At 39.2% G+C, this 52867-nt stretch carries 46 protein-coding genes, 1 tRNA gene and 2 pseudogenes; 14 read left to right on the top strand and 35 right to left on the bottom strand.

Annotated features, from left to right (window positions below; genetic code table 11):
• Nucleotides 1-169 precede the first annotated feature (169 nt).
• The 3 genes and pseudogenes from ubiH to EV693_RS08120 all read right to left on the bottom strand — a co-directional run bounded on the left by ubiH (nt 170) and on the right by EV693_RS08120 (nt 3425).
• On the bottom strand, nt 170-1366 hold the full coding sequence (gene ubiH / locus EV693_RS08105) for a 2-octaprenyl-6-methoxyphenyl hydroxylase (protein ID WP_132501872.1): 1197 nt from the start codon (nt 1364-1366) through the stop codon (nt 170-172).
• A gap of 91 nt (nt 1367-1457) precedes the next feature.
• Nucleotides 1458-2481 (bottom strand): annotated as a pseudogene (selD, locus tag EV693_RS08110) (selenide, water dikinase SelD).
• Nucleotides 2482-2795: 314 nt separating this feature from the next.
• The gene (locus EV693_RS08120; RefSeq protein ID WP_243694590.1) at nt 2796-3425 is read right to left on the bottom strand and encodes a substrate-binding domain-containing protein; all 630 of its coding nucleotides are present in this window, start codon (nt 3423-3425) and stop codon (nt 2796-2798) included.
• Nucleotides 3426-3473: 48 nt separating this feature from the next.
• On the opposite strand from EV693_RS08120, the gene EV693_RS08125 reads away from it, so the two are divergent.
• The 3 genes from EV693_RS08125 to EV693_RS08135 all read left to right on the top strand — a co-directional run bounded on the left by EV693_RS08125 (nt 3474) and on the right by EV693_RS08135 (nt 5434).
• Complete coding sequence (locus tag EV693_RS08125) at nt 3474-4271, top strand: beta-galactosidase small subunit (protein WP_243694591.1); 798 nt, start codon at nt 3474-3476, stop codon at nt 4269-4271.
• 442 nt (nt 4272-4713) lie between these two features.
• The gene (locus EV693_RS08130; RefSeq protein WP_132501928.1) at nt 4714-5151 is read left to right on the top strand and encodes a type II toxin-antitoxin system RatA family toxin; all 438 of its coding nucleotides are present in this window, start codon (nt 4714-4716) and stop codon (nt 5149-5151) included.
• Nucleotides 5138-5434, top strand: a complete 297-nt coding sequence (locus EV693_RS08135) for an RnfH family protein (protein ID WP_132501876.1) — start codon at nt 5138-5140, stop codon at nt 5432-5434. Before EV693_RS08130 ends, EV693_RS08135 begins: the two co-directional genes overlap by 14 nt.
• A gap of 71 nt (nt 5435-5505) precedes the next feature.
• On the opposite strand, the gene EV693_RS08140 is transcribed toward EV693_RS08135, so the two are convergent.
• The 20 genes from EV693_RS08140 to grpE form a co-directional block, all read right to left on the bottom strand.
• On the bottom strand, nt 5506-6927 hold the full coding sequence (locus EV693_RS08140; RefSeq protein WP_132501877.1) for a YdgA family protein: 1422 nt from the start codon (nt 6925-6927) through the stop codon (nt 5506-5508).
• 139 nt (nt 6928-7066) lie between these two features.
• Nucleotides 7067-9190: a 3-hydroxyacyl-CoA dehydrogenase NAD-binding domain-containing protein gene (locus EV693_RS08145; RefSeq protein WP_132501879.1), complete on the bottom strand. Its 2124-nt coding sequence runs from the start codon at nt 9188-9190 to the stop codon at nt 7067-7069.
• 64 nt (nt 9191-9254) lie between these two features.
• Complete coding sequence (locus tag EV693_RS08150; RefSeq protein ID WP_243694592.1) at nt 9255-10589, bottom strand: acetyl-CoA C-acyltransferase; 1335 nt, start codon at nt 10587-10589, stop codon at nt 9255-9257.
• A 113-nt stretch (nt 10590-10702) separates the two neighbouring features.
• Nucleotides 10703-11824, bottom strand: a complete 1122-nt coding sequence (gene tyrA, locus EV693_RS08155; RefSeq protein WP_132501930.1) for a bifunctional chorismate mutase/prephenate dehydrogenase — start codon at nt 11822-11824, stop codon at nt 10703-10705.
• A gap of 58 nt (nt 11825-11882) precedes the next feature.
• Entirely contained in the window at nt 11883-12947 is a 1065-nt protein-coding gene (locus EV693_RS08160) for a 3-deoxy-7-phosphoheptulonate synthase (protein ID WP_132501880.1), read from the bottom strand.
• A gap of 39 nt (nt 12948-12986) precedes the next feature.
• Nucleotides 12987-14018: a glycosyltransferase family 9 protein gene (locus tag EV693_RS08165; protein WP_132501882.1), complete on the bottom strand. Its 1032-nt coding sequence runs from the start codon at nt 14016-14018 to the stop codon at nt 12987-12989.
• A gap of 201 nt (nt 14019-14219) precedes the next feature.
• Complete coding sequence (locus EV693_RS08170; RefSeq protein ID WP_132501883.1) at nt 14220-14966, bottom strand: metal ABC transporter ATP-binding protein; 747 nt, start codon at nt 14964-14966, stop codon at nt 14220-14222.
• Between the two features lie 63 nt (nt 14967-15029).
• The gene (locus tag EV693_RS08175) at nt 15030-15926 is read right to left on the bottom strand and encodes a metal ABC transporter substrate-binding protein (protein ID WP_132501885.1); all 897 of its coding nucleotides are present in this window, start codon (nt 15924-15926) and stop codon (nt 15030-15032) included.
• 71 nt (nt 15927-15997) lie between these two features.
• Nucleotides 15998-16336, bottom strand: a complete 339-nt coding sequence (locus EV693_RS08180; RefSeq protein ID WP_132501887.1) for a TusE/DsrC/DsvC family sulfur relay protein — start codon at nt 16334-16336, stop codon at nt 15998-16000.
• 96 nt (nt 16337-16432) lie between these two features.
• Nucleotides 16433-17095 carry a Bax inhibitor-1 family protein gene (locus EV693_RS08185; RefSeq protein ID WP_132501888.1) on the bottom strand — a complete coding sequence of 221 codons (663 nt, stop codon included), beginning with the start codon at nt 17093-17095 and terminating at the stop codon, nt 16433-16435.
• A gap of 197 nt (nt 17096-17292) precedes the next feature.
• Nucleotides 17293-19866: an ATP-dependent chaperone ClpB gene (clpB, locus tag EV693_RS08190; protein WP_132501890.1), complete on the bottom strand. Its 2574-nt coding sequence runs from the start codon at nt 19864-19866 to the stop codon at nt 17293-17295.
• 225 nt (nt 19867-20091) lie between these two features.
• Complete coding sequence (gene pdxT / locus EV693_RS08195) at nt 20092-20676, bottom strand: pyridoxal 5'-phosphate synthase glutaminase subunit PdxT (protein ID WP_132501891.1); 585 nt, start codon at nt 20674-20676, stop codon at nt 20092-20094.
• Nucleotides 20676-21560 (bottom strand): pyridoxal 5'-phosphate synthase lyase subunit PdxS, encoded by an 885-nt coding sequence (gene pdxS, locus EV693_RS08200; RefSeq protein ID WP_132501893.1) that lies wholly within the window; start codon nt 21558-21560, stop codon nt 20676-20678. The genes pdxT and pdxS overlap by 1 nt, the downstream gene beginning before the upstream one ends.
• A gap of 446 nt (nt 21561-22006) precedes the next feature.
• A complete protein-coding gene (locus EV693_RS08205) occupies nt 22007-23260 on the bottom strand; it encodes an ABC transporter permease (protein WP_132501894.1) in 1254 nt (417 codons plus the stop codon).
• Nucleotides 23254-23931, bottom strand: coding sequence for an ABC transporter ATP-binding protein (locus EV693_RS08210; RefSeq protein WP_243694593.1), 678 nt, complete (start codon nt 23929-23931; stop codon nt 23254-23256). The genes EV693_RS08205 and EV693_RS08210 overlap by 7 nt, the downstream gene beginning before the upstream one ends.
• Before the next feature lie 20 nt (nt 23932-23951).
• Nucleotides 23952-24407, bottom strand: a complete 456-nt coding sequence (locus EV693_RS08215) for a hypothetical protein (RefSeq protein ID WP_132501898.1) — start codon at nt 24405-24407, stop codon at nt 23952-23954.
• Entirely contained in the window at nt 24407-26128 is a 1722-nt protein-coding gene (locus tag EV693_RS08220) for an alkaline phosphatase (protein WP_132501900.1), read from the bottom strand. The genes EV693_RS08215 and EV693_RS08220 overlap by 1 nt, the downstream gene beginning before the upstream one ends.
• A 309-nt stretch (nt 26129-26437) precedes the next feature.
• A complete protein-coding gene (can, locus tag EV693_RS08225) occupies nt 26438-27133 on the bottom strand; it encodes a carbonate dehydratase (RefSeq protein ID WP_132501902.1) in 696 nt (231 codons plus the stop codon).
• Nucleotide 27134: 1 nt separating this feature from the next.
• Nucleotides 27135-27584, bottom strand: a complete 450-nt coding sequence (locus EV693_RS08230) for a DUF441 domain-containing protein (protein ID WP_132501903.1) — start codon at nt 27582-27584, stop codon at nt 27135-27137.
• Nucleotides 27585-27671: 87 nt separating this feature from the next.
• Nucleotides 27672-28304, bottom strand: a complete 633-nt coding sequence (gene grpE / locus EV693_RS08235; protein ID WP_132501905.1) for a nucleotide exchange factor GrpE — start codon at nt 28302-28304, stop codon at nt 27672-27674.
• A 167-nt stretch (nt 28305-28471) separates the two neighbouring features.
• Here grpE and aspS point away from each other — a divergent pair, with 167 nt between their 5' ends.
• From aspS to prlC, 6 genes are all read left to right on the top strand, one after another.
• Nucleotides 28472-30247, top strand: a complete 1776-nt coding sequence (gene aspS, locus EV693_RS08240) for an aspartate--tRNA ligase (protein ID WP_132501907.1) — start codon at nt 28472-28474, stop codon at nt 30245-30247.
• Between the two features lie 54 nt (nt 30248-30301).
• Nucleotides 30302-30739, top strand: a complete 438-nt coding sequence (gene nudB, locus EV693_RS08245; protein ID WP_132501908.1) for a dihydroneopterin triphosphate diphosphatase — start codon at nt 30302-30304, stop codon at nt 30737-30739.
• A 99-nt stretch (nt 30740-30838) separates the two neighbouring features.
• Nucleotides 30839-31579 carry a YebC/PmpR family DNA-binding transcriptional regulator gene (locus EV693_RS08250; protein WP_132501909.1) on the top strand — a complete coding sequence of 247 codons (741 nt, stop codon included), beginning with the start codon at nt 30839-30841 and terminating at the stop codon, nt 31577-31579.
• Nucleotides 31580-31693: 114 nt separating this feature from the next.
• Nucleotides 31694-32203, top strand: coding sequence for a hypothetical protein (locus tag EV693_RS08255; protein ID WP_132501910.1), 510 nt, complete (start codon nt 31694-31696; stop codon nt 32201-32203).
• Between the two features lie 61 nt (nt 32204-32264).
• The gene (ruvC, locus tag EV693_RS08260) at nt 32265-32840 is read left to right on the top strand and encodes a crossover junction endodeoxyribonuclease RuvC (RefSeq protein WP_132501911.1); all 576 of its coding nucleotides are present in this window, start codon (nt 32265-32267) and stop codon (nt 32838-32840) included.
• Nucleotides 32841-32916: 76 nt separating this feature from the next.
• A complete protein-coding gene (gene prlC, locus EV693_RS08265) occupies nt 32917-34947 on the top strand; it encodes an oligopeptidase A (RefSeq protein ID WP_132501912.1) in 2031 nt (676 codons plus the stop codon).
• Between the two features lie 75 nt (nt 34948-35022).
• On the opposite strand, the pseudogene EV693_RS08270 reads toward prlC, so the two are convergent.
• From EV693_RS08270 to EV693_RS08285, 4 genes and pseudogenes are all read right to left on the bottom strand, one after another.
• Nucleotides 35023-35681: pseudogene (locus tag EV693_RS08270) on the bottom strand (NAD(P)H-dependent flavin oxidoreductase).
• A gap of 189 nt (nt 35682-35870) precedes the next feature.
• Nucleotides 35871-36641 (bottom strand): HincII family type II restriction endonuclease, encoded by a 771-nt coding sequence (locus EV693_RS08275; protein WP_132501913.1) that lies wholly within the window; start codon nt 36639-36641, stop codon nt 35871-35873.
• A 2-nt stretch (nt 36642-36643) separates the two neighbouring features.
• Entirely contained in the window at nt 36644-38206 is a 1563-nt protein-coding gene (locus EV693_RS08280) for an Eco57I restriction-modification methylase domain-containing protein (protein ID WP_132501914.1), read from the bottom strand.
• A gap of 122 nt (nt 38207-38328) precedes the next feature.
• Complete coding sequence (locus EV693_RS08285; RefSeq protein WP_132501915.1) at nt 38329-39267, bottom strand: alpha/beta hydrolase; 939 nt, start codon at nt 39265-39267, stop codon at nt 38329-38331.
• A gap of 283 nt (nt 39268-39550) precedes the next feature.
• Between EV693_RS08285 and EV693_RS08290 the strand changes: the two genes are divergently transcribed.
• Entirely contained in the window at nt 39551-39739 is a 189-nt protein-coding gene (locus EV693_RS08290) for a helix-turn-helix domain-containing protein (RefSeq protein WP_132501916.1), read from the top strand.
• Between the two features lie 59 nt (nt 39740-39798).
• Here the strand turns inward: EV693_RS08290 and EV693_RS08295 are convergent, their stop codons facing one another.
• On the bottom strand, nt 39799-41751 hold the full coding sequence (locus EV693_RS08295) for an ABC transporter ATP-binding protein (RefSeq protein WP_132501917.1): 1953 nt from the start codon (nt 41749-41751) through the stop codon (nt 39799-39801).
• Nucleotides 41752-41920: 169 nt separating this feature from the next.
• On the opposite strand from EV693_RS08295, the gene EV693_RS08300 reads away from it, so the two are divergent.
• Nucleotides 41921-42811, top strand: a complete 891-nt coding sequence (locus EV693_RS08300; RefSeq protein ID WP_132501918.1) for an NAD(+) kinase — start codon at nt 41921-41923, stop codon at nt 42809-42811.
• A 97-nt stretch (nt 42812-42908) separates the two neighbouring features.
• Here the strand turns inward: EV693_RS08300 and EV693_RS08305 are convergent, their stop codons facing one another.
• On the bottom strand, nt 42909-44180 hold the full coding sequence (locus tag EV693_RS08305; protein WP_132501919.1) for an isochorismate synthase: 1272 nt from the start codon (nt 44178-44180) through the stop codon (nt 42909-42911).
• Nucleotides 44181-44313: 133 nt separating this feature from the next.
• Here EV693_RS08305 and EV693_RS08310 point away from each other — a divergent pair, with 133 nt between their 5' ends.
• Together EV693_RS08310 and rarD are read left to right on the top strand one after the other, a co-directional pair.
• Nucleotides 44314-45531: a pyridoxal phosphate-dependent aminotransferase gene (locus EV693_RS08310; RefSeq protein ID WP_132501920.1), complete on the top strand. Its 1218-nt coding sequence runs from the start codon at nt 44314-44316 to the stop codon at nt 45529-45531.
• 103 nt (nt 45532-45634) lie between these two features.
• Nucleotides 45635-46507, top strand: coding sequence for an EamA family transporter RarD (gene rarD / locus EV693_RS08315; protein WP_132501921.1), 873 nt, complete (start codon nt 45635-45637; stop codon nt 46505-46507).
• 49 nt (nt 46508-46556) lie between these two features.
• Here the strand turns inward: rarD and ychF are convergent, their stop codons facing one another.
• From ychF to hslR, 6 genes are all read right to left on the bottom strand, one after another.
• Complete coding sequence (gene ychF / locus EV693_RS08320) at nt 46557-47648, bottom strand: redox-regulated ATPase YchF (protein ID WP_132501922.1); 1092 nt, start codon at nt 47646-47648, stop codon at nt 46557-46559.
• Nucleotides 47649-47912: 264 nt separating this feature from the next.
• Complete coding sequence (pth, locus tag EV693_RS08325) at nt 47913-48497, bottom strand: aminoacyl-tRNA hydrolase (RefSeq protein ID WP_132501923.1); 585 nt, start codon at nt 48495-48497, stop codon at nt 47913-47915.
• Nucleotides 48498-48579: 82 nt separating this feature from the next.
• Nucleotides 48580-48656, bottom strand: a tRNA-Asp gene (locus EV693_RS08330).
• 81 nt (nt 48657-48737) lie between these two features.
• Nucleotides 48738-49517, bottom strand: a complete 780-nt coding sequence (gene dnaQ / locus EV693_RS08335) for a DNA polymerase III subunit epsilon (RefSeq protein ID WP_132501924.1) — start codon at nt 49515-49517, stop codon at nt 48738-48740.
• Between the two features lie 63 nt (nt 49518-49580).
• Complete coding sequence (hslO, locus tag EV693_RS08340) at nt 49581-50456, bottom strand: Hsp33 family molecular chaperone HslO (RefSeq protein ID WP_132501925.1); 876 nt, start codon at nt 50454-50456, stop codon at nt 49581-49583.
• Entirely contained in the window at nt 50449-50907 is a 459-nt protein-coding gene (hslR, locus tag EV693_RS08345) for a ribosome-associated heat shock protein Hsp15 (RefSeq protein ID WP_132501926.1), read from the bottom strand. The genes hslO and hslR overlap by 8 nt, the downstream gene beginning before the upstream one ends.
• 220 nt (nt 50908-51127) lie before the next feature.
• On the opposite strand from hslR, the gene rho reads away from it, so the two are divergent.
• The gene (gene rho, locus EV693_RS08350) at nt 51128-52390 is read left to right on the top strand and encodes a transcription termination factor Rho (protein WP_132501927.1); all 1263 of its coding nucleotides are present in this window, start codon (nt 51128-51130) and stop codon (nt 52388-52390) included.
• The last annotated feature ends 477 nt before the right edge of the window (nt 52391-52867 follow it).

The raw sequence follows: 52867 nt of genomic DNA on the forward strand, positions 1-52867 counted from the left end.
TTGCTTGATTGCTTGATTGCTTGATTGCTTGATTGCTTGATTGCATATTCTACAGCTCCTCTTTGTCTAGATTTAAAATACAAACGTAGACGATCCTACTAAATTCTAAATTTAAAATCAATTTCCCTCCTATAGACAGCTCCCTCCGCAAGCGGAGGGAGATAATCCATTACCACCCTAAGGCTTGATGGGCAATTTGGTTGTTTAATCTAGGGAAGTGCGTAAGAGCGGATAATCCTAGATTTCTTGCTAATTGTACAGGCAATAACGGCGAGCTGAAGATGGAAATTAATCCATTTGTTGCCTGCATCATTTTTTGCTGATCGGCGATACGTCTTCTTTCAAATTCAGATAATAGCGATGTTTCGCCAATATCTTTTTCGGTCAAAAACGCCTGAGTAATCAAGTCACAGAGTGTGAAAAGATCTCTCAATCCTAAATTAAACCCCTGCCCTGCAACAGGGTGCAACTGTTGAGCGGCATTGCCTATAATCGCTAGGCGGTGGTGAATATGCGAATTTGTTTTTTGCAAAGAAAGCGGATAAACGAACCGCTTACTCACTCGCTGAAATTTTCCTAATTTCCAACCAAATTGTTGCTGCAAGGCATTGAGAAAATCATTATCCGATAAGTGGATTAATGGCGTTGTATCTTGCACACACCAAACTAAAGAGAGGTTATTCCCTTTTAGTGGCAATAATGCAAAAGGTCCTTGCGGTGTGAAACGTTCAAAGGCTTGATACTGATGCCATTGTGCAAGTTGAACATTAGCAATAATCGCTGACTGTTGGTAATCCTTTACAGTTTCCGTTATCACGCCACACTGACGTGCCAACGAAGAATGAATCCCATCACTCGCCACTAACAATTTTGCCGTAAGGCTCGTGCCACTTGCGAGTTTTATTTTGCAGTCCGTTGTTGTTCGCTCCAGTACTGCAATGGTATCTGGACAAAATTGTTGAATATTGGGCTGTTGAGAGAGTAAATTCGCAAGCGTTTTACCCAATTCCGCAAGCTCTACCACCACACCTAACTGTTCAATTCCTAAAGTCTGGGCTGAAAATTCAGTTTTACCAAAATGCCCTTGATCGGAAATGTGAATATGTTTAATTGGCGTGGCGAATTGGCAAATAATTTCGGCTAAATGACTATCTGCAAGCGGTTGAATTCGAGCTAATTTTTGCAGACTGCCATAGGCAAGAGCAATAGATCGAGCGTCAAAACCGCCTTGTTTGTCATAATCAGGCCGTGATTTTTCTATGAGTGCAATTTTAAGTTTTTGTGTGGTTGCACTGCTTAAGGCAAGTGCCAAAACAGAGCCTGTTACCGCTCCGCCAACAATTACAACATCAAATTGTGTAGTCATTTTTTCCCTTTTTTCTTTTTAAAATCGGCGAATTAGCTTCCCTCTCTCCGTTTACAAAGGGAGATACGCAGATGGAGGAAGATAACCTGTCTCACACCACTGTTACTAACGTATGATGTGTATCCATTGGTAACAACTTACCAACAGGATAAAGTGCCACATTCGTCCTTTCTGCAATTTTTTTAGCTAATTCGACCGCTTGAGGCTGAACCGCAATTAATAAACCGCCTGAAGTTTGCGGATCACATAAAATGGCTTTCTGCTTGAATGTGAATGCAGAAATAACCTGCCGATAGCTGTCAAAATTACGCTGCGTCCCCCCAGGAATGGCACCTTCAGCAATATAATTTTTTACGCCATCAAGAGTCTGAATGCCGCTGAAATAAACCTCTGCCTGCAAATTTGATCCTTGGCAAATCTCCACTAAATGTCCCAGCAATCCAAACCCTGTTACATCAGTCATTGCGGAAATTCCCTCAATTTTGGCAAATTCCTCACCAATGCTATTTAGCTGACACATCGTATCTCGTGCCAATGTGTTATGTTCTGGCTTTAATTTCCCTTGCTTTTCCGCTGTTGTCAGCACGCCAATCCCCAATGGCTTGGTTAGAAACAGCCTACAACCTGCCTTTGCAGAAGCATTTCGTTTCACCTGCTCTAAAGCAACCACGCCTGTAACTGCCAAGCCAAAAATAGGTTCGGACGAATCAATAGAATGTCCGTCAGCCAAAGCAATTCCTTGCCTGTGAGCAAGCACATCGCCTTCCCTCTACAATCCGTTGAGCGACCTGTGCGGGCAAAGTATTAATCGGTTTCCCATTGCAAAAATATCGCTAATCGCATTGGTTGCTGCAATTCGTCCAAAATCAAATGGATCATCGACAATAGGCATAAAAAAAATCGGTTGTGCTGATAATTCCCATACCATGACCAACATCATAAACCGCAGCGTCATCTTTTGTTTCGTGTCCCACAATTAAATTGGGATCGAAAAATTTTGCCTGCTCGCTGCGTAGTATTTGCTCCAATATTTTGGGTGATAATTTACAGCCACAGCCTGCACCGTGGCTATATTGTATTAAGCGAATAGGAGCTAGATCATTATTTTCACTCATTTTGATTCTCTTAATTTAATTGGAGATTGTATTAACAGTACGCTCAATTCTACCTTGAATTACGGTATTATGTAGCAGTTGCACAAAGATTTAACTCAGTGTTTCTGCTACATTTTTCTTACCCTATTGTAAATTAAGGGTAAGAAAAAATGATTGATTGAAGAACTTTCCCTTGTAGAACAAGAAAAGGCTGAATTTAGAGTAAAGATAAAGGGTTGAATCGGAAAATTTTAGGCTACCGAACAGCACTAAATCGCACAAGAGATTCAGATTTTTCATTAAGCAATAAATCACAGCGGCATTTTACGAAATAGCTAACAGGATTCTCGCATAATTAAAGGACAGGTGATCAGATAATTGTCTTTGCCTTCACGTGCTTCGATAAGATGTAATGTCGCTTGTACACCCATTTCATAGTGAGGGAGTTGCACGGTTGTCAGTGGTGGAAGGAATAAATCTGCCACGCCGACCATATTGTCATATCCCGTTACGGCAACATCTTGCGGAATACGGAAACCTTTGGCGAGCAAGAGTTGATAAGCGACAAACGCAATGCGATCGTTACCACAAATTACCACATCAAAATCAAAGGATTGTGGATTTTTTTCGAGTAAATCCAATAAAGGGCGTGCACCTTCAAAATAATCTTCCCCGTCTGGCGGCATAAAAAAATGCACGGGAGTTGCCGCATTCGGCTGCTTTGCCCATTCCTCTTCAAAACCCTGTTTACGTGCCGCGGTGGCGATGTAATTTTGCGGAATATGCAGAAAAAGCGGTTTTTTATAGCCCTTTTCCACGATAAGGTATGTAATATCTGCTTGTCCTTGATAATCATTGGGAATATAGCTCGCCGCTTTTACATCGTCGGTAATACAGTTGGCTAACACGATAGGAAACGAACGTAATTTGAGTGGTACGCTGACTTTTTTCAAACCGTTACGCACTTTAATATACTGGAAAATTCTGCTGAGATTCAGGTTTCGACAGAAAAAGTGCAGTATGTTTTTGATAAGAAAAAAGGCATTTTGAACGCACTGTTTATTGACGGTGAAAATCTGCTCAAGCAGCCGCTAGATTTCAATATTTGGTATGCACCTCGAGATAATGACGGCTTAACGAAAAATTTATGGATCGCAGCAGGCTACGACAAAGCACAAAGCCGTGCTTATGCAATGTCGCTAGAACAAACTGACGAACAAGTAACCGTTCAGGTAAAATGCGGTTTGGTTGCAGTGTCTAAAACTCGAATTTTAACCTTGGATGTGGCGTATCATCTATTTTCCGACGGCATATTTGAAGTGAAAATTCATGCGAAAAAAACACCGCACTTACCGTTCCTGCCACGCTTCGGCTTACGCTTTTTCCTCTCGAAAGAGTTCCAGCAAACGGAATATTTTGGCTATGGCGAAACCGAAAGCTATGCAGACAAACATCATTCGGGCAAACTCGGTTTTTATCACACCACGCCGCATAAAAACTACGTTGATTACCTCAAACCGCAGGAAAATGGCAGCCACTGGGGCTGTTCGTTAGTCAAAGTGCGGTCGAAAAATCACGAGTTTTATATCACAGCTGACCGACCGTTCAGCTTCAATATTTCGCCTTACACGCAAGAAGAACTCAGTTCGAAAAAACACAATTACGAACTAACGGAAAGCGACAATACGATTTTATGCATCGATTATAAAATCAGCGGCATCGGCTCAAATTCCTGCGGCCCTTGGTTGAAAGAAGAATATCGGTTAGGAGAGAGTGAGTGGGATTGCGGATTCCGATTCGAAATAGATTAACAGGTTTGGTCGGGGTAGTGCCCGACCTTAATTATTTTTAAGGGAATAGAGAGTTACAAAATATTGAAAGCCCTGTTTATCATTTATTACTATAACCTCTTCGGCTATCCTGCCAAACTTTCCAAAAGAGCGGCTTACCGCAGTTATGATACGAATAGAAAATTAGCCATTAGGATATGGATTATATTCTTAAATTGGGGCGTTTGCCGCCGAGTTCGGTAGGGTCTGAGCCTTGGCAATTAAGGTTTTATTAAACCCAGTCCATTTAAGGCTGCAGAGCCACAAAGTAGCTCAGATAAATTAACGTCATACGACTCCTATGGCACTAAAAATGAACATTATCCAACAACTACATAATACCCTTGAATTGCAAAAAATTGATAATAACCTACCGCTTGTAATATGCTAAAATGCCTTGATTTTATTTTGATGAACTATGACTATGCCAACCGTAAACCAATCCGCACTTGTCCCATACAATGCAGAACAAATGTATGCACTGGTAAATAATTATGAGCAATATCCCCAATTTTTATCAGGTTGTACAGCAGCGAATACGCTTAGCCTTGGAGAAAATGAGTTAGAGGCTGAATTAGTCATTCAAAAATTAGGCATTCAACAGCGATTTAGCACACATAATCGAATGGTTTTGAATGAAAAAATTGAGATGCAGCTAATTGAAGGACCTTTTCGTCATTTATCGGGCTGTTGGATTTTTCAGCCCTTTGATGAGCAAAGTTGTCAGGTTACATTGAAATTGGAGTTTGAATTTTCTAACCCAATTGTAGCAGCTGTCTTTGGCAAAATTTTTAATGAACTGACTGCTAAAATGCTGCAAGCATTTAGGCAACGAGCAAAGGAATTGTATGGTGTTAGATAACAAGATATCCATTAACGTAGAAATATTATATGCCTATCCTAATAAATATTTCTTAAAAAAACTTCATTTAAATACGCCTACTACTATTGAGAATGTCATTTTGCAATCGGGTGTATTAGAAAAATATCCTGAAATTGATCTAGGTAAAAATAAGGTCGGTATTTTTAGTCGTCCTGCCAAACTTTCTGATTTTGTTTCTGATGGCGATAGGATTGAGATTTATCGCCCTTTAATCGCCGATCCGAAAGAAATCCGCCGCAAACGTGCAGAACAGAAGAAATGATAGGTTACCCCCCCTACGCTTTCAGCACACTCCTCGTAAACGGAGGGAGGGAAATAGCGAAAAACAACACACTACTGCGAAAAAGCAAGCATTATAACAAAAAGAGCTTGCTGAAGTTCTTCTTCAGTCAATGCACTATTATTCCAGATCACCTTGCCATCTTTAATATCTAGACTAAAATTGACCATATTTTCATCAACATTGAAAATATCATTATGTTGTGCTTGTTTAGCCAGTTCTGCTCGCTCTAATTTTGCCAGCTGTGCAGCATCGTGTTGAGAATGTCCGTTTAGTTCCTTAATCTGAGCATTCGCTTTCTCTAACGCATTCAAGTCAAGTGAGCCAGATAAATGCGATTGAGCAAGAATTTTTAATATATCGTCGATACTGTGTATTTCGTTAGCATCAAATTTATCAATATTTAAATCCAATTGAAGATTGGATTTGCCTTTGTCATTTTCTAACACAAGATTTTTTAACTGAAAGATTAGACCTTGTTGCAATAAATCAAGGTGCGGTTGATCCGTTTCAAGCACTTGCCTTAATTGTTCAGGATCGCCTGCTAATCCGATCAACTGCTGGAACGGAGCAGCCGCCGTATCCATAAACAGATCGAAATTATATTTGCCTAGATCTATTTTTTGATTATTCGTTTCAATCATTACGTTGGCATTTACATCAGCCGCCGTTTGGTAACGATCAGCAATCATTTTACCATAACCATCACTGCTCACGTCTTTGAATACAATCTTGAATGTTTTATTTTGCTCGCTAGCTGAATTTGGCTTTGCTTGTTCAATTGCAAGATGACCTAATTTGAGCCCGAAATCGCCAAGTGTGAGCATTGGATAAGCATTATTATACCAACCAGCATCAAGTTGATAATTCAGGTTCTCAACAGTGAACAGCGTATTTAAGGCTTTATCTATGATTTGTATTTTAGGTAAATGGAGATCAATTTTTTGCTTTTCTCCTACTTTTTGGGTAGCTAGTTTAACTAAAAATGGTTCAAACTGAAAAAATTCACCACTTTTAGCTGATGTTTTTATTTCACTAGCGGTTTCCTTGCTGTAGTTGATGTCTGTTCGAGCAGTGAGAAACTGATTGTTATCTAATAATAGCGGCTGTGCTTCTTTTACAGAAAGATCACTTTCAACACTCGCCATCATTGGGGTAAGTTTGAATTGCGCTAGGCGATTAAGCGGAAATGGACCGTGGAAAATTTTATCACTACCGCTAAATTGATATGTTTGTGTCGATGTCTTAGCTTCAATTTGGTAAGTTGCCGTTGAGCTAAACAAATTACGTTCTAATTCAACCTCTTTAATCTCTGCCTGTATGCCGTAGGATTGTAAAAGATTCAAGTAATTATTTGCTTCATTGATCAATAATGGATAACGTTCTTCGATCTGTTTGCCTGTATACCAGCTTGTGCCAACACCTGCTATACCTGAAAGAGCAAAAAGGGAAAGTGCAATTTTAGATAGTTTCATATAACTCCTTTAATAGATTACATAATTCACCAACATCAATTAAAAAACAAAATGTTCTTTTATTAAACAGTTAGTTCAAGGGAAAAATTTGCAAAAATGCAATATTGTTCTGTAAATATAAAAATGTTTGTCTATAAACTTACTTTTGTACTTTTTCTAACAACCAGTTGCAAGGGGCAAACCGCTCGCCATAACGTGCCGCGTGATTCTGTAATTGGCGAACAATTTCAGTCGCACCAATTTTCTCAATATAGGCATAAATTCCTCCCCTAAAATCAGGGAAGCCAAAGCCATAAACTGAAGCCACATTACCTTCATCAACAGAACGAATGATGTTATCTTGCAGACACCAGCACGCTTCATTAATCATTCTTAATACACAACGACGGGCAATGTCTTGTGATTCCATATTATTTCGCATAATCGTTTCCATTACGTGATAAATACTTTTATCTTCTTGGGTACGGCTATTTTTGGAATTATAGAGATAAAATCCTCGTTTATTTTTGCGTCCTTTACGATCATTGCGGATAAGTGTCTGTATACTGTCAGATAAAGCAAATCGGCTACCTAATTCTCTCACCATTGCAGGATTAGACTTCACCAAAATATCTAAGCCAATCTCATCAATCATTGCTAGAGGTCCCACTTTAAAACCAAATTCTTGCAACGAACGGTCGATAAATTCGATCCCTTCCCCTTCCATTAAACAGTGAATCGCTTCAAGTAAAAATGGAGTTAAGACACGATTAATAAAAAAGCCTTCTTTATCAGCCGTCAACAACGGAATTTTTCCTTGCTGAATAGCAAAATGAATGGCGGTCGCAATGGTTCTCTCGCTGGTTGTGCGATGTGGAATGATTTCAACCATTTGGCGTTTAGTTACTGGACTAAAATAATGGAAACCAATCACATTTTCAGGACGTTTTGCAACAGAGGCGATATCGTGGATCGCAAATGTTGAGGTATTGGTGGCAAAAATCGCTTCTTCACTGTAGTAATTTTCGCTTTCTTGCACCATTTTCTGTTTGAGTTCAAGATTTTCATAGACCGCTTCAATAATAAAATCGGTAGATTTTGCGGCAACTAAACGCTCTCCCCCTGTGATCAGATTCATTCGTTGCATCATTTCACCATACGACAGCTGTTTATTAGCGACTGTTTTCTTCATTAATTGATAGCAATTTCGTAACGCTTTTCGAATTTCAGAAGGGTGAATATCTTTAATTCTAACAGGGACTTGAGCATTGTTCGCTGTCAAATAAGCAATCCCTGCCCCCATATATCCACTGCCTAACACGGTTACCTGCTGAACATCACGCACTCTAGATAAATGTTGATACTGTGCTTTCATTATGCGTTCGGTGGATTTTAAATTAATCAGTACTTTAGCTTGATCTGTTGCAAGTAATTCAGACAATGTTTCCTGCTCATTTACCAAGCCCACTTTAAAGTGAGGTTCGTTCAATACGGCTAGAATACGACTGACCGCTGGGTAATTGCCAAATGCCCTGTTCCAAACTCGATTTTCGATATAGTCCAAATAACGCTGGCGAAATAGAGGATTTCCTTCAAGCTGCTTACGCCAGCGTTTAAAACGAGTCTGCGGTTTTTTATGATCAACTTTTTGAATTTGATTACTTAGCAACAAGTGATAAGCAGTATGAAACAAACTACTTGCAGGCACGAGTTTATCGACTAATCCCCATTGTGCCGCTTTTTCTGAGCTGATTTTTATCCCTGACAACAACATCATTGTTGCTTTGGGTAAACCTATCAATCTTGGTAAGCGCTGTGTTCCGCCTGCAAAAGGTAAAATGCCAGATTTGACTTGTGGCATTGAGAAACGAGTATCCAATTCTTCAGTAGCGATACGGTAATCACACGCCAAAGCAAGCTCTAGACCTACCCCAAAACAGTCTCCATCAATTGCTGCGACCACTGGCATATTCAGCACGTTAATCTCACGCATTACCGCTTGAGCTTCTTTAGCAAGTGTTTTGGCTTGCTCCGCTGATTTTTGAATTAAGCCTGCCAATTTAAAACCTTTAATAAATGATTTCGGCGTTTGCGAAATAAAAATCACGCCACGAGCTTGCTGATAAATAATAGTTCCAATCACTTCACGCAAATCCTGCGTAAAATTTTCTGATAGCCAATTTTCTTGTTCACCAACGGTAGCTATTTTAACGATAGCAATTCGATTTTCGTCAATCTCAACTTGAAATGCAGAGGGCGTGTGTGGCATTGCTTGTTCGACCATTTTTTTTCCTTACTTCTTGCTCTTTTTCCACAGTTTTATTTTGTATTGATCCACTTTATGAAGGCTATTCACTCTCTAGTACCATCGCCGCACCAAGTCCACCTAAACCACTAGAAGCAATCAAGGATAATCCACCACCTTTTCGTTTTAAAGCATTAAGTGATTGAATTAACAATCTTAAGCTGGTGGCTGCTCGAGGATTACCAAATGCAATTGAGCCGCCCAAGTGATTAAGCTTACTAAGATCAATTTCGCCTAAACAAGCGGTGCGATTTAGCTGATTTTTTGCAAATTCTTTGGAGCGAAATAAATCTAAATTTACTAGCATTTGGCTAGCGGAGGTTTCGTGTATATCAATAAAATCCATTTCATCAAGTGTTACTTTAGCACGATCAAGGGCTAGACCCGTCGCAGCCGCCGCTCCCATAAACATATTTTGCCAAATTTCATTACCCGTAATAGCATAACTGCGAATATAGCCAAGCGGCGTCAAGCCAAGACTTTTAGCACGGTTTTCACTCATTAACAACACCGCCGCTGCGCCATCAACAGGTTTTGGCATATTCGCTTCTGTTACCGTGGCATAATCTTTTTTAACCACTGGTGAAAAACGAGAATAATAATTTTCTCTTGTTGCAGCAGGGATAAGCGAATCCGAGACTACAAAATCCACGTAAGGACGAGGAAAGGACTGCATCACATCTTCTTTGATCAATCCGATTTTCCACGCATCAAGCATTTTTTGATAGGAATGGCGAGCATATTCATCTTGTGCTTCACGGCTAATGTGAAATTGTTGAGCCATCTGCTCTGAAATTTCAGCCACAGAAAGTTGTGTCATATAATCTTTCAGATTAATACCGTGCGGTTTAAGATCTCGCCAAGAGAATTGACGAAAAAGACGATATTTTTCATTCAATGTTGAGGCATTAAAAATCTCACGCCATTTATGTACCACTCTAGGACTAATACTAAAAGCAGCATTGGAAATGGAATCTGTACCACCTGCAATACCAACCGCAATTCCGCCGCTTAAAATACTGCCTGCGACATTAACAACCGCTTGTATCCCTGACAGACAGGAACAGCTTAATGTATAGGCTTGTAGATAGGACATATTGAGTGCGAGAGCAATCTCCCGTGCTGGATTGGGAATATCGGGGTGTTGAATTACTTGTCCAAAAACCAGCTGTTCAACTTGCTGGCGATCAATTGCCATTCGACTGAGCAATTCATTTGTTACCATTATGCCTAAATCAAGGGCATAAGAAGATTTAAATCCAGTATCACGCCGCACAAAGGGAGTTCTAAGCCCAGCTACAATTGCAACCCGTTCTCCCTGTGAATGACGAGCTTGTGCCACCTCTTCCTGCATAGTCATAAGGCGTTGTCTAGCCATAATTTTCCCTAAAATTCGAAAACAAAAATTAGTGGAATTCTAGCACGACTAGCCCTAAAAATTTACAAAATTTTTAACAATTCTGACTGCTTGTTGCGACACTTATTACGACACTAATAGCGGAAATCATTTGCCTGTTGAAGCAGATTCTGGCTCTCTTTTAAAAAACATTCAGAATAATCGCCAAACCATTGGTGAACCGTTTTAAACGCTTCAACGAAACTTTGTTTATCTTTTGTTTGAAAAAAAGAAAGAGCCTCGGCGAAACTTTGTTGAAGCGATTCAATAACAGCTAAATTTTCGGGTTTATCGGCAATAATATCTGCGTAAAGCTCGGCATCTTGGGCAAAAAGCCTTCCTATCATCGCTAATTCAAGGCGATAAATTGGCGAAGATAACGCCAGTAACTGTGGTAATTTCACAGACTGTTTGGATAAATGTAGCCCATAGGCAAACGTAGAAAAATGGCGTAGTGCTTGAATATAGGTCATTGCGTAATCGTGTTGTTGTGCATCAACAACCTCAATTTTTGTCCCCCAAATACGAATTTGTTCAAGTAGCCACGCATAATTTTCAGCAAAACGTCCGTGACAACAGGCAACGACTTGTTTTGCCATGCTGGTAATATCAGAACCAAACATAGGGTGTAGCCCTACCACAGCCCCTCGATGAACCTCCAGCATTTTCTCTAATGGTTGTGATTTTACCGAGGTTAAATCCGCAAGCAACATCGTTTCGGTTAAATAAGGTTTAAGTGCTGCTATCGTTTCAAGCGTGTTAGCAATTGGCACAGAGACTAATACCATATCAGCCTCATGCAAAATATTTGCTGCATTATGCCAGTCATCTTTATCTAAGATTGCAACCTGATAGCCCGAATTGTAAAAATAATCGGCAAACAGACCGCCTAATTTGCCTTTGCCCCCGACAACCACGATTTTACGAATATTGGGATTGACTTTTTTAAAGCCTAGTTTATTCTCTCTAGCATAAGATTCTCTCATTACTCGGCGTAACACATCTTCAATTAAATCAGCAGAAATTCCTTGCTCTTGTGCTTCCGCTCGGCGAGCATTAAGCATCGCGGCCTCACGTTCTGGTGCATAAATAGGCAACCCATGCTGATGTTTAATTTTCCCAACCTCAGCCACTAAAGACAAACGTGTTGCCAAAAGTTGTATTAACTGCTGATCGAGCTGATCAATCTTTTTTCGAATAGGCTCAAGCGGATTTATCTGTTCACATAGAGTATACATATTTTTTCCTTTCGATTGTTGCACTGTGCAAAACTGACTAACACTCTCGTAATGTTTGTGCAAAAGTAACTAATAGCATTTCAGTCGTTTGCCAATCAATACAAGCATCTGTAATTGAAACACCATATTGCATTTGTGCAAAGGGTTGTTCTGATGACTGATTTCCAGCAAATAAATGACTCTCTATCATTAAGCCAATAATAGATTGATTACCTGCCACTAATTGCGACAACACATTTTCTGCCACAAGAGGTTGGCGACGATAGTCCTTATTGGAATTGCCGTGGCTACAATCAATCATTATCGCTTCTGGCAAGCCTGCTTTACGCAGAGATTGTTCACATTCATTAACATAAACTGCTTCAAAATTAGGTGTTTTTCCACCACGCAAAATAACGTGCCCATCAGGATTTCCTTTAGTTGAAAGCACTGTAACTTGTCCTTGCTGATTGATTCCCATAAAACTATGCCCCATAGCCGAGGCTTGCATTGCATTGATGGCAACACCTAAATTTCCGTCGGTTCCATTTTTAAACCCCACAGCCATGGATAAACCTGATGCCATTTCACGATGGGTTTGCGACTCTGTTGTTCTCGCACCAATCGCAGACCAGCTAAACATATCTGCGAGGTATTGTGGTGTAATCGGATCAAGAGCTTCTGTTGCAAGGGGCAACCCAAGTTCTGCTAGATCTAATAACAATTTTCGAGCGATGCGTAATCCTTTAACGACGTCAAAACTTCCATCTAAATTAGGATCATTAATTAACCCTTTCCAGCCCACAGTAGTGCGTGGTTTTTCAAAATAAACTCGCATTACAATGTAAAGTTTATCTGACACTTGCTCAGATAACTGTTTTAATCGCTTAGCATATTCTATTGCCGCATTAGGATCGTGAATGGAGCAAGGCCCAATGACAATTAATTTACGAGGATCTCGTTTATGAATAATATCCGCAATCGTTTGACGAGATTGTTCTATTTGTTTTCGTAATTTTTCAGAGAGAGGATATTCCTCTTTGAGTTGTTTTGGAGTGAGTAACACATACTCATCAGTGATATTGACGTTATGTAAACTATCTTGATTGGCAACAGAATTCATTTTAGTCCCTCATGTAAAAAAATAATTACAATAACTGTACTATTTTAATTCCATATTTTCAATAATTTTTTGCATAACTGTTTCAACAGAAATTTGTTTCATTAAATCTCTCCCTTTTGCCTTCGTTGCCCAAGGCAGAACTTCCCAAGATTTACCATATTGTTGAACAATCGCATTATCATAAACGGAAATAACTTTATCTAGATCGCAATAAGGTCCTGTACGGCGAGGGTTATGAATAGCGTAAAGCCCTATCACTGGTGTTTGCTGAGTGGTCGCAATATGAGCAGGCCCAGAATCTGATGAAAGTACTAAATCTGCTTGCTTAATCAAGCCTGCAAGTTGCTTTAATGTTGTTTTACCTGCAAGATTATGACACTTCGGTGCAAGCTGCTGGATTTTTTCAGCAGTCTCCGTTTCATAGCGAGAAGGCGAACCACATAAAATGACATTCACATTTTTAGCTATCACAAAATTCGCAATTTCTGCATAATATTCAAGTAGCCAATCTTTTTCCGCTTTACTTGAGCAAGGGGCAATGATTAGATTTTTTCTTTTTGGATCAATATATTGATGACTATAAGCCAAATCTGATTTACTAATCGGTAAATACCATTTTGGTTTTAAGTCTTTCACACCAATCGCTTTAGCAAACATCATTTGTCCGTCTAAAACGTGAGGGGAAGCGGTCTGTTCTACTTTAAAATTTGTAAACAACCATTGCCCCTCCCTCGCTCGATCACGATCAAACCCTATCTTAGTCTTGGCTTTAATACCCAATGAGAGTATGGAAGCACGAAAGGCGGTTTGCAAATTTAACAAATAATCGAACCGCTTATTTTTGAGCTGGGACCAGAGTGTAAAGATTCCTTTCCAGCCTGTTTTTTTATCATAAGGAATAAGGGTCACATTTGGAATACCTGCCATCAAACTAGCTTCCACTTTGCCAATAATCCAAGTAACTTCAGTGTCAGGATATTGGCGTTGAATTGCTTGCACAACAGCAAGGGTATGGCAAACATCACCGATTGCAGAGAGGCGTAAAATACAGAGAGATTGAGGTGTTTTCACGAGTATTTTTTATATCGAATAAATAAGATAATAACATTGATTTTGTCATTTTCGTTTACTATAGGCAATACTTTAACGCATTTTCAATGCTTATGCGTCGTTATTTTTAATGTGGTCAAAGGCGTGTAATCAGACTCAATGATGCCATTGAGCCTGATAATGTTATTAAAAGTGGTAGTAGGAGGACTAAAACCTATAGTGTTACTCAACCTGATAGTGCAATAATCCACCAAAAACCTTCTCTAGATTTTGATTAGTGAACGTATTTTCTGTTTTTCCTGCTGCCAACAAAGTGCGATTAATCATCAAAACCTGATCGCAAAAACTCGGTATACTCGCTAAATTATGCGTTGAAACCAAAATTAAATGCCCTTCCTCACGCAATTGTTTAAGCAAATCAACAATTGCATTTTCCGTTTTCACATCAACGCCAGTAAAAGGCTCATCAAGCAAAATAATATCACTTTCTTGAGCCAACGCACGAGCCAAAAAAACACGTTTTTTTTGTCCACCAGATAATTCACCAATTTGGCGATTCTGCAACAACTCGACACCAACTCGCTGCATCGCCTCCTTGACCTTTAACTTATCTGTTGAACTTGGACGGCGGAGAAAATTCATATAGCCATAACGCCCCATCATCACAACATCATAGACAGAAACAGGAAATTGCCAATCAACCTCTTCGCTTTGTGGTACATAAGCAACACGATTTTGCTTGAGTGCCTTTTTAACAGGTAAATTATTCAGTAAAACTGAGCCTGTTAAGGGGCTAACTAGCCCCATAATGCTTTTAAATAGAGTGGATTTTCCACCTCCATTCACCCCAATTAGAGCACAAATTGTGCCGTTTTCAAGGGTAAAAGACACATCGTGTAACGCTGTATGTCCATTATTATAGCGAACAGACAACTGGTCTACTTTTATGCAGGCGGGAGATTTATTCATTTTTTCTCTATTTTTATTCCAATATTTAGATACTTTCGAAGTTAAACGATTTAAATGACTTAACTATTTTTTACTTTTCTCAAAGCCTGTCACGACTGTCTCAATAGTTACTTTAAGTAAGTCTAAATAAGTTGGGACTGCTCCCTCTTTGGTTGAAAGTGAATCAACATAGAGTACACCTCCATATAATGCCCCTGTTTCTTTCGCCACTTGTTTAGCAGGCTTATCTGATACGGTACTCTCACTAAAAACAACTGGAATGTGATTCGCTCTTACACCATCAATGACCTTTTTCACTTGTTTTGGCGATCCTTGCTCTTCAGCATTAATCGCCCAAAGATAAAGTTCTTTAAGCTGGTAATCTTTAGCAAGATAGCTAAACGCCCCTTCACTGGTAACTAACCAGCGTTGTTGTTCAGGGATAAATGCCAAACGCTGACGCAATGGTTCTGCAATTGCTTTGACTTTTTCAGCATAAGCTTTTGCATTTTGGTTGTAACTCTCTGCGTTCTTAGGATCGTGTTTTACCAATGCCGCACGAATATTTTCGATATACACCAAAGCATTTTCAGTGGACATCCAAGCGTGCGGATTTGGCAAGCCTTGATACTCTCCCTCATTAATGGCAATTGGGTTAATGCCTTGTGTAACCACAACAGCAGGTTTTCCCTTCACATTCTCAAAGAAGCGTTCAAACCAACGTTCTAAATTCAATCCATTCCACAAAATTAAATCCGCCGATTGTGCTTTCACAATATCTTTAGGGGTCGGCTGATAATCGTGGATTTCTGCTCCTGGTTTCGTAATGGATTCAACCACTGCTTTATCACCAGCTACATTTTGAGCAATGTCTTGAATAACGGTAAATGTTGTCACCACCTTAAATGGTGCTGCCATTGCCAATGAAGAAACTAAACCTAACATTGCTACAGAGGATTTTATCCAAAACTTGAGTTTCATAATTTGTCTCCTTTTATAATTAAATTCTCATTTAGATACAAGTTATTGAGAATTACTCTCAACAAGAAACATTATAAACATTTTATTGGCTTTGGTAAACCAGAAATTTTCGTAGCTTGTTTTGCTGGTCCCTCTGGGAAAAGGCGTTGTAAATAACGGCTATTCCCTTTTTCTTCCCCAAATTTTTGAGCTAAGGCTTTGACTAACATTCTAATTGCAGGTGATGTGTTATATTCTTGATAAAATGCTCGTACAAAATGAATAATTTCCCAGTGTGCTTGTGTTAGTTCAAGATTATCAATATGTGCAATCTTGATCGCCAATTCAGGCGACCAGTCACTAAGATACTTTAAATAGCCAAATTGATCCGTTTCAATTTTCTGCCCATTAAATTCAATAAAATAATGCATAAAACTCTCTCCTAAATACCACATCTAAAATACGCTAAAAATAAAAAATGCCACATTAGTTGTGGCATTTCTATTCAATTTTATACTATAAAACGATTATTCATCGCTACCTAGTAAGCCAAAAATTTGCAAAAAGCTGACAAATAAATTATAGAGTGAAACATATAAATCAACAGTCGCACGAATATAATTCGTTTCACCACCGTGAATGATATTGCTCGTTGTCAATAAAATCGCACCACTTGAGAACACCACAAATAACGCACTGATTGCAAGGCTTAATGCTGGAATAGTGAGGAAAATATTCGCAATCACACCAATGAGCAACACCACAAAAAGTGCAATCATCATACCTGATAAGAACGACATATCTCTTTTTGTCGTCAGCACATAAGCGGAACAGCTAAAAAAGACCAATGCAGTTGCACCAAATGCGAGAGCCACAACATCACCTAAACCAGCACTTAAATAGCTTGAAAGAATTGGACCTAGGCTATAGCCTAAAAAACCTGTTAATCCAAAAACACTTAAAATGCCCAATCCACTATTTGCGGTCGCATTGGTTAAAAATAGCAGACCATAAAACCCCACCAGCATTCCCCACCAAGGTAAACGAGGTAAATTTAACGACATTGCCACCATTGCCACAATAGAAGAAAAGGCTAACGTCAATCCCAATAGAAAATAGGTATTACGCAGTACCTTGTGTGTACTGATTAGCGATTCGCTGCGTGTGTTAGTCACTAAACGATCTTGCATACAATCTCCTGTTAATAAAGGTTATGTTCAGATTAAAAATCTGTAACAAATTAGCGATAAACCCAGTAAAAGTCAAATGGATTGGCTCACTTTTCTTTAGTCAAGAAAAAGAAGACTATCCATAAAGCAATCATTTCCTAGCAAAATTTTGCAAAGAAATGACCGCTTGTTTCTATAATTAGCGTTTTTCTCTATGATTAGCGTTGTGTCGCTATCATTTTCCCATCTTGATAATCGACGATCACAGAGCTATTTGGCAATAATTGACCACTTAGCAACTGTTGAGCCAATGGGTTTTCTAGCTCTTGCTGAATCGCTCGTTTTAATGGTCTCGCTCCAAATAATGAGTCAAAACCAGCTTCAGCAATGTGTGCCAATGCAGATTCTGTGATAGTAACACTATAACCACGTTCGGCAAGGCGTTTCGTCAGGCGTTGTAACTGAATACCTGCAATTGCCTGAATATGCGTTTGAGTAAGCGGGTGGAAGACCACTGTTTCATCAATACGGTTGATAAACTCTGGGCGGAAATGCTGCCCAACCACAGTCATCACTCGAGCTTTCATCTCTGCGTAATCCATTTCCTCTGGTTTCTCTTGGATTAAATGTGAACCTAGATTTGAGGTCATAATCACCACGGTATTGCGGAAATCCACAGTGCGACCTTGTCCATCAGTTAATCGCCCATCATCAAGTACTTGAAGCAGAATATTAAACACGTCAGCGTGGGCTTTTTCTACTTCATCTAGCAAAACGACCGAATAAGGGCGACGGCGAACAGCTTCAGTTAGGTAGCCACCTTCTTCATAACCCACATACCCTGGCGGTGCACCGACTAGGCGTGAAACACTGTGTTTTTCCATAAACTCAGACATATCAATTCGCACCATCGCCTCTGCATCATCAAACAAGAAATTGGCTAATGTTTTACACAATTCTGTTTTACCTACCCCTGTAGGACCTAAGAATAAGAATGAACCAATCGGACGATTGGGATCAGATAACCCCGCACGGCTACGACGAATCGCATTTGCCACGGCTTCGACCGCTTCATTTTGCCCAATCACACGTTGGTGTAAAGCCTCTTCCATTCTTAATAGTTTCTCTTTTTCGCCCTCAACCATTTTAGAGACTGGAATGCCTGTTGCTTTCGATAAGACTTCCGCAATTTCCTCGTCCGTCACTTTGGTGCGAAGTAGCTGATTTGTTGCGACTTCTGTGCGTTTTTCTGCCTCTTCGAGCTGCTTTTCAAGAGCTGGAATTTTGCCATATTGAAGCTCAGACATTTTTTCAAAATTATTTTCACGACGAGCTTGATCCATCTCAATTCGAGCATTTTCTAACTCCGTTTTAAGATGCTGTGTGCCAAATAAGACAGATTTCTCTGCTTTCCAGATTTCTTCTAATTCTGAATATTCACGCTCACGAGCGGTCATTTCTTCGTCTAATTTTGCAAGACGCTGACGGCTTGCCTCATCTTCCTCTTTTTGCAACGCTTGACGTTCCAACTTAAGTTGAATAATGCGGCGTTCCAGCTTATCCAAAGGTTCAGGTTTAGAATCAATCTCCATACGCAAGCTAGACGCAGCTTCATCAATTAAATCAATTGCTTTATCGGGCAGTTGGCGATCTGACACATAACGGTGTGAGAGCGTTGCCGCTGCCACAATTGCAGGATCGGTAATTTGAACGTGATGATGAATTTCATACCGCTCTTTTAAACCACGCAAAATCGCAATCGTATCTTCCACAGTTGGCTCATCAACCAATACCTTCTGAAAACGGCGTTCCAGTGCAGCATCTTTTTCAATATATTGTCGATATTCATCAAGGGTGGTTGCTCCCACACAATGCAATTCGCCACGAGCAAGTGATGGTTTGAGCAAATTGCCAGCGTCCATTGCCCCATCAGTTTTACCTGCCCCAACCATAGTATGAATTTCATCAATAAATAGAATCACCTGTCCTTCTTCTTTTGCTAGCTCTTTTAAAACTGCTTTTAAACGCTCTTCAAACTCACCACGATATTTTGCTCCAGCGATTAACGCCCCCATATCCAGCGACAATACTCGCTTATTTTTCAATCCTTCTGGCACTTCTCCATTGACAATACGTTGAGCCAACCCTTCAACAATCGCTGTTTTCCCCACACCTGGCTCGCCAATTAGCACAGGGTTATTTTTGGTACGACGCTGTAATACCTGCACTGCACGGCGAATTTCCTCATCACGCCCAATGACAGGATCAAGTTTGCCTGCTTTTGCACGTTCTGTGAGATCAATGGTATATTTTTGTAATGCTTGTCTGGTTTCTTCTGCATTTTGATTATTCACGTTTTCGCCTCCTCTAATTTGTCCAATCGCCTGTTCCACTTTTGCCTTAGTGAGTCCTAATTGTTTTAGCACTTTTCCAATATCACCATTATCTTCTACAGCAGCCAGTACAACTAACTCCGATGAAATAAAACTATCGCCCATCTGTTGAGCGAATTTATCTGCTTGGTTTAATAAGCGGAAAAGTTGCTGAGAAGGCTGTGTATGTCCACCGCTGACTTGTGGCAATTTATGTAACATTTTTTCTAGCTCACGCTGTAGCTGTGCAGGTGGAACATTCATTGCAGTAAATAACGGCGAAATTGCACCCTCTGTTTGTGCCAATAAACTGACTAATAAATGCACTGGTTCAATATAAGCGTGATCTTTTCCAACCGCCAAAGATTGAGCATCAGCAAGAGCTTGTTGCAACTTAGTTGTCATTTTATCAATGTTCATTGTCTTCTCCTTAAAATAGCCCGCCAAACATTAGCGTTAGAAGATAAATGGTCTCAATAAAATAGAATTCAAGAGCAAAAGGCTATTTTGTAAAAAATTAGCTGATTTTGACCGCTTGCTAACATAGTCATAAAGAAAAAATCCCCCTTGCAGTTTCCCAAATAAAAGAGAGCAAGAGAGATTTTTAATCGAATAGAAAAATAGATAAATAGAAAAAACAGAGCGTTACTTTATCATCTGCATAAACAAACGCATAATGCGTGTATCAGGCGTCAATTCTGGGTGGAAAGAGCAAGCGAGTAGATTGTTTTGTTTGGCTAATACCACATTGCCTTCAATCTCTGCTAACACCTCTATGTCCGAAGATAGCAATTGAGCGATATAAGGGGCTCGAATAAATACCGCAGGAAAAGGTGCCTCTAGACCTTTAACTGTTAAATCCGCTTGGAAACTGTCAATTTGCCGCCCAAACGCATTCCGCTGCACTGCAATATCCATTAAATCTAAATGGCTCGGCTCACCGCCAATAATTTGTTTAGCAAGCAAAATCATTCCTGCACAAGTACCAAAAATTGGCTTATTTTGTGCTGAAAATTCACGAATTGCCTCAATAAAGCCATATTCTCGCATTAATCGACCGATTGCCGTACTCTCTCCCCCTGGTAATACAAGTGCATCTAGCCCTGCTAATTGAGTAATATGCTTAACCGCAACCGCCGTCGCACCTAACGCTTCAATTTGAGTCAAATGTTCGCTCACTGCACCTTGCAGAGCTAACACTCCCACACGAATATTGGAGAAATCCGTCATTACCAGCCTCTTTCTTGCATTCTTTCTGCAGCAGAAAGTTTAGCAATATCAAGACCACGCATCGGTTCACCCAGCTCTTCGAATAAACGAGCAATTAAATCGTAATCTTGATAATGCGTAGTGGCTTGCACAATGGCTCTTGCAAATTTTTCTGGATTTTCTGACTTGAATATGCCTGATCCAACAAAGACGCCGTCAGCCCCAAGTTCCATCATCAATGCAGCATCTGCTGGCGTGGCTACGCCACCTGCGGCAAAATTCACCACTGGCAATTTACCCAATTGTTTAATTTGCAGTAATAATTCAAAAGGTGCACCGAGGTTTTTTGCTTCTGTCATTAGTTCATCGTGGTTCATTGCCACTACTTTTCGTACTTGTGCATTGACTTTACGAATATGTCGAACGGCTTCAACAATATTGCCTGTCCCTGGTTCCCCTTTCGTGCGTAGCATTGACGCCCCTTCGCCAATACGGCGTAATGCTTCACCCAAATCACGGCACCCACACACAAATGGCACGGTGTAATCGCTTTTCAACAAGTGAAATTCTTCATCTGCAGGCGTCAATACCTCGCTCTCATCAATATAATCAACCCCCATAGCCTCTAGCACGCGGGCTTCTGTGATATGCCCAATTCGTGCTTTTGCCATCACAGGAATAGACACTGCCTCTAGCACTTCACGCACAATTTTAGGGTTTGCCATTCTTGCCACTCCACCAGCAGCTCGAATATCAGATGGTACTCGCTCCAACGCCATCACTGCCACAGCTCCTGCCGCCTCAGCAATACGAGCTTGTTCAGCATTAATGACGTCCATAATAACGCCACCTTTTTGCATTTGAGCCATACCACGTTTTACTACATTAGTCCCAATTACAGACATCTTTTTTTCTCCGATTAAGTTAAATGACACAAAAATCCCTGCCTTTTTCCACTGTAACAGATATGGTGAAAAGGGTCAATTTTGAATAATTTAATATGTTCATTTTGATGAAAATCAACAGCATTCTCTAGAGTTCATATACAACATCGCTCCCACTAAATTAATAAGCTAATCATTAACCTATTAATGAATGCCTCTCCTATTGAATTTCGGTTGCTACATAAGCTGGAGTACCTAATGCAATTGTTGCCTGACTCTCTTTCATTTAGTTAAAGTATGATTATAGATTCTGCATGCTAAGAAGAATCAAGTATTTATGGCAATGTAATGACTGCAATCTTGAGGGAATAATAATTTTAATGATATCATTTTGCAAAATCAGAAGAGATCTTATTCCGCTCCTAAAAAGATTATTAAGTATATTATTGCATTACTACGAAAAACAATTATCTATCTTCCTTAAGCCCCTTTAGTGGCGATTGCTTGTAGAACAACAGTGAAGGAATAAGAGCCATTAATAAGGCGATAATGAATATACTGGCAATGTAGTAGACGTCTTCTAGATTCAGTGATACAGGCAGGGCAAAACCGCTTTTCAGGCTAATTTTTTGTGAAATAATTACGGTAGAGAAATAACCTATTGCTACTCCAAGCACAATTGCAGCGATGATCATCATCAACAATGTCGCCCAAATTAACCACAAAATTTTATATCTAGGTGCTCCAAATATCCGCCAAGCAGCAATTTGGCGTTGTTGCTGTTTGAGATAGAGTGTCACGATCATAATCAATGCAATTGCTACCAAAATCTGTGAAACGGTTGCAATCCATTTCAATACTTCCTTACTATCCCCTAAAATTGCATATACTCTCACCAATACTTCAGCAGGAAACAAGGCTTGAGTTTTGCCGTTGCGGTATTCGCCTCGAAGCTTATATGCAGCCGCAAAGCTTTTTGGCTTGACTACAATCGCTGAAATACCTAATTCTGGGTGTTCGTGAATATCATTAAGCTGATTAATTCTGGTGACTTGGACTCTACCTGTAATTGGATTCTTATTATTGACCGCTTGCAGATTTGATTGCCCGCTATGTGCATGAGTTTCCCAAATAGTTTCAAGTGGAACAAGCACTGCAGTATCCCAAATACTATCCTCTGGCGGTAGAATGCCGACAACCTCATAAGCAACATTTTGATGTGAATGGGTTCCTGCTTCACCTAATTGTCCGTGTAGAGGCGAAAATTTATCACCCAATTTAAAACCAGTTTTGCTCCCTACCACCGCTTCAAAGGCATTTTCAAACACACGTCCAGCCATTTTTTCTCGTTGCTTATGACTGATAAACATTTTGTTGGTACCCACAATTGGCATTCCACGAACAAAGTCACCAAAAGCGAGAGGAGCAGCCCATTCAACCTGTGGGTTCTGTTGGAGTTCTGTCAGTACAGAGGTGGGAATTAAGGGTAAGACTGCAGATTGTAAATAAACGGTGGACAATACTAGTTGAACCTCACTGCCTAAGCCGCCAATTACAATGTCAAAACGATCTGCAGCCTTTGCACTGCCTTCTCTAAACGCACGTTCTTGTAAATTGACCGCAATACTTAATGCCACCGACAATGCGATCAACATCATCATCATCAGGCTACCCAATTTATTCTTACGAAAATGAAGTAACAGCAGTTTTAGGTTTAACATAAAGATTCTTCTCGTTCAATTTGCCCATTTTTGAGATAAATACGGCGGGAAAGCTGTTCGGCAAGATAGCGATCGTGTGTAGATACAATGAGAGTGCAAGATTCTTGCTTAGCTAATCTGATCAATAACTCAGTGATGATCCGTCCATTTTCTGCATCTAGGCTGGCAGTGGGTTCATCCGCAATAATAATTTCAGGCTTACATAATAACGCTCTTGCAATTGCTACTCGTTGCATTTCACCACGAGAAAGATATTCAACGGGGCGGTCAAATTGTTCAAAATTCATTGTGGCTAACAGGTCGATTGCTCGCTGCCTCACTGTTGGCTGAATACGCCAGTGCCGAAAGCTATAAGGCAATAAAACATTTTCAAGTGCAGTCAAACCCGTAGTGAGATAGAAATCTTGCATAATCATACCAATATGCTGAAAACGCCAAGTATCTCGTTGTGTTGCGCTCAATTGGTACAAATCTATATCTCCCCATTTAATCTGGTCAGGCTGTACTTGAATCAAACCACTGATGGCATTTAGAAATGTTGATTTTCCCGAACCCGAAGGACCTAAAATAGCGAGATGCTGTTGTGAATCCACCCTTAAATGAGGAATAGATAAGATGGGATAATGTAGATTAGGTACTGCTATCGATAATGTATTTATCGTTAAATTCATCATCGGTTTCCTTTTGTTTCTTAAAGTGTATCAAACTGTGCTTCACGCAGACGTAACAGACTGACAAATCCAGTATCAGGATCGACCGACACGCCATACTCCAAAATACCTTTTACTGAAATCATTGCATTATATTGCACAAAATTTTGCCGCTTGCCCAAATAGACCACGAGAATATCTTCTGGCCAATCTGCATCAGATGAACAAAATGGGCAGACCGCCATGGGTGTTTTGGTTAAAACAAAAAATTGTGATTCTGCCTTTAGGGGAGGAGCCATAAAACCGTTAATAGTCACTTTCTTACCCACTAACGCTTTTACCTTATCACTAAATTCCAACCCTGTTACAGAAAATTTCCCGTACAACTCGTTAAAAGTTAATGTATTACCGTAGCTAGAATAACTTGAAAAGAGCAATAAACAACCTAGCACTATACGTGCTAGGTTTTTATAACAATTTGCAATCACTAATTGCATTATTTAACCGCCAATGCGTCTACAATTACTTTGAATAAGTCAGAGTTTTCCATATAACCACGGATTGCTTCTGCCCCCGGTCCACCTGCTTGAATCACAACATCATCAACGGTATGTGCACCTGAGCCATAGTTTCTTGGTAAAATGCCCTGACGGAACATTGCACCCGGAACATCTTTAAATGCTTCATTCGCAACATATTCACCTTTATCATTTTTTACCGCTGGGACAAATTGACCATCAAGTTTTGGACGGAAAGTTTCATAGTAGTCAGGGAAGTTAGTAAAGAAAACCGCAAGACGCTTATCCACATCAAGTTTATCTGGATAGCCATCGCCATCTTCATCTTTATAATTTGGGAAACCTGATTGGGTGACTTTATCACGCATTAATTCTGCTTCTTTGTTATCATCTACCACACCAGTAATTGACAAACCGTGAGTATGATCAGCTGTCACTAGAATAAGAGTATCCGGATCTTTTTTTGCAAATTCTTTTGCAATTTCAACCGCTTGATCAAGCATAATGGTTCCCATTACAGCACGTTCCCAATCTAATGGGTGAGAAGCTTTATCAATTAACGCAGATTCCACCACTAAGAAGAAACCGTCTTCATTTTTAGATAACACATCTAACGCTGCTCTGGTCATCTCAGTCAAATCTGGCTGATTTGGGAATTTTTTGGTTGCACCGTTCTCAGTGAGAAAACGACGATCCACAACAGTATTCATATTACCCGTATGGAATAAACCCAGTAATTTACGTGTATCTTTTGCCACACCTTTTAACTCAGTTGCATCCGTAACAAACTGATACCCATCATTTTTGAACAGCTCAATAAAGTTCTTCTCGTCTTTACGTTTTGAACCCGGAGTGCTTTTCGGCAGGAAATATGCAGAACCACCACCTAAAATAACATCTGGCTTCACGTTATACATCATTTCCACAATTTCTGGTTTATCGCTACGACGGCGTGTATGTGAGACAACTGCCGCAGGCGTTGCATCTTCAATCTCAGCATCAGATACGATCCCAACCGCCATCTTAGTACGGCGTTTTAATAACTCACCTAGAGTCTCTTGTTTTGGGTGATTAAAATTGCCTTCAGAACGACTGGTATAAACCCCTAACGCATTGATCGCAGATTTATGCCCCGTCATGTAAGCACTCATCGTGTTCGCACTGTCAGCAGTGATGGCATCTGTACTTGATGTACCAATAAAGCCCATATACGGCAAAGTATCCATCGCCAATTTGGCATTTGCTTTCCCTTCATTCACGCCTTTGGACAAAATACGCGCCCCTGTGCGGTGAGCTACTGATAAACCATCACCTAAGAATAAAATCACATTTTTTGCTTTACGCTTTTCAGGCGTTGCATAAACGTCCCATTTTACTTCTGATTTTTTTCCTTTTGTTTCTACCGTTACTTTATAAGCATCCGCACGAGCAATACTCGTATCACGAATCCACAACGCAGAAACCTCTTTGCCATCTTCTTTCTCAACAAACTCAACATTGCCTTTTAGCACATCACGATAATCTTTACCGTTGATTAAGATTTTAGCTTGCTCGAGTTTAATCACTTCATCAAATTCGACTTTAAAATCAAATTTTCCACCTTCCATCATCGTTGCACGATCAATTGGGTAGATATTTTGTGCAACCCCACTTACGGGGAGAGCTGTCATCATCAAAGAAATTAAATAACGAAGTTTCATTAGTATGCTCCTATTAAAAATACTTCGTAGGTAATTGTAACTATTTGATATGACAATTTGATGACTAAATACAATATTCATGAAAAGAAATAGAACCGCACGCAAATACTATTCGATGTCAGAAAAATATTCTGACCATAGCGAAGCGAAAATAGCGTTCTATTGCTCTTATAGCCGTTATAATACTGAGAACAGGGAAAGGTAAAAAATGAAGCCACAACCCGATGTGGCAAAATGAGAAAATAACTACTGCAATTTTTCTTAATAAATAAAAGAGTGATTAAATTTAATATCATCAGCGTTCAACGTTTACTGATGTGATATATAATCATCTTCATTCGCCTGATAAATCTCGTCAGCTTCAGTCAGCAATCTAGCAATCGCATTTCGGTAGGTAATCTCAAGTGGCTCACGACTTGTTGCAATCACACCTTGATCTTTTAAAAATCCATCGTTTACATCATAGACCCAGCCGTGAATAGATAATTTTTTTCCTCGCCCCCAAGCTGCTTTCACAATAGAACAACGTGCCAAATTATGCACCTGTTCCACCACATTTAAACGAGTCAGCATATCTGCTCTTTGTTCCTGTGATAATTTCCCTAACAAATGGCTATGTTTTAGCCACAAGTCTCTAATATGCAAAAGCCAATTACTAATTAATCCTTGGTCCTGCATACCAATAGCGGCTTTTATCCCCCCACAATTGGTATGACCACAAATAATAATATGCTCAATATCCAATACATCTACTGCATATTGCACCACCGATAAACAATTTAAATCAGTGTGGATAACCAAGTTTGCGACGTTTCGATGAACAAATAGTTCGCCTGGTTCTAGCCCTGTCAATTTCTCCGCAGGTACCCGACTATCTGAACACCCAATCCACAAATAAGTCGGTTTTTGATGTTCCGCCAACTTTTTAAAATAGTCCGACTGCTCATCTTTCATTTGCGTTGCCCAAGCGTGATTATTCGCAAATAGGCGTTCAATTTGTTTCATATTATTTCCCTAACACCAAAGATAATATACCCGCAGCAATTAAAGGACCTACGGGGATACCATCAAAAAAAGCAACACCTATAATTGTCCCTATTAATAATCCTGTGACTAAAATAGGCTGACTACTCATTAAATTAACACCTCGCCCACCAAACCAAGCGACCAGAATGCCTGTCAGAACGGCAAAAAGCATTTTCCAATTGAGTAACATTTTCCAGTCTGGCAGGCTAATTCTGCCTGAAACTAGTGGGCTAAGTACACCAATGGTCAGGATAATAATGCCGATTTTTAAACCATATTGCTCTAGCCAAGGTAAATATTTGTTTAGTAACGTTTGTTGCATTATCAACAATATCGCAGCAGAAATAGTAACAGCACTATTTTGGCTAAATATACCTAATAAAATTAGAAAAACGAGTAATAAGGCAATAGAATTAAGATGTAATGACATAGTCAGCGGTCAATTTTTTGTGAATCTTGTTTTAGTTAATTTTATTTACAAAAAAGTCCTCAAATGTTCTTGAGGACTTTTGTTTAATTAGCCTGCAACCATCACCATTGCTGGGCGAAGTACACGCCCTTGCAGGGTGTAGCCTTTTTGTAATACCACACTAATATGGTTGGCATCAATGCCTTCTGCTGGCTGCATTGAAATTGCTTGGTGTAATTCAGGGTTAAACACTTCCCCCACTACTCCCACTGGTTCAACGCCAAACTTAGCAAGAGTAGAAAGAAATTCTTTGTGTGTCATTTCTACACCATCAACTAGTGCTTGTGTTTTCTCGTCAGTTACTGCGTCATCTAATGCTGATAAGCCACGCTCAAGGTTATCAACAACGGTCAAGAGTTCTTTTGAGAATTTCTCAAGGGCAAATTTATGTGCTTTTTCTATATCTTGATCCGCTCGGCGACGAATGTTTTGGATTTCAGCTTGTGCTCGAAGTTGAATATCTTGCTCACGCTTATCAGCTTCAGCAATATAGGTTTCTAGCTCTGTAATACGATTCTGAGCTTCAACAAGCAATGCACTTTCTTGCACTTCTTCTCTCTGCTCCTCCCCCGCCATTACATCAATTTCAGCAGTTGTATTCTGTTCTGTACCAACTTGCTCTGCACTAGCCTGCTCGCTAACGGTTTGTTCTACAACATCTTTTTCAGTTTGATTTATCATAACCTTCCTCTTTTAGTCTATTTTATTGCAAATTTCTTGCTAAAAACGACCGCTAATATAGCGTTTAATTACTATAATTCAAGGATAAAACCAATTTTTTGTATTTTCTAGCATAAGATTTCGCTATAATCGCCAGCAATTTTTTCTGAATTAATTAAGGGTAACTTATGATGCGTTCTCACTATTGCGGTCAATTAAACCGCTCACACGTTGGACAATCGGTAACATTAAGTGGTTGGGTTCATCGTGTCCGTAATCTTGGTCGTTTTATTTTTATGCAAATTCGTGATCGTGAGGGAGTTGTTCAAGTTTTCTTTGATGAAAAAGAGACTGAATTATTTCAAATTGCCTCAAATTTACGTAATGAAGCCTGTGTACAAATTCAAGGTGAAGTGATCGCTCGTGATGAATCACAAATTAATAAAGAAATGACAACTGGCGAAATTGAAGTCTTGGTAAAAAATGTAGTGGTTTATAATAATGCTGCTGTATTGCCACTGGATTTTAACCAAAATAATACCGAAGAGCAGCGTTTAACATTCCGCTATCTTGATTTACGTCGTCCAGAAATGGCAGAACGTTTGAAAACTCGTGCCAAAATTACCAGCTTCATTCGTCGTTTTATGGACGAACACGGTTTCTTAGATATCGAAACACCAATGCTAACTAAAGCCACGCCAGAGGGAGCAAGAGACTATCTAGTCCCAAGCCGTGTACACAAAGGCAAATTTTATGCCCTCCCACAATCACCACAATTGTTCAAGCAATTGTTGATGATGTCTGGCTTTGATCGCTATTACCAAATCGTGAAATGCTTCCGTGATGAAGATTTGCGTGCAGATCGTCAGCCTGAATTTACTCAAATTGATGTAGAAACCTCATTCTTAAGTGCTGAAGAAGTGCGTGAACTGATGGAAAAAATGATTCGTGGCTTATGGTTGGATCGTTTAAACGTGGATTTAGGTAAATTCCCTATAATGACGTGGAGTGAAGCAATGCAACGTTTTGGATCAGATAAGCCTGACCTGCGTAATCCGCTTGAATTGGTGGACGTAGCGGATATTTTAAAAGGCGTTGAATTTAAAGTATTCAATACGCCAGCAAACGATCCTGAAGGGCGTGTGGCAATACTTCGTGTACCAAATGGTGCAGAATTAACTCGTAAACAAATTGATGAGTACACCCAGTTTGTGGGGATTTACGGGGCAAAAGGCTTGGCGTGGGCGAAAATTAATGATGTCAATGTAGGTTTAGAAGGCGTGCAAAGCCCCGTGGCAAAATTCTTAAACGAAGATATTTTCAATGCATTATTTAAGCGTGTGAATGCTCAAAATGGCGATATTATTTTCTTCGGTGCAGATAAAGCAAACATTGTCGCAGACGCAATGGGGGCATTACGTTTGAAAGTTGGACGTGATTTAAATCTCACTGATTTAACCGCTTGGAAACCACTTTGGGTAATTGACTTCCCAATGTTTGAAAAAGATGATGAGGGTAACCTATCGGCAATGCACCACCCATTCACCTCGCCAAAAGGCTTAACCTCAGAAGAATTGGTTGCAGATCCTGTGAATGCAGTTGCAAATGCTTACGATATGGTCATCAACGGCTACGAAGTGGGCGGCGGTTCGGTGCGTATCTATGATCCCAAAATGCAGCAGACCGTGTTCAATATTTTAGGCATTAATGAAGAAGAGCAGCAGGAAAAATTTGGCTTCTTATTAGATGCTCTCAAGTTCGGCACACCACCACACGCAGGTTTGGCGTTCGGCTTAGACCGTTTAACAATGCTCATCACTGGCACAGAAAATATCCGTGATGTCATCGCATTCCCAAAAACCACAGCGGCAGCGTGCTTAATGACCGAAGCCCCAAGTTTTGCCAATCCGCAAGCGTTGGAGGAATTAGCCATTCGTGTGGTAAAAAAAGAAAACAACGACTAATCTAATGCCCTAAATAGGGTATTTTTCAAAGCGATAAGATAAATATCCATTAAAATGAACTATAAAAATCCGCATTCTATTCTAGTTGTGATTTACGCTCTGAATTCAGGAAACATCTTAATGCTGCAACGCCAAGATGATCCTGAATTTTGGCAATCTGTTACAGGCACGATTGAAAATGGCGAACAGCCGTTTGAGACCGCACTTCGTGAAGTAAAAGAAGAAATTGGTGTGGATATTGTCGCAGAGGGGATAACGCTAGTGGATTGCCAGCACTCGGTAAAATTTGAGATTTTCCCCCAATTCCGCTATAAATACGCACCGAATATCACGCACTGTACAGAACATTGGTTTTTGTTGGGGTTGCACGATGAAACCTTTCCTGTTTTAACGGAACATTTGGCTTTTGAATGGCTTTCGCCACAGGAAGCGATTCAACGGACAAAATCCCCTAGTAATGCACAAGCGATTGCAACATTTTTGCGAAAATAGACCGCTTGTAGGGACACGATGCCTCGTGTCAATTTATCATTTCAACGGACGCAAGCATTGCGTCCCTACTTTTTAACAAAGAAAAAGAAGGAAACTAAAATGGCAGGTCATAGTAAGTGGGCTAATATTAAACACCGCAAAGCGGCACAAGATGCACAACGTGGCAAAATTTTTACTAAATTAATTCGTGAATTGGTTACCGCTGCCAAATTAGGCGGCGGTGATGTGGCTTCTAATCCTCGCTTACGTTCAGCGGTGGATAAAGCATTGTCTAATAATATGACACGAGACACTATCAATCGTGCCATTGAGCGTGGTGTGGGAGGCGGCGATGATACCAATATGGAAACCAAAATCTATGAGGGCTATGGACCAGGTGGCACAGCAGTGATGGTAGAATGTTTAAGCGATAATGCTAACCGCACTATCTCACAAGTTCGTCCAAGTTTCACTAAATGTGGCGGTAATTTGGGTACAGAAGGCTCTGTTGGTTATTTATTTAGCAAAAAAGGGTTAATTTTAATTAGCTCCGCTGATGAAGATGCTTTGACTGAAGCCGCAATTGAGGCTGGTGCAGACGATATTCAACCGCAAGAAGATGGTTCATTTGAAATTTATACTGCTTGGGAGGATCTCGGTGATGTGCGTGATGGCATTGAAAAAGCAGGGTTCAAAATTGAATCCGCTGAGGTATCAATGATTCCATCAACAACAGTGGATCTTGATGCTGAAAATGCACCAAAATTATTAAAATTGATCGATATGCTGGAAGAATGTGATGATGTGCAAAATGTGTACCACAACGGAGAAATCAGCGATGAAGTGGCGACATTGCTCTAAAATCTCACAAAAATAGCTAAAAAATCAGTTATTTTTTGAATTTTTCTAAAAACAAAGTGTTATACTGACCAACGTATCTATTTCTAGGTACATATCACTATTTAAGGAGTTATGATGAAATTAATCAAATTTTTACCTACTTTTGCAGCAGCGGTACTAGCAGCTTGTTCTTCAGATCAATCCGTTCTTGAGCAAGCAGCACAAGCAACAAAAACGGCTGCTAACCAAGTTACTCAAGTTGCTGACATGGTAACAGGTCAAGGTGCTGTACAAGTAGAAAAATTAACTAACCGTTCAAAATCTGTCGTGTATAGCTGCCAAAACCACAAAACTGTAACAGCAAGCTACGCATTCCAAGATGATCAAGTTAAAGCAGTAAACTTAGTAGTTGGTAAAGGTAAAAAAGCGGTAACAATTCCTGCATTAACTCGTGATGAAGCAAACCAAGACTTCACTTCATTCACGTCTAACGAATATGTTTGGAACGTAGAAAATGGCTTCACCTTTGACAATGCAACCAGTAAAGTAGGCGGAATGCTAACTAAAAAAGGTAAAGATTCTGATGAAATCTTAGCTAAACTATGTGATATCAATACATCAGCAACTAAAAAATTAAATAAATAATTTTCCTTATTTGCGGTTAAATTTACAAAATTATTGATAAATTTAACCGCTTCATACTTTTATGGCGATTATTTTAGGCATCGACCCAGGGTCAAGACTCACAGGCTATGGCATTATTCGCCAAACTTCACGGCAGTTGGAATATTTAGGCAGCGGTGTTATTCGCACAGCAACAGATGATTTTCCCTCTCGTTTAAAACATATCTATGCAGGAATCAGTGAAATTATCATTCAATTTCAACCTGAGGTTTTTGCAATAGAGCAAGTTTTTATGGCAAAAAACGCCGATTCTGCATTAAAGCTTGGACAAGCCCGTGGGACTGCGATTGTTGCAGCTGTCAATCACCACTTACCTGTTTTTGAATACGCTGCCCGTTTGGTGAAACAAACCGTTGTTGGAATAGGCTCAGCAGATAAAATTCAAGTGCAAGATATGGTAATTCGTCTGTTGCAACTTTCAGCTAAGCCTCAAGCTGATGCGGCTGATGCGTTGGCGATTGCCATTACCCACGCTCATTCTATTCAGCATTCGCTCAAGGTTGCAACAAAAAATAGCCAAAGTGTCCACCAAGAAAAAGAGAAAAGTGTGGCGTTAATGAAAACGCGTTACAGTCGGGGACGATTTCGCTTAAAATAATTGCTTGATTTTTTTAGCTGAATATCTAAGCTACCTCTGCCTTAACAATATTCATCTTGACTAAAAAGGAGCAACTATGTCAAATCCACTTTTAAATGTCTCAGGTCTACCAAAATTCTCACAAATTAAACCCGAACATATTCAACCTGCTATCCAACAATTACTAGAAGAATGTCGCCGTACTATTGAGCAAGTTGCACAAATTGATCAACCAACGTGGGGCAATTTTTATATGCCGCAAGCAATGGTAAGTGATAAACTTTCTCGTGCGTGGTCGCCTGTTGGGCATTTAAATTCAGTGAAAAATAGCCCTGAACTACGTGATGCTTACCAAGCTTGCCTTCCATTACTTTCAGAGTACAGTACTTGGGCTGGGCAACACCAAGGATTGTACCAAGGCTATTTGAAACTCAAAAATAGCCCTGAATTCGCTAATTATTCCATTGCTCAACAAAAAGCGATTGAAAATAGCTTGCGTGATTTTGAATTATCAGGCATCTCCCTCCCGCAGGAAAAACAAAAACGCTATGGCGAAATTGCAATGCGTTTATCAGAGCTAAGTTCACAATTTAGCAACAATGTCTTAGATGCCACAATGGGCTGGGATATTCTTATCGCTGACGAATCCGAATTAAAAGGTTTGCCCAAATCTGCCCTTGAGGCTGCTAAACTTTCAGCACAAAGCAAAGAGCAAGTAGGCTATCGTTTTACGCTAGAATTCCCAAGCTATTTGCCTGTGATGACCTATTGCGAAAATCGTGAACTTCGCCAAAAAATGTATGAAGCGTTCAACACCAGAGCCTCTGATCAGGGACCAAATGCAGGCAAATGGGACAATTCTGCGATTATGGCTGAAATGCTTGAGCTGCGTTTAGAATTAGCACGATTACTTGGTTTTAATACCTATGCTGATTATTCACTTGCGACAAAAATGGCAGAAAATCCACAGCAAGTGGTTGATTTTTTAGAAAATTTAGCTATTCGCTCAAAAACGCAAGGGAAAAAAGAGTTTGAAGCATTACAGACCTTTGCTGTAGAACATTATCATTTCGGTGATTTACAACCTTGGGATATTGCATTCTATAGCGAAAAACAAAAACAAGCCCTTTATGCCATTAACGATGAAGAACTTCGCCCTTATTTCCCAGAAAATCGAGTACTTTCAGGCTTGTTTGAGCTGATTAAACGCATTTTCGGTATGCGAGTAGAAGAACAACAAGGTATTGAAACCTATCACGACAGCGTACGTTTTTTCAATATTTTTGATGAAACTAACCGCTTGCGTGGCTCATTCTATCTTGATTTATATGCTCGTGAGCATAAGCGTGGCGGAGCTTGGATGGACGATTGTATCAATCAAAAACGCCTTAGCGACGGCACATTACAAACGCCTGTTGCTTATTTGACTTGTAACTTTAATAAACCGATTGGCGACAAACCTGCGATGTTTACGCACGATGAAGTTACCACGCTTTTCCACGAATTTGGACACGGCATTCATCATATGCTGACCGAAATTGATGTTGGTGATGTTGCGGGTATTAATGGCGTGCCTTGGGACGCAGTTGAGCTACCAAGTCAGTTTCTTGAAAATTGGTGTTGGGAAGAAGAAGCACTGCAATTTATTTCAGGTCACTTCGAAACAGGCGAACCACTACCCAAAGAGAAATTAACCCAGCTATTAAAAGCAAAAAACTTCCAAGCTGCAATGTTTGTACTACGCCAGCTTGAATTTGGTTTATTTGATTTTAAATTACACCTCAGCGAGCCTCGTGAAGGCATTATTCTTGAATTGCTACGCAAAATCAAACAAGAAATCGCCGTCATTGAATTACCAACATTCGTGCGTACGCCACATAGTTTTAGCCATATTTTCGCAGGAGGATATGCGGCAGGCTATTACAGCTATATGTGGGCAGAAGTACTTTCTGCTGATGCGTATTCACGCTTCGAAGAAGAAGGTATTTTTAGTCGTGAAGTTGGCGAGTCATTCTTACAAAATATCCTTACCCGAGGTGGATCAGAAGAACCAATGGTACTCTTTGAACGCTTCCGTGGACGCAAACCTACCCTAGACGCACTGCTACGTCATAAAGGTATCGCCTAAACGTTAGCACATTAACTTATAAGCTATCAATAAAAATACGTGGAAGTTATTAATCCACGCATTTTTATTGATAGCTTATTGCATCTTATACCGCCAATTTTGCCCTACCAACCCATCAATCACCTCTTGCACACTTTTGATGTTATCAATTGCCGAAATACCATTGCCCACCGACACATAGCCGTTTTCAAAATTACCTTCTAACATACCCAAACGCATACCCGTGCCAGCGTTCATTGCAGATGCAATCTCGGCTCGGTGCGAAACAACAATAAATCACTGGCGTTTGCCTGCACAATCCACTCTTTCACATTTTGAGCAGCTCAGCATTCTTGCGTAGCAATAAACGCCGTACCAACCCACACGCCCTCAGCTCCCAAAGCCAAGGCAGCCTGAGTCGTCTTGCGATCAGCAATCCCACCTATTTAAGGCTGGCATAAATTTGCTCGTCCAACCAGCAAATCCACCAGAGAAAAATCGTAAGACAACATAAACGGCACACCAAAAGGCTTGTCAGTCAAGGCTTTGACCTTGCCAATCTCATCACGCATTCTATCTAGCACCTCTTGATTGGATTTAGGATTGCTATTTTGCCCAGCGTGTGGAGCAAGAAACCCCAAACCACCTGCTTCGGCAACAGCAACGACTAATTTTGCGTCCGTCAGCCAGCTCATTGAGGCTTGAATAATAGGGTGCTTGATGTTTAGAAGTTGAGTAATGCGGTTATTTTTCATAAAAATTCTCCTTTAAAATAAATGAATTAGGCGTTTTTAAACCGCTCAAAAAGTGATGATATTATAAACTTTCAAAAATCATCAGAGAATGGCGATATTTGAGAAGTTGGTTTTTGGATTTGGAAGGGTGGTTTTTCAGGCTAGCTGAAAATAAAAATACCGCTTGGATTTCTCCAAACGGTGCATAGACTATTCAATAATATATTTTTCAAATGGCGTAACAAATTTATTTATCATTTCACTAGCACGACGTTTTGCTTGCTCAACGAAGTGCTTTAAATAAGATTTCGCCCATTGTTCTTTTGTTTCCAAAAAGGTTTGTTCCATATCACAAGTATGAAATTGAATCTGCATTGCTGCTGCCCAATTAATATACAGTGTGCTAGGATCAGATTTAAATAAATCCATAAAATGTACATCTTGACAAACCAACCTATCATTATCTAATCGCCAGTCTATTTCAAGATAGTTAATCGTAAAATTATCAAACTCTTGATTATCCAACATTTTAGCACAAACTTGAGCTAATTTGTAAGCAGATATAATATTAGGAGCTTGGGCTTTTTTACCTAAATTTCTGGTTTTAATATCAATAATTTGATAAAAATTATCTTTAACCAATAATATATCTGCAGTATCGTTTTGTTTTTCTTCGAATGGTGATTCTATGCTCCATTTATCCATCGCATCTTTACCACGACTTAATAAAAACATAATCGTTGGTGAATTAAATAATGCTAAGCGTCCCTCAACACCGATAACCATCGGATTTTTACTAAACAAATCATTTAGATATTCAAATTGCCTGAATGTGTTTTCAGGAAAATCTTCTTTTACTTTCTGATACACTAATTTATCAAAAGGTTCGCCAGCAGAATGACCTGACAATGTTCCACTTAATGGCTTTGGAATAGATAAACCTAATAATTTAGGTTTTAAGTTATTAAAATTAATAATCATAATTAAGCCTTTAATAATTCTTTAAATTTTGATTGTATTGAGTGAGATAATGAAATATTTTTTGTCAAAATTAAATCTCTAGTTAATTTACTAATTTCATTATGCAATCTAACCTCTTTAATATTTTCCCAGTCTATTAACTTAAAAGGAATACTAGATAACGGCTTTTCAGAAAATTCTAAAATATTTCCTTTAATGACACCATTATATTTTAACCATTGAAAAACAATAGGTTGATTTAAGTATGCTGTAATGTATTCTATGCTTTCACGAATATGATCTTTTCTAAAAATAGCAGTAACGTCTTGAGTTGGGTAAAAACACTCATCAACCAAGGCAAAACGAACATAATCTTTATGAGAAATACGTTCTTTACAAGGTACGAAAATACGTTTTTGTTTTTGCGAGAATAGCTTATAGTTTCGTAAAAACACCCACTGCCAATACGTAATATTTTTATTATATTGATACCTTTTATCTAAATCGCCCTTATAATCTTGTAAATGATCATAAAAATTCGGATAATTATTCTGAAATTCTTGTTCGCTTATATTTTTATTGACAAAAATATAAGGTGTTTCATTACGTGCAATAAAAGGTTCCAAGTCTTTAGCTTTGATCACACGAATTAAACTGTTTTTCTCCAAACAACTCAATGACAATGATGGATATTGAAAAGCCTTATCTAAACCACTTACCATTCCATTACCAATATCACAAACATCTTTTAGGGTAATAAGTTGGCAGTTTTGCTCTAACAACTCCTGCTGATTTAACTTTAAACAAGAAAGCTCAAATTCAGATAATTTCTTCTTAATACTATTAGTTTGCAATGACCAAATCTTATTTTTTTCAAAAGGTTCTATTTGAAAATAATCTATATTTTTGATATTTTTCTTATAGAAAATATTTTCTAAAAGTTCTAGTGTAATTTTTTGTGGTGTATTAAGTCTTGTAATGTGAACGTTAGGAGGGTGTTTTTTTGATTTAGTATACTTAAAGACAATGGTTGATGATGTTACTTTATGAAAAATCTTACTTTCATTGAAATGAATAATGCTATTAATATAACCATTTTCTAACATAAAATTACGCATTTTTTGAGCATTACTCGTATTTAACCAATATGCAGGACAAATAAAAATCAACTCCCCATTTTCATTCAATAGCAAAATAGACTTAATAATAAAAATATATAAATAATCACACAATGAATTACAATATTTCTGCCATAATTCATTTATTAACAATTCATCTTTTAAATTTATCTCTAGGTTTTTCCAGCGAATGTAAGGTGGATTACCAATAATTAAATCAAATTTATTCTGAATATTGGCAGAAATGAAACTTTGATAAGTTACAGAATATTGATTATCTGTTGATAAAGATTTATCTATTTCATAGGCAGTGATATTTTTAAATCCATTCTCAATTAAACTATCTAAAAAAACACCTTCCCCACAAGATGGCTCTAAAATATGCCCAGTTTTAGAGACAGTGCTTAATTGCACCATAAAATCTGCCATTATTTTGGGTGTAAAGTATTGACCGTAAGCGTTTTTCATAAGCCATTTAAAAACAACAAATAATTTAGGATTATAGCATTTTTAGCCTCAAAAATCCATTTTCAGGCAGCCTGAAAATCAAAAACCACCGCTCATCATCACGATAAACGGTGTTTTGTTGTTTATTTGGCACGCTCACCAATCCATTCTGCGACATCATCATTGATTTTTTGTCCGCCTTTTTCAAGCATAAGCAAATGCCCAAAATTCGGATACAGCACCAAACTTTTATCGGCGGACTTGGTTTCATAATAAAAATCAATAGCATCTTTTGGTACGACAAACAAATCATCATTACCGCTAATGAGCATCACAGGGGCGACAAATTTATCGTCATTGTCTTTAAGATATTGAATGCCTTCTTTAAAACTGTTGGCAAAGGACACGGAGAATTTTTCCAGCATCAAAGGATCGCTTGGCAACGAAAGCCCAGCCCCCATATCAGGCATCGGCAGATTTAGGGTTTTATGAGCGACTTCAAACCCATTGACAAAACTACCCTTTGGTTCAGGGCGTGGCAAATGCCCAAAATTCATCTGGTTATAACGCAAAACGCCTGCCGCCAAAATAAAACCGTCCGCCCCTTGTGGGTATTTGGTGCCATATAATGCCGTAATATGTCCGCCCATACTGTGTCCCAACACAAAAACAGGCGTGTTTAGATTTTCACGCTTGGCTTTTTCTATAACAAGACGCAAATCTTCCACCATCTCAGAATAACTGTTGATATGAATACTGTCTCGTCCGTCCGATTTGCCGTGCCCACGATGATCAAAACGGTAAACCGCAATGTCGTTGTCCACCATCTGCTTGGCAAAATCACCAAACACCCCAGAATGGCTTGCCAAACCGTGTGAAATCACCAAAATGGCTTTGGGTGTGGTGCTGGGAAGGTCTTTTTGCAGGTACAAATTTAAGCCGTCAAGGGTGCGGATTTTTTGAATATTGGCACTTTTTACGGTGCTTTGTGTGGTGTGATTGAGCGTTTGTGCGATTGCCACATTCCCCAAAGATAGACTAAGTGCAAGGGCGATGGTAGTGGTTCTCAATAAAGTTTTCATCAAATTTCTCTTAACAGTGAATACAATGGAGGTATTTTAATTTATTGAAATTTAAATAAGAATGGCGATATTTGAGAAGTTGGTTTTTAGATTTGGAAGGATTGATATTGGCACACTAACCGCCACCTTTGCAAAATTTTTAACGCGACTGACCGCTCGTTAGCCATCAATAAACCACCTTAGTCTACCAAAAACAGAATAAAACCGCTAAAATAGCCCAGCACCGTTGCAAATTTGCAAATACTAAACCAAAACCCTGGCCAAACTTAGCCCCTTTAATACTATGATCAACTTAAACGACCTACACTTATTCACCGTGATTTATCAAACAGGCAGCCTCTCGCAAGCCTGCCAGCAATTGAATTTATCCATCGCCACCGCCAGCCGCCGACAGTCTCACTTTGAAAAATCACTCAACACACAACTTTTTTATCGTCACAAAACAGGCGTAACGCCCACCCTTCAGCATTAATGGGGGCATTTTTGGACTTTTGTGAGCGGTTTTTGGGGGATAGAGGCAGGGAATAGAAATCAGTATTTAATATCCCCATTTCGGATATTTTCCAAGGCTTCCCAGCGTTCAAAGGCTTGCTCTAAGGCGTTTTCTTTTTCAGCAAGTTGTTGTAATTTTTGCTGAGTATAAGCTGGATCTTGGGCAAAAAATTCAGCACTGTTTACTTCCGCTTGTAATGATGTAATCTCAACCTCCAATTGCTCCATCATCGTCGGCAGATTTTCCAGCTCTCGCTCTTCTTTGTAAGATAACTTCAGCTTCTTATTGCTATCTGATTTGTGTTTTTCTTCTACAAGTGGGGCTTTTTCTGGTTCTTTTTGCAGTGTTTTTGGTAATTCCGACCGCTTGTTATTCAGAATTTGGGCTTCAAAATAATTGGCTTGTTGCTGTTTCGCTTCAAAATATCCTCCCACATATTTATTGACAACACCATCCCCTTCAAACATAAAGCATTCAGTTACGGTATTATCCAAAAATTGCCTATCGTGGCTGACAATGATGAGGGTACCTTGATAATCTGTTAATAATTCCTCAAGCAGTTCTAAGGTTTCCACATCAAGATCATTGGTAGGTTCATCAAGAATCAATAGATTATTAGGCTTAAGCAACAATTTAGCCAATAACAATCGATTACGCTCTCCACCTGATAGTGCTTTAACTGGGGTCATTGCTCGTTTAGGCGGAAACAAGAAATCTTGTAAATAGCCCAAAACGTGGCGTTTTACGCCATTAATTTCAATATCCTGTTTACCGTCAGCCACATTATCCATTACGCTTTTTTCTAGATCTAACTCCGCCCGATATTGATCAAAATAAGCTACTTCTAATTTTGTGCCACACCGCATAGAACCTGATGTTGGCTGGATTTCTCCCAGTAACAGCTTAATTAATGTGGTTTTACCAATCCCATTTGCACCGATTAAACCAATTTTATCACCACGCAAAATCGTGGTAGAAAAATCTTTCAATAATGTCTTGCCCTCAATTTCATAGCTGGCATTTTCTACTTCAAATACAATTTTGCCTGAACGAGCACTTTGATCGAATTGAACTTTCGCTGTGCCTAATACTTCTCGGCGGTTTCTTCGCTCTTCACGCAATAATTTTAACGCTCGCACACGTCCTTCATTACGAGTTCGACGAGCTTTGATCCCTTGGCGAATCCACACTTCTTCTTGAGCTAATTTTTTATCAAATAGCTCATTTTGTAGTGCCTCTACACGCAGATCTTCTGCTTTGGTTGTTAAATATAAATCGTAATTCCCAGAATAAGAGACTAATTTCCCACGATCCAAATCAACTATTCGAGTTGCCATTTTGCGAATAAATGCACGGTCGTGGGAAATAAAAATAATACTGCCTTTAAATTCTAGCAGCAGGTTCTCCAACCACGCAATGGTTTCAATATCAAGGTGGTTAGTCGGTTCATCAAGTAAAAGCACATCAGGATCTGCCACTAACGCTCTTGCGAGTGCGGCACGGCGAACCCAGCCGCCAGAGAGTTCACAAAGACGCTTATCTGGATCTAGCTCCAGTAATTTCAATGTTTCTTGGATACGGTTTTCAAATTGCCAACCATTAGCGTGTTCAAGCTGAGCTTGTACTTCTGCTAACTCTGCCATCAAGCTGTCCGTAAATTCATTTTGCATTTGTTGTGAAATGTAGTGGTATCTTTTTAACAATGCAGATAAATGAGCAATACCTTCTGCAACGTAATCAAATACACTCTCTTCGATGTGGCGAGGTGGATCCTGCTCCAAACGAGCAATGATGGTATCTTTTTCAAATAGCAATTTACCATCATCAAGTTGCACCTCACCCGCCAAAATTTTCATCAGCGTTGATTTGCCAGCTCCATTGCGTCCAACGAGACAAACTCGCTCCCCAGCCTCAATATGTAATTCGGTATGATCCAGCAATGGTCTGTCGCCAAAGCCTAAATACGCATTAGAAAGATTAATTAACGCCATAATTGTTTCATCTTAGTTTATAATGCACTGATTCTAGCAGTTTTTGTTTAGCTTGTAAGCGGTTGATTTTGCCAAAAATTTTACACACAATGCCTGACATACAATTTATACGATAGATGCAACAACCGTGTGCAATACTCATTAACGTCTTTATTTTTTGGATACATTTATGCCTCAACAACACCTCTCACGCCAATTTAATACAATTGCAATCGTTGGAAAACCCCGCCACGAGATTGCCTTAGAAACACATTTGGCTGTCTATAATTGGTTAAAAGACAGAAAATATCAGGTGCTCGTTGAAGAAACGATAGCACAACAGCTACACCTTCTGCCTACACACTTAAAACACATTGGCGAAAATGCTGATCTCGTGATCGTGATTGGTGGCGATGGCAATATGCTTGGTATCGCACGACAACTTGCACAATACCACGTTCCGCTAATCGGTATTAATCGTGGCAACCTAGGCTTTTTAACCGATATCGCCCCTAAAACGACCTTTGAGCAGTTACATAATTGCTTAGAAAGAGGGGAATTTTTTATTGAAGAGCGTTTTTTACTTGATGTTCAAATTGAACGGTACGGCAAAATGATTGATAGCAATAACGCTTTAAATGAGATCGTTGTCCATTCTAGCCAAATCGCTCGTATGATTAACTTTGAAGTCTGTATTGATGGCAAATTTGCCTTCTCTCAACGTTCTGATGGATTGATCATTGCTACCCCCACAGGCTCTACCGCCTACTCACTTTCCGCTGGTGGTCCAATACTGACCCCTAACCTCAATGCTATCGCACTTGTGCCGATGAACCCACACAGCCTTTCCTCACGTCCTCTAGTCGTAGACGGCGATAGCCATATTTCCTTGCGTTTTGCACAGTCCAATCAAACCAATCTTGTTATTAGTTGCGATAGTCAGCAATTATTACCTTTTAATGTTGATGATCGAATTATTGTGCAGAAAAGCCCACATAAATTAAAATTGCTGCATTTAAAAGATTACAATTATTTTAATGTCTTAGGCTCAAAATTAGGTTGGCTAAGTAAGCTATTTTAATTTTAGAAGGCAACCTTTTACGCTGAGTCATTCGCTCCCGCAAGTAAAAAACAGAGGAAGGTGAAAAAAGAGAAAAAAGGAAGAATGTAGAAAACATTTACACAAGCAAACTCGCAATAGTGAGGAATTTTCGTTCAATTTCTTGCCATTCTGTACTAGCCTCTGAGCCTGCTACAATCCCTGCACCTGCATATAATGTGATGTTTGCATTTTCTACTAAGGCGGATCTGAGCGTTACACAAAATTCTGCAAATTGAGGAGCTAGATAGCCCAATGCTCCCGCATACCAACCCCTTGCAGTCTGTTCATTGTCACGAATAAATTGCTTTGCCTTATCACGAGGCAAACCTGAGACGGCAGCTGTGGGATGAATGCGATTAAGGCAGTCCACATCAGAAACAAAGGGCTTCAAGCTAGCTTGAATTTTTCTCTGCAAATGTTGCACTTTCTTTAATCGCTTAATCTCGGTCGCTTGTACACTTATTTCTTGTATACAATTAATCAACTGATTAGAAATATCCTCAACCACCAATTGATTTTCATAAATATTTTTACCGTCGTTTAATAACCATTGAGCATTTTGTTCAGTTTGCTCAGCATTCTCCGTTACCGCCACCGTACCTGCTAAAGCCTCAGTATAAAGCTGTCTCCCAATACGCTGATACAGGCGTTCTGGACTTGCACCAATGAAAATATGCTGCGCATTTTTTGCCCATAGAAAATGGTAGCTACCGTGGTTATTCTGCTGACTTAGCACTGAAAGCGAATAGGCACAAAGTGGTCGCTCGAATTGTAATTTTGTTGCGTTCGCCAACACAACTTTTTCAAAATGCCCAGCATCAATCGCAGCAAGGGCTCTATCGATCATTTCTTGCCATCTTAAAAAATCACAATCTAGTGCACGATAAATCGGTGTTGAAGCCCTAAATGCAGGCAATTCAAGCCATTCAAGCTGTATTAAAAACTGTTCACAAACAGTAAATTCAGCTAAACAATCCGTATCTAGGGTAAGATAAGCGGTTAATTTTTCAGCATTTTTTTCAAAATAAAAGCGAGGCAAAACAAAATAGCATGATCCTTCAAATCGAAGCCCACCAAATAATTTAAACGGATAATGTTGCTGAAAATACTCAACTTCAGCTAATGAAGCAAGCTGGCGAACCGCACCAACAGAAACGAAAGTGAGTGCCTGATCACGACTTTTCCAGAAAAAATGCGGAAAGCAATCTTGCCCTTTAAGCCAGCTCACTAACTGTAAATCATCTAAATCAAGATTATTTTCGACTTGAATTTGGCACAAACCTTGTTTGGGCTGTAAGGCGGCTAATTTCTGACTAAGTTGTTGTTTTAATTCAGTAAAAAAGTGCATTTGCAAAAATTTTCAACGATTCGATCGCTTAACAAAAAAAGATGGGTTATTTTATCGCATTTCCTCTTTTTTTTCCTTATAAATCGGAGTACAGTAGATTGTTTTTGATTAATATTTCCGACAGGAACGCATTATGGAACGTTTTCCAAAATCTGATAAATTAGCACACGTTTGCTACGACATTCGTGGTCCAGTCCACAAAGAAGCCCTACGCCTTGAAGAAGAAGGGCATAAAATCTTAAAACTTAATATTGGTAATCCTGCCCCTTTTGGGTTTGAAGCTCCTGATGAGATTTTAGTCGATATTATTCGTAATCTCCCAACCTCTCAAGGGTATTGTGATTCCAAAGGGCTATATTCCGCACGCAAAGCGATTGTACAATACTACCAATCAAAAGGATTGCTTGAAGTTGATGTCAATGATGTTTATATCGGTAATGGTGTATCCGAGTTAATTACGATGTCAATGCAAGCACTATTAAATGATGGCGATGAAATCTTGATCCCAATGCCTGATTACCCATTATGGACGGCTGCTGCAACGCTTGCTGGCGGAAAAGCTGTCCATTATTTATGCGATGAAGAAAATGAATGGTTTCCAAGCATTGAAGATATTCAATCTAAGATCACCCCTCGCACCAAAGCCATTGTGGTCATAAATCCAAACAATCCAACAGGGGCTGTTTATAGTCGTGCATTATTACTTGAACTGGCGGAAGTTGCTCGTCAGCATAACTTGATTATTTTTGCTGATGAAATTTATGACAAGATTCTCTACGACGGTGCGGTTCATCACCATATCGCTGCTCTTGCACCTGATTTACTGACCATCACATTTAATGGCTTATCAAAAGCCTACCGAGTAGCAGGTTTCCGTCAAGGTTGGATGTTACTTAATGGTCCAAAACGCCAAGCGAGAGGCTATATTGATGGATTAGATATGCTGGCCTCAATGCGATTATGTGCGAATAATCCAATGCAGCACGGTATTCAAACGGCACTAGGTGGCTATCAAAGTATCAATGAATTCATTTTACCTGGTGGGCGTTTGTTGGAGCAACGTAATAAGGTCTATGAATTACTTCTCCAAATCCCAGGGATTAGCTGCGTTAAGCCGAAAGGGGCGATGTATATGTTTCCAAAAATTGATACCGAAATGTATGGTATTAAGAACGATCAACAATTTATTTATGATTTATTGCAGCAGGAAAAGGTATTGCTAGTACAAGGATCTGGATTTAACTGGCATAAACCTGACCATTTCCGTGTTGTAACCTTACCTTATGTGTACCAATTAGAGGAAGCTATTGGGCGTTTAGAGAAATTTTTAAAGCATTATCGCCAAAGCTAATTTTTATAAAAATCATTTAAAGCGGTGGGTTTTACACCGCTTTTTACTATGTATTTTCTACGTTTTACTGCACTTTATTGTATTGTCATTTAGGGATATGTTTATGGGAAAAGGCACTGCGTTTTCTATTACTGCTTCGCTGCTCTTTGGAGGGCTTTACTATTTATCAACCACACTATCCCCTCTCTCTGGCGAGGCAATTTATGGTTTTCGGATTTGGGTTAGCCTACCATTTGTGATTTCTGCAATTTTTTTATTTAAACAGACCGCTCAATTCAAGCAATTCCTACTACAGCTACTCGCTCAGCCAAAATTAGTTGCAATATTATGCCTAACGGCTGCTATAACAGGTTCACAAATGTGGCTTTTTGTTTGGGCTCCCAATAATAACGCCGCAATTGATGTTTCTATTGGCTATTTACTAATGCCTATTACGATGGTCGCAGTGGGCTACTTTGTCTTTAAAGAAAGATTATCAATGTTTAAAATACTTGCTCTTATTTTCGCTATTATGGGTATTAGTATGACTATCCTTGCTCAAGGATCACTCTCTTGGACAACGTTAATGGTTTTAATTGGCTACCCTGTTTATTTTAGTTTACGCAAATATTTTGGCATTTCTCACCTTTCGAGCTTTGTGTGCGAAATTATCTTGATGTTACCCATTGCAACTTATTTTGCTTTTCAAGCAGATATATCAAGCATCATACAACAAAATCCCAATTTCCCCATTGCTCTCACAATACTTGGCGTAGTAAGTGGGTTAGCACTAATCTCCTATATTATGGCAAGCAGCCTTATTTCGATTAATCTTTTAGGGCTACTTAGTTATATTGAGCCATTTGCAATGCTACTGGTATCATTTATCATTGGTGAAACATTAAATGAAGACGCATACTTACTTATGTTCTGCCTATCAATTGCCATTCTATTTCTGATCATTGATGGCATCGTTGTACTAAAAAAGCAAAAATAAAGCCTAAATTTATCAATGTAAGTTTAGGCTTTAAAAATGAGGTCATTATTTAAACATTAAAACGGAAATGCATTACATCGCCATCTTGTACGATATATTCTTTCCCCTCTAATCTCCATTTACCTGCTTCTTTTGCTCCATTTTCACCTTTAAATTTTACAAAATCATCATAAGCAATCACTTCGGCACGGATAAAACCTTTTTCAAAATCTGTGTGAATAACGGCTGCGGCTTTTGGTGCGGTTGCGCCAACAGAAACTGTCCACGCCCTCACTTCTTTCACACCTGCGGTAAAATAGGTTTGTAGATTGAGTAAAGCGTAACCTGCTCGAATCACACGATTTAAGCCCGCTTCTTCAATCCCTAAATCTTGCAAGAAATCCATTTTCTCATTATCATCTAATTCTGCAATCTCCGCTTCAATCGCAGCACAAACAGGCACAACAACGGCGTTTTCTTTTGCGGCGATTTCACGCACACGCTCAAGGTATGGATTATTTTCAAAGCCATCTTCATTGACATTCGCAATATACATTGTTGGCTTCAAGGTCAAAAAATTATAGCCCTTAATTGCGTGTAGCTCATCTTTATCTAACTCAACCGAGCGAATCATTCCGCCATTTTCAAGGGTTGGCAAGATTTTTTCCATAATAGATAGCTCAAATTTTGCTTCTTTATCGCCACCTTTAGCTCGTTTTTGTAAACGCTGTATTGCCCTCTCACAACTATCTAAATCAGCTAAAGCTAATTCCGTGTTAATGACATCAATATCATTCGCAGGATCAATCTTACCTGCAACGTGTACGATATCGTCATTTTCAAAACAACGAACAACGTGTCCAATAGCGTCCGTTTCACGAATATTTGCCAAAAATTTATTACCTAACCCTTCACCTTTACTTGCACCAGCAACTAAGCCTGCAATATCCACAAATTCCATTGTTGTCGGCAACACTCTCTCAGGCTTAACAATTTCTGCTAGTGCATCAAGGCGAGGATCTGGCATTGGCACAACACCTGTATTCGGTTCAATTGTGCAGAATGGATAATTTGCTGCTTCAATACCAGCTTTGGTAAGTGCATTAAAAAGGGTAGATTTGCCCACATTTGGCAAGCCTACAATACCGCATTTAAATCCCATAATTTTTCCTATTATTGATTAAATTTGTAAAATTTTGCTTGGAAATAACCGCTTATTCAAATCTCTTTCAACTCCTTCTTTGCTAAAAAGGCGTTAGAGATATTTATCAGTAAGCATTTGGCTAAAATAAATAAGCACGCTTGCACGATCCCTATAAAATGGACAGAATTCTAGCAAAATTTTGCCAAAATCGCACCGCTTGCTGTAATTAAATTTGAAATTAACGCTAAAGGTAGGCACATTTTTCGCTTTTTAAATGCCATATTAGCCCTTAAATCCATTTAGGCGATTAGTCGCTTTTACCACACCATCTTTAAAAAGCAAGCACACACAACTCGTGGCTTCATTAATAACCTTATCTAACAACGCTCTATCTTCTGACGAAGGTTTACCCAATACATAAGCTGCAACTAATTCTTTACTATCAGGGCGTCCAATACCAATGCGTATACGGTAAAAATTATTAGCATTCGCTAAATTAGCAATAATATCTTTTAAGCCATTATGACCGCTATGGCCACCGCCTTGTTTAATTTTTACCGAACCTACAGGCAAATCTAACTCATCGTGAGCCACCAAAATTTCTTCTGGTTTAATCCGATAAAAATTTGCTAATGCCCCTACAGCTTTACCACTTAAATTCATAAAAGTGGTCGGCACTAACAGTCGTACCTCCCCCATTGAGGTATTAATTTTGGCCACTTTACCAAAAAATTTTGCCTCTTCCTTGAGATTCACATTAAATTCACGAGCAATCTCATTGATTAACCATTCCCCTGCATTATGACGAGTACCTTCGTATTTTGCACCAGGATTGGCAAGACCAACTATTAGCTTAATTTGAGTCATATTTTTTCCAATTAAATACATAGCAAAAAGCCCTTGATAAACTCAAGGGCTTTTTAACTTGGATAAGTCTAATAAAAATAATTGGCGGAATGGACGGGACTCGAACCCGCGACCCCCTGCGTGACAGGCAGGTATTCTAACCAGCTGAACTACCACTCCGCAACAGACGAGGAGTATATTAATCACTTCCAACTACCTCGTCAAATATTTTTTACATGAATATGCACAACTGTTTCTTTACTATACAATTCGTCTCTTTTTTAATTCATCACAGCCCATTCCTTTAAGCCAAATGCAATTTCCCTTTGATTTCTTATCCAGTAAGCCTAAATAAACATTATGTGCTTGAATCTCTTCATCATCAGGTTTAAGTACAACCAAACCTGACGTATCCAAAATAACCGATGTTTGAATAACATCTTCAACACGACTTTCAACTTCTTGCTTTGTTTCTTCCTCTGTCAGTAAGGCAATTTGCCCTCCCGTCATCAATAAAAACACATCAGCAAGAATTTCAGCGTCCAGTAACGCACCGTGCAACATACGCTTGCTGTTATCAATACCAAGCCGATCACATAAGGCATCTAAATTATTTCGCTTTCCAGGATACATTCTACGAGCGAGTTGTAAACTATCAGTAACAGTACAAAGTTCTGCAATTTTTGGCGGCGGGTTTTCCAAGGCTGAAAATTCGTGATCAATAAATCCCACATCAAAGGGAGCATTATGAATAACCAATTCAGCCCCTTGAATAAACGCTAAAAATTCATCAGCAATTTCAGCAAAGGACGGTTTATCCGCTAACATCTCGTCAGTAATTCCGTGAACCTTCACCGCCTCTTGATCAACCATACGAGGTGGCTTGATATAAACGTGGTAAGTCCGCCCTGTTAAACGGCGATTAATCACCTCAACAGCACCAATTTCAATAATATTGTGTCCAATATGCGGTGCACCATTAAAATTCATACCCGTCGTTTCGGTATCTAATACAACCTGACGTAAAATTTGTTCATTCATTAAATCTGACCCTTAAGCGGTCAAGATGACATATTTTTTGTAATATTGACCGCTTGTTGTGGATTAATTCATCGTTTTTGTTAATTCATCAATGGCATTTTGATCAAAGAAATGCTGCGTGCCACAGCATTCACATTGAATATCGATCACGCCATTTTTCTCAACCAACATTTCTGCAATTTCATCTTTAGGCAACAACATCATTGCGGCACCAGAACGTTCTCTAGAGCAACCGCACTTAAACATCGTTTGGACAGCAGGGTAAACTTCAACCACCTCTTCGTGAAATAAACGGTACAATAAGTCTTCCGCATTTAATTCAAACAATTCACTTTCTTTGATCGTTGCCGCCAATGTTGCCAAATGCTCAAAATCTTCAGGTGTGCCAGTACCATCTGGCACAACTTGCAACAATGTTCCTGCCGCAACAGGCTGATTTTGATATTCTCCAATACGAATAACTAATTGTGTAGCAAGCTGTTCCGAACGAGCAAAATAAGCTTCTAAACATTCACTTAAGGTCGGTTTATCTAATTCAACCACCCCCTGATAACGCTCGCCCTTTTCAGGTAAAATAGAAATAACTAACACTCCATTACCAATCATCTCCATCAAACTTGCATTATCACTAAGCTCTCCTTCCACACGAGCCAATGCACGCAATTGCTGTTGATGATTGCCATTTACCACGGCTAATTTTAACGCACCATCACCTTGAATTTGAACAGTAATTGTTCCTTCAAACTTTAACGTTGCCGTTAATAAACTTGTTGCCACTAACATCTCGCCAAGTAAATTTTGTACAACTTTTGGATAAAGATGGGTATTTAGCGTTTCTACAAAAGTATTATTTAATCGTACCCATTCACCACGCACTGCACGGTTTTGAAATAGGAAACGGTATAATTTGTCATTATCTTGACCTTGAAAATTACTCATAACATTCCGAATTAATTTGTTTAAATTGAATCAAATCTCGCCGCTCTTTCTTATTTGGACGACGATCAGGGTGAGGCATTGAAAGTACATTTGCTTTCCTTGCAAAAGCAAATTTTTCTCGATTCTCAATGCTATTTAAGGTTTCTTCATATAGTCGCTGAGCTTCTGCAGCCCCTCGCCGATGAGTACTTAATGCTAATACAATGACCTCTTTCTCTTCATTGCCCTGCCTAAGCTTAACCTTAGCCCCCACCTCAACAAGTTTACTGGTTTTCGCTCGCTGTCCATTATAATGTACTTTCCCACCCTCAATCATTGATTTTGCGATCGTTCTCGTCTTATAAAAGCGAGCTGCCCATAACCATTTATCTAAACGCACATCATCGTGTTGCTCAACTCGATTTTGTTTATCCTTCCCCTGCTTATCGCCAGTCTGTTTAACATCAGTCATTTTTCGTTTTCTCATCAGCTTGAAAGTAGCCAACAACAGTCTATCTTGGCACTACAAGATAGGGGATTTTCAAATTTTTTCAAGCAACAAGCGGTTAAATGAAAGAAAAAATTTGCAAAAATTTAAATTACGCTGTATTCTCTCCCAATCAATTCAAATTAGACTAATCTAAATTAATCTTTTAATCCTTTCTTAACACAATTAAACATTTCTAAAATTTATGCATCTTACAGAACTTAAAAATATCCCCGTATCGGAGCTTGTTGCGATCGGCGAAGAAAAAATGGGGCTAGAAAATCTCGCTCGCTTACGTAAACAAGATATAATCTTTGCTATTCTCAAACAACATGCTAAAAGTGGCGAAGACATTTTTGGCAATGGTGTGCTTGAAATTCTTCCAGATGGTTTTGGCTTCCTTCGCTCTAGTGACAGCTCATACTTAGCAGGTCCTGATGACATTTATGTCTCGCCAAGCCAAATTCGTCGCTTCAATCTACAAACTGGCGATAAGATTGAAGGAAAAATTCGCCCACCTAAAGAAGGTGAACGTTACTTTGCACTCTTAAAAGTCGATCAGGTCAATGACGACCGTCCTGAAGTTTCTCGCAGCAAAATTCTCTTTGAAAACCTCACCCCTTTACACGCAAACTCACGCCTTAGAATGGAACGTGGCAATGGCTCAACCGAAGACTTAACCGCTCGCATTTTAGATCTTGCTTCGCCAATTGGAAAAGGACAACGAGGCTTAATCGTTGCACCTCCTAAAGCAGGAAAAACGGTCTTATTACAAAACATAGCCCAGAGCATTACACATAACCACCCTGAATGTGAACTCATTGTTTTATTGATTGATGAACGTCCTGAAGAGGTAACTGAAATGCAACGTTCTGTGCGAGCAGAAGTTATTGCTTCTACCTTTGACGAACCAGCCACACGCCATGTACAAGTTGCTGAAATGGTTATCGAAAAAGCCAAACGTGCAGTTGAACACAAAAAGGATGTTATTATTTTATTGGATTCCATTACACGTCTAGCAAGAGCTTATAATACCGTTACGCCAGCATCAGGAAAAATTCTCTCTGGTGGAGTTGATGCAAACGCATTACATAGACCCAAACGTTTCTTTGGTGCTGCTCGTAATGTTGAAGAAGGTGGCAGCTTAACAATCATTGCAACAGCCCTTGTTGATACAGGTTCAAAGATGGATGAAGTTATCTTTGAAGAATTTAAAGGCACAGGGAATATGGAGCTACATCTTTCTCGTAAAATTGCAGAACGAAGAGTCTTCCCTGCGATTGACTTTAACCGTTCAGGAACACGAAAAGAAGATCTTCTCACAACGGCAGATGAGCTGCAAAAAATGTGGATTTTACGAAAAATTCTTAATCCAATGGGTGAGGTTGAAGCGATGGAATTTCTAATTGATAAGCTAATTGTCGCTAAAACAAATGAAGAATTTTTCGATATTATGAAACGTTCATAATCACAAAGCACACTTCTTTACAAACCTTTCTTTTATTTTTATAAGTCACCTCTAAAAGGTATAAATTACTCTAGAGGTGATTTTTGGGTCTATAGCCTCCCAAAGTTGGTAATGATTATTTATCTTACACTTTACCAACTCATTTTATTTAAAACCTTTGAGGTCGTTCAACGATAAACAATACTTATGCCCCTCATTAAACCACTATGTAGACGTAATTTGTCTTTATTCCTTGAATATCCCCCTAATATATAAAAATATAATCCATATAACGCTTTATATTTGTGTAGTTCAGGTACTTTGCTTTCAGATAAAAAAGAATGATGTAATAAATGAGAGAGGCTAAGATAAGGTAATAGAGTATAAAAAACCCCCGAGATTTCTCTCAGGGGTTTAGTTGCTTTAGTTTACTTGAATTAGTTTATTTGAATTCAGTTTATTTAAATAAAGCTCTGGCGATGACCTACTCTCACATGG

It is taken from the genome of Nicoletella semolina (genome assembly GCF_004345745.1).
Lineage (GTDB): Bacteria > Pseudomonadota > Gammaproteobacteria > Enterobacterales > Pasteurellaceae > Nicoletella > Nicoletella semolina.

Excerpts from the sequence above, each read along its gene's own strand:
- EV693_RS08310 (WP_132501920.1), top strand. The coding sequence starts at position 44,314 with ATGGAACGTTTTCCAAAATCTGATAAATTAGCACACGTTTGCTACGAC.
- EV693_RS08210 (WP_243694593.1), bottom strand. The coding sequence starts at position 23,931 with ATGAATTTAACGATAAATACATTATCGATAGCAGTACCTAATCTACAT.
- EV693_RS08305 (WP_132501919.1), bottom strand. The coding sequence starts at position 44,180 with ATGCACTTTTTTACTGAATTAAAACAACAACTTAGTCAGAAATTAGCC.
- hslR (WP_132501926.1), bottom strand. The coding sequence starts at position 50,907 with ATGACTGATGTTAAACAGACTGGCGATAAGCAGGGGAAGGATAAACAA.
- EV693_RS08160 (WP_132501880.1), bottom strand. The coding sequence starts at position 12,947 with ATGAATTCTGTTGCCAATCAAGATAGTTTACATAACGTCAATATCACT.
- EV693_RS08140 (WP_132501877.1), bottom strand. The coding sequence starts at position 6,927 with ATGAAACTATCTAAAATTGCACTTTCCCTTTTTGCTCTTTCAGGTATA.
- hslO (WP_132501925.1), bottom strand. The coding sequence starts at position 50,456 with ATGAGTAATTTTCAAGGTCAAGATAATGACAAATTATACCGTTTCCTA.
- nudB (WP_132501908.1), top strand. The coding sequence starts at position 30,302 with ATGAACTATAAAAATCCGCATTCTATTCTAGTTGTGATTTACGCTCTG.
- EV693_RS08250 (WP_132501909.1), top strand. The coding sequence starts at position 30,839 with ATGGCAGGTCATAGTAAGTGGGCTAATATTAAACACCGCAAAGCGGCA.
- EV693_RS08255 (WP_132501910.1), top strand. The coding sequence starts at position 31,694 with ATGAAATTAATCAAATTTTTACCTACTTTTGCAGCAGCGGTACTAGCA.
- EV693_RS08280 (WP_132501914.1), bottom strand. The coding sequence starts at position 38,206 with ATGAAAAACGCTTACGGTCAATACTTTACACCCAAAATAATGGCAGAT.
- dnaQ (WP_132501924.1), bottom strand. The coding sequence starts at position 49,517 with ATGAATGAACAAATTTTACGTCAGGTTGTATTAGATACCGAAACGACG.
- ruvC (WP_132501911.1), top strand. The coding sequence starts at position 32,265 with ATGGCGATTATTTTAGGCATCGACCCAGGGTCAAGACTCACAGGCTAT.
- EV693_RS08150 (WP_243694592.1), bottom strand. The coding sequence starts at position 10,589 with ATGGCTAGACAACGCCTTATGACTATGCAGGAAGAGGTGGCACAAGCT.
- prlC (WP_132501912.1), top strand. The coding sequence starts at position 32,917 with ATGTCAAATCCACTTTTAAATGTCTCAGGTCTACCAAAATTCTCACAA.
- EV693_RS08220 (WP_132501900.1), bottom strand. The coding sequence starts at position 26,128 with ATGAAACTTCGTTATTTAATTTCTTTGATGATGACAGCTCTCCCCGTA.
- EV693_RS08145 (WP_132501879.1), bottom strand. The coding sequence starts at position 9,190 with ATGGTCGAACAAGCAATGCCACACACGCCCTCTGCATTTCAAGTTGAG.
- clpB (WP_132501890.1), bottom strand. The coding sequence starts at position 19,866 with ATGAACATTGATAAAATGACAACTAAGTTGCAACAAGCTCTTGCTGAT.
- ubiH (WP_132501872.1), bottom strand. The coding sequence starts at position 1,366 with ATGACTACACAATTTGATGTTGTAATTGTTGGCGGAGCGGTAACAGGC.
- EV693_RS08295 (WP_132501917.1), bottom strand. The coding sequence starts at position 41,751 with ATGGCGTTAATTAATCTTTCTAATGCGTATTTAGGCTTTGGCGACAGA.
- rho (WP_132501927.1), top strand. The coding sequence starts at position 51,128 with ATGCATCTTACAGAACTTAAAAATATCCCCGTATCGGAGCTTGTTGCG.
- pdxS (WP_132501893.1), bottom strand. The coding sequence starts at position 21,560 with ATGTCTGTAATTGGGACTAATGTAGTAAAACGTGGTATGGCTCAAATG.
- EV693_RS08130 (WP_132501928.1), top strand. The coding sequence starts at position 4,714 with ATGCCAACCGTAAACCAATCCGCACTTGTCCCATACAATGCAGAACAA.
- EV693_RS08175 (WP_132501885.1), bottom strand. The coding sequence starts at position 15,926 with ATGAAACTCAAGTTTTGGATAAAATCCTCTGTAGCAATGTTAGGTTTA.
- pdxT (WP_132501891.1), bottom strand. The coding sequence starts at position 20,676 with ATGACGGATTTCTCCAATATTCGTGTGGGAGTGTTAGCTCTGCAAGGT.
- EV693_RS08230 (WP_132501903.1), bottom strand. The coding sequence starts at position 27,584 with ATGTCATTACATCTTAATTCTATTGCCTTATTACTCGTTTTTCTAATT.
- EV693_RS08300 (WP_132501918.1), top strand. The coding sequence starts at position 41,921 with ATGCCTCAACAACACCTCTCACGCCAATTTAATACAATTGCAATCGTT.
- aspS (WP_132501907.1), top strand. The coding sequence starts at position 28,472 with ATGATGCGTTCTCACTATTGCGGTCAATTAAACCGCTCACACGTTGGA.
- EV693_RS08205 (WP_132501894.1), bottom strand. The coding sequence starts at position 23,260 with ATGTTAAACCTAAAACTGCTGTTACTTCATTTTCGTAAGAATAAATTG.
- can (WP_132501902.1), bottom strand. The coding sequence starts at position 27,133 with ATGAAACAAATTGAACGCCTATTTGCGAATAATCACGCTTGGGCAACG.
- ychF (WP_132501922.1), bottom strand. The coding sequence starts at position 47,648 with ATGGGATTTAAATGCGGTATTGTAGGCTTGCCAAATGTGGGCAAATCT.
- EV693_RS08170 (WP_132501883.1), bottom strand. The coding sequence starts at position 14,966 with ATGAATAAATCTCCCGCCTGCATAAAAGTAGACCAGTTGTCTGTTCGC.
- EV693_RS08135 (WP_132501876.1), top strand. The coding sequence starts at position 5,138 with ATGGTGTTAGATAACAAGATATCCATTAACGTAGAAATATTATATGCC.
- EV693_RS08290 (WP_132501916.1), top strand. The coding sequence starts at position 39,551 with ATGATCAACTTAAACGACCTACACTTATTCACCGTGATTTATCAAACA.
- rarD (WP_132501921.1), top strand. The coding sequence starts at position 45,635 with ATGGGAAAAGGCACTGCGTTTTCTATTACTGCTTCGCTGCTCTTTGGA.
- pth (WP_132501923.1), bottom strand. The coding sequence starts at position 48,497 with ATGACTCAAATTAAGCTAATAGTTGGTCTTGCCAATCCTGGTGCAAAA.
- EV693_RS08185 (WP_132501888.1), bottom strand. The coding sequence starts at position 17,095 with ATGCAAGATCGTTTAGTGACTAACACACGCAGCGAATCGCTAATCAGT.
- EV693_RS08275 (WP_132501913.1), bottom strand. The coding sequence starts at position 36,641 with ATGATTATTAATTTTAATAACTTAAAACCTAAATTATTAGGTTTATCT.
- grpE (WP_132501905.1), bottom strand. The coding sequence starts at position 28,304 with ATGATAAATCAAACTGAAAAAGATGTTGTAGAACAAACCGTTAGCGAG.
- EV693_RS08285 (WP_132501915.1), bottom strand. The coding sequence starts at position 39,267 with ATGAAAACTTTATTGAGAACCACTACCATCGCCCTTGCACTTAGTCTA.
- EV693_RS08215 (WP_132501898.1), bottom strand. The coding sequence starts at position 24,407 with ATGCAATTAGTGATTGCAAATTGTTATAAAAACCTAGCACGTATAGTG.
- EV693_RS08180 (WP_132501887.1), bottom strand. The coding sequence starts at position 16,336 with ATGCATTATTTTATTGAATTTAATGGGCAGAAAATTGAAACGGATCAA.